Annotated in this window: 46 protein-coding genes, 4 pseudogenes and 1 riboswitch (2 of these 51 running past the window's edge); of the genes and pseudogenes, 24 read left to right on the top strand and 26 right to left on the bottom strand. The window is 70.9% G+C overall.

Annotated elements, in window-relative coordinates:
- The 6 genes and pseudogenes from N8I84_RS06450 to N8I84_RS06425 all read left to right on the top strand — a co-directional run.
- Positions 1–697, top strand: partial view of a LacI family DNA-binding transcriptional regulator gene (locus N8I84_RS06450; protein ID WP_263234682.1) — the 3' portion only. The gene continues 383 nt to the left of window position 1, outside the view; 697 of the gene's 1,080 nt are visible here — the last part of the coding sequence; the start codon falls outside the window, past its left edge; its stop codon occupies positions 695–697.
- 280 nt (positions 698–977) lie between these two features.
- A complete protein-coding gene (locus tag N8I84_RS06445) occupies positions 978–2,366 on the top strand; it encodes an ABC transporter substrate-binding protein (RefSeq protein ID WP_263228648.1) in 1,389 nt (462 codons plus the stop codon).
- A 2-nt stretch (positions 2,367–2,368) separates the two neighbouring features.
- Positions 2,369–3,277 (top strand): carbohydrate ABC transporter permease, encoded by a 909-nt coding sequence (locus tag N8I84_RS06440; protein WP_263228647.1) that lies wholly within the window; start codon positions 2,369–2,371, stop codon positions 3,275–3,277.
- An 8-nt stretch (positions 3,278–3,285) separates the two neighbouring features.
- Entirely contained in the window at positions 3,286–4,203 is a 918-nt protein-coding gene (locus tag N8I84_RS06435) for a carbohydrate ABC transporter permease (RefSeq protein ID WP_263234681.1), read from the top strand.
- Between the two features lie 50 nt (positions 4,204–4,253).
- Positions 4,254–6,422: a beta-galactosidase gene (locus tag N8I84_RS06430; protein ID WP_263228646.1), complete on the top strand. Its 2,169-nt coding sequence runs from the start codon at positions 4,254–4,256 to the stop codon at positions 6,420–6,422.
- Positions 6,423–6,505: 83 nt separating this feature from the next.
- Positions 6,506–8,251 (top strand): annotated as a pseudogene (locus tag N8I84_RS06425) (RICIN domain-containing protein); the annotation flags it as partial.
- Positions 8,252–8,673: 422 nt separating this feature from the next.
- Here N8I84_RS06425 and N8I84_RS06420 read toward each other — a convergent pair.
- The 6 genes and pseudogenes from N8I84_RS06420 to N8I84_RS06395 all read right to left on the bottom strand — a co-directional run bounded on the left by N8I84_RS06420 (position 8,674) and on the right by N8I84_RS06395 (position 14,270).
- On the bottom strand, positions 8,674–9,390 hold the full coding sequence (locus N8I84_RS06420; protein ID WP_263228645.1) for a GntR family transcriptional regulator: 717 nt from the start codon (positions 9,388–9,390) through the stop codon (positions 8,674–8,676).
- Positions 9,391–9,481: 91 nt separating this feature from the next.
- On the bottom strand, positions 9,482–10,483 hold the full coding sequence (locus tag N8I84_RS06415; protein ID WP_263228644.1) for a proline racemase family protein: 1,002 nt from the start codon (positions 10,481–10,483) through the stop codon (positions 9,482–9,484).
- Between the two features lie 14 nt (positions 10,484–10,497).
- Positions 10,498–11,394, bottom strand: coding sequence for a dihydrodipicolinate synthase family protein (locus N8I84_RS06410; protein ID WP_263228643.1), 897 nt, complete (start codon positions 11,392–11,394; stop codon positions 10,498–10,500).
- Positions 11,395–11,427: 33 nt separating this feature from the next.
- Positions 11,428–12,833 (bottom strand): annotated as a pseudogene (locus N8I84_RS06405) (FAD-dependent oxidoreductase).
- Complete coding sequence (locus tag N8I84_RS06400; RefSeq protein WP_263228642.1) at positions 12,823–13,122, bottom strand: (2Fe-2S)-binding protein; 300 nt, start codon at positions 13,120–13,122, stop codon at positions 12,823–12,825. The pseudogene N8I84_RS06405 and the gene N8I84_RS06400 overlap by 11 nt, the downstream one beginning before the upstream one ends.
- Positions 13,119–14,270 (bottom strand): NAD(P)/FAD-dependent oxidoreductase, encoded by a 1,152-nt coding sequence (locus N8I84_RS06395; RefSeq protein WP_263228641.1) that lies wholly within the window; start codon positions 14,268–14,270, stop codon positions 13,119–13,121. Before N8I84_RS06395 ends, N8I84_RS06400 begins: the two co-directional genes overlap by 4 nt.
- A gap of 177 nt (positions 14,271–14,447) precedes the next feature.
- Between N8I84_RS06395 and N8I84_RS06390 the strand changes: the two genes are divergently transcribed.
- Entirely contained in the window at positions 14,448–15,434 is a 987-nt protein-coding gene (locus N8I84_RS06390; RefSeq protein WP_263228640.1) for an aldo/keto reductase, read from the top strand.
- Between the two features lie 123 nt (positions 15,435–15,557).
- Here the strand turns inward: N8I84_RS06390 and N8I84_RS06385 are convergent, their stop codons facing one another.
- The 3 genes and pseudogenes from N8I84_RS06385 to N8I84_RS43080 all read right to left on the bottom strand — a co-directional run bounded on the left by N8I84_RS06385 (position 15,558) and on the right by N8I84_RS43080 (position 18,658).
- Positions 15,558–16,094, bottom strand: a complete 537-nt coding sequence (locus tag N8I84_RS06385) for an NUDIX hydrolase family protein (protein WP_200422004.1) — start codon at positions 16,092–16,094, stop codon at positions 15,558–15,560.
- 214 nt (positions 16,095–16,308) lie between these two features.
- Positions 16,309–16,998 (bottom strand): response regulator, encoded by a 690-nt coding sequence (locus N8I84_RS06380; RefSeq protein ID WP_263228639.1) that lies wholly within the window; start codon positions 16,996–16,998, stop codon positions 16,309–16,311.
- Positions 16,998–18,658: pseudogene (locus N8I84_RS43080) on the bottom strand (ATP-binding protein). Before N8I84_RS43080 ends, N8I84_RS06380 begins: the two are co-directional and overlap by 1 nt.
- A gap of 286 nt (positions 18,659–18,944) precedes the next feature.
- On the opposite strand from N8I84_RS43080, the gene N8I84_RS06365 reads away from it, so the two are divergent.
- From N8I84_RS06365 to N8I84_RS06355, 3 genes are all read left to right on the top strand, one after another.
- Positions 18,945–19,820: an ABC transporter ATP-binding protein gene (locus N8I84_RS06365; protein WP_263228638.1), complete on the top strand. Its 876-nt coding sequence runs from the start codon at positions 18,945–18,947 to the stop codon at positions 19,818–19,820.
- Positions 19,817–20,695: an ABC transporter permease gene (locus N8I84_RS06360; RefSeq protein WP_263228637.1), complete on the top strand. Its 879-nt coding sequence runs from the start codon at positions 19,817–19,819 to the stop codon at positions 20,693–20,695. Before N8I84_RS06365 ends, N8I84_RS06360 begins: the two co-directional genes overlap by 4 nt.
- 65 nt (positions 20,696–20,760) lie before the next feature.
- Positions 20,761–21,858, top strand: coding sequence for an ABC transporter substrate-binding protein (locus N8I84_RS06355; RefSeq protein WP_263228636.1), 1,098 nt, complete (start codon positions 20,761–20,763; stop codon positions 21,856–21,858).
- A 63-nt stretch (positions 21,859–21,921) separates the two neighbouring features.
- Here N8I84_RS06355 and N8I84_RS06350 read toward each other — a convergent pair whose 3' ends face one another.
- Positions 21,922–22,722, bottom strand: coding sequence for a COG4705 family protein (locus N8I84_RS06350; protein ID WP_263228635.1), 801 nt, complete (start codon positions 22,720–22,722; stop codon positions 21,922–21,924).
- A gap of 156 nt (positions 22,723–22,878) precedes the next feature.
- Entirely contained in the window at positions 22,879–23,451 is a 573-nt protein-coding gene (locus tag N8I84_RS06345; protein ID WP_263228634.1) for a hypothetical protein, read from the bottom strand.
- 499 nt (positions 23,452–23,950) lie between these two features.
- On the opposite strand from N8I84_RS06345, the gene N8I84_RS06340 reads away from it, so the two are divergent.
- From N8I84_RS06340 to N8I84_RS06315, 7 genes are all read left to right on the top strand, one after another.
- Entirely contained in the window at positions 23,951–24,835 is an 885-nt protein-coding gene (locus tag N8I84_RS06340) for a glutathione S-transferase C-terminal domain-containing protein (protein WP_263228633.1), read from the top strand.
- An 88-nt stretch (positions 24,836–24,923) separates the two neighbouring features.
- Positions 24,924–25,033: riboswitch (SAM riboswitch) on the top strand.
- Positions 25,034–25,385: 352 nt separating this feature from the next.
- Complete coding sequence (locus tag N8I84_RS06335; RefSeq protein ID WP_263228632.1) at positions 25,386–26,345, top strand: amino acid ABC transporter permease; 960 nt, start codon at positions 25,386–25,388, stop codon at positions 26,343–26,345.
- On the top strand, positions 26,342–27,127 hold the full coding sequence (locus N8I84_RS06330; RefSeq protein WP_263228631.1) for an amino acid ABC transporter ATP-binding protein: 786 nt from the start codon (positions 26,342–26,344) through the stop codon (positions 27,125–27,127). Before N8I84_RS06335 ends, N8I84_RS06330 begins: the two co-directional genes overlap by 4 nt.
- 83 nt (positions 27,128–27,210) lie before the next feature.
- Positions 27,211–28,236, top strand: coding sequence for an ABC transporter substrate-binding protein (locus tag N8I84_RS06325; RefSeq protein WP_263228630.1), 1,026 nt, complete (start codon positions 27,211–27,213; stop codon positions 28,234–28,236).
- A 100-nt stretch (positions 28,237–28,336) separates the two neighbouring features.
- Positions 28,337–28,447: a putative leader peptide gene (locus tag N8I84_RS42685; protein WP_313884242.1), complete on the top strand. Its 111-nt coding sequence runs from the start codon at positions 28,337–28,339 to the stop codon at positions 28,445–28,447.
- Between the two features lie 112 nt (positions 28,448–28,559).
- On the top strand, positions 28,560–29,801 hold the full coding sequence (locus tag N8I84_RS06320; protein ID WP_263228629.1) for an LLM class flavin-dependent oxidoreductase: 1,242 nt from the start codon (positions 28,560–28,562) through the stop codon (positions 29,799–29,801).
- A gap of 20 nt (positions 29,802–29,821) precedes the next feature.
- Complete coding sequence (locus N8I84_RS06315) at positions 29,822–31,198, top strand: NtaA/DmoA family FMN-dependent monooxygenase (protein WP_263228628.1); 1,377 nt, start codon at positions 29,822–29,824, stop codon at positions 31,196–31,198.
- A 17-nt stretch (positions 31,199–31,215) separates the two neighbouring features.
- Here N8I84_RS06315 and N8I84_RS06310 read toward each other — a convergent pair whose 3' ends face one another.
- The 6 genes from N8I84_RS06310 to N8I84_RS06285 form a co-directional block, all read right to left on the bottom strand.
- Positions 31,216–31,587, bottom strand: a complete 372-nt coding sequence (locus N8I84_RS06310) for a hypothetical protein (protein WP_263228627.1) — start codon at positions 31,585–31,587, stop codon at positions 31,216–31,218.
- A gap of 160 nt (positions 31,588–31,747) precedes the next feature.
- Complete coding sequence (locus N8I84_RS06305; RefSeq protein ID WP_263228626.1) at positions 31,748–33,967, bottom strand: NADP-dependent isocitrate dehydrogenase; 2,220 nt, start codon at positions 33,965–33,967, stop codon at positions 31,748–31,750.
- A 103-nt stretch (positions 33,968–34,070) separates the two neighbouring features.
- Entirely contained in the window at positions 34,071–34,484 is a 414-nt protein-coding gene (locus tag N8I84_RS06300) for a DUF4186 domain-containing protein (RefSeq protein ID WP_263228625.1), read from the bottom strand.
- A gap of 48 nt (positions 34,485–34,532) precedes the next feature.
- On the bottom strand, positions 34,533–35,615 hold the full coding sequence (locus tag N8I84_RS06295; RefSeq protein WP_263228624.1) for a mechanosensitive ion channel family protein: 1,083 nt from the start codon (positions 35,613–35,615) through the stop codon (positions 34,533–34,535).
- A 206-nt stretch (positions 35,616–35,821) separates the two neighbouring features.
- Positions 35,822–36,586 carry a crotonase/enoyl-CoA hydratase family protein gene (locus N8I84_RS06290; protein ID WP_263228623.1) on the bottom strand — a complete coding sequence of 255 codons (765 nt, stop codon included), beginning with the start codon at positions 36,584–36,586 and terminating at the stop codon, positions 35,822–35,824.
- Between the two features lie 82 nt (positions 36,587–36,668).
- On the bottom strand, positions 36,669–37,631 hold the full coding sequence (locus tag N8I84_RS06285) for a lysylphosphatidylglycerol synthase transmembrane domain-containing protein (RefSeq protein WP_263228622.1): 963 nt from the start codon (positions 37,629–37,631) through the stop codon (positions 36,669–36,671).
- Positions 37,632–37,775: 144 nt separating this feature from the next.
- Between N8I84_RS06285 and N8I84_RS06280 the strand changes: the two genes are divergently transcribed.
- The 5 genes from N8I84_RS06280 to N8I84_RS06260 all read left to right on the top strand — a co-directional run bounded on the left by N8I84_RS06280 (position 37,776) and on the right by N8I84_RS06260 (position 42,943).
- Complete coding sequence (locus N8I84_RS06280) at positions 37,776–39,716, top strand: ABC transporter ATP-binding protein (RefSeq protein WP_263234679.1); 1,941 nt, start codon at positions 37,776–37,778, stop codon at positions 39,714–39,716.
- 132 nt (positions 39,717–39,848) lie between these two features.
- A complete protein-coding gene (locus N8I84_RS06275; RefSeq protein ID WP_263228621.1) occupies positions 39,849–41,087 on the top strand; it encodes a PP2C family protein-serine/threonine phosphatase in 1,239 nt (412 codons plus the stop codon).
- A 139-nt stretch (positions 41,088–41,226) separates the two neighbouring features.
- On the top strand, positions 41,227–41,907 hold the full coding sequence (locus N8I84_RS06270) for a nucleotidyltransferase family protein (RefSeq protein WP_263228620.1): 681 nt from the start codon (positions 41,227–41,229) through the stop codon (positions 41,905–41,907).
- The gene (locus N8I84_RS06265) at positions 41,904–42,194 is read left to right on the top strand and encodes a BON domain-containing protein (RefSeq protein WP_263228619.1); all 291 of its coding nucleotides are present in this window, start codon (positions 41,904–41,906) and stop codon (positions 42,192–42,194) included. Before N8I84_RS06270 ends, N8I84_RS06265 begins: the two co-directional genes overlap by 4 nt.
- Complete coding sequence (locus N8I84_RS06260; protein WP_263228618.1) at positions 42,191–42,943, top strand: metallophosphoesterase family protein; 753 nt, start codon at positions 42,191–42,193, stop codon at positions 42,941–42,943. Before N8I84_RS06265 ends, N8I84_RS06260 begins: the two co-directional genes overlap by 4 nt.
- A 115-nt stretch (positions 42,944–43,058) precedes the next feature.
- Here the strand turns inward: N8I84_RS06260 and sbnA are convergent, their stop codons facing one another.
- From sbnA to N8I84_RS06235, 5 genes are all read right to left on the bottom strand, one after another.
- Positions 43,059–44,087, bottom strand: coding sequence for a 2,3-diaminopropionate biosynthesis protein SbnA (gene sbnA, locus N8I84_RS06255; RefSeq protein ID WP_263228617.1), 1,029 nt, complete (start codon positions 44,085–44,087; stop codon positions 43,059–43,061).
- A gap of 34 nt (positions 44,088–44,121) precedes the next feature.
- On the bottom strand, positions 44,122–45,189 hold the full coding sequence (gene sbnB / locus N8I84_RS06250; RefSeq protein ID WP_263228616.1) for a 2,3-diaminopropionate biosynthesis protein SbnB: 1,068 nt from the start codon (positions 45,187–45,189) through the stop codon (positions 44,122–44,124).
- On the bottom strand, positions 45,186–46,190 hold the full coding sequence (locus N8I84_RS06245; RefSeq protein ID WP_263228615.1) for a TauD/TfdA family dioxygenase: 1,005 nt from the start codon (positions 46,188–46,190) through the stop codon (positions 45,186–45,188). The genes sbnB and N8I84_RS06245 overlap by 4 nt, the downstream gene beginning before the upstream one ends.
- Positions 46,191–46,279: 89 nt before the next feature.
- Positions 46,280–49,543, bottom strand: a complete 3,264-nt coding sequence (locus tag N8I84_RS06240; protein ID WP_263228614.1) for a non-ribosomal peptide synthetase — start codon at positions 49,541–49,543, stop codon at positions 46,280–46,282.
- 22 nt (positions 49,544–49,565) lie between these two features.
- Positions 49,566–52,199: a Pls/PosA family non-ribosomal peptide synthetase gene (locus N8I84_RS06235; protein WP_263228613.1), complete on the bottom strand. Its 2,634-nt coding sequence runs from the start codon at positions 52,197–52,199 to the stop codon at positions 49,566–49,568.
- A gap of 404 nt (positions 52,200–52,603) precedes the next feature.
- On the opposite strand from N8I84_RS06235, the gene N8I84_RS06230 reads away from it, so the two are divergent.
- Positions 52,604–53,650 (top strand): LacI family DNA-binding transcriptional regulator, encoded by a 1,047-nt coding sequence (locus N8I84_RS06230; RefSeq protein WP_263228612.1) that lies wholly within the window; start codon positions 52,604–52,606, stop codon positions 53,648–53,650.
- An 11-nt stretch (positions 53,651–53,661) separates the two neighbouring features.
- Here N8I84_RS06230 and N8I84_RS06225 read toward each other — a convergent pair whose 3' ends face one another.
- Positions 53,662–54,174: a MarR family winged helix-turn-helix transcriptional regulator gene (locus N8I84_RS06225; protein WP_263228611.1), complete on the bottom strand. Its 513-nt coding sequence runs from the start codon at positions 54,172–54,174 to the stop codon at positions 53,662–53,664.
- A 146-nt stretch (positions 54,175–54,320) separates the two neighbouring features.
- Between N8I84_RS06225 and N8I84_RS06220 the strand changes: the two genes are divergently transcribed.
- Positions 54,321–54,839: a YceI family protein gene (locus tag N8I84_RS06220; RefSeq protein ID WP_263228610.1), complete on the top strand. Its 519-nt coding sequence runs from the start codon at positions 54,321–54,323 to the stop codon at positions 54,837–54,839.
- Positions 54,840–54,850: 11 nt separating this feature from the next.
- Here N8I84_RS06220 and N8I84_RS06215 read toward each other — a convergent pair.
- The 3 genes and pseudogenes from N8I84_RS06215 to N8I84_RS06205 all read right to left on the bottom strand — a co-directional run.
- Positions 54,851–55,842: pseudogene (locus N8I84_RS06215) on the bottom strand (NADPH:quinone reductase).
- A 124-nt stretch (positions 55,843–55,966) separates the two neighbouring features.
- Positions 55,967–57,223 carry a low temperature requirement protein A gene (locus N8I84_RS06210; protein ID WP_263228609.1) on the bottom strand — a complete coding sequence of 419 codons (1,257 nt, stop codon included), beginning with the start codon at positions 57,221–57,223 and terminating at the stop codon, positions 55,967–55,969.
- Positions 57,224–57,326: 103 nt separating this feature from the next.
- Positions 57,327–57,671, bottom strand: the 3' portion of a protein-coding gene (locus N8I84_RS06205; protein WP_263228608.1) for a Dps family protein. 231 nt of this gene lie beyond the right edge of the window; 345 of the gene's 576 nt are visible here — the last part of the coding sequence; its start codon lies off the right edge, out of view; the stop codon is at positions 57,327–57,329.

The following is a 57,671-nucleotide window of genomic DNA, read 5'->3' as shown; positions in this document are numbered from 1 at the left end:
GGTGGGTGTCGATGTGCCGGTTCTCGTCCTTGGTGCGCCCGCCGCGTTCGGCGGTCCCCGGGTGGTGGTCGCGGGGGTGGGGGCGCAGTTGCTGGCGTGTGCGGCCACGGAGCATCTGCTTGATCTGGGGCATCAGACGGTGCATCACGTTGCGGGTCCTGGGCGGTGGTTTGCTGCTCGGGACCGGCTTGAGGGGTGGCGTGCGGCGCTGGTGGCGCGTGGCAGGGATCAGCCTGCGGTCGTCGAGGGTGACTGGTCGGCCGCGTCCGGGTATGCGGCGGGTCGTGAGCTTGTCGGCGAGGGGGATGTGACGGCGGTGTTCGCGGCGAATGACGACATGGCCATCGGTCTGATCCGTGCGCTGGCGGAGGCGGGCCTGCGGGTGCCGGAGGACGTGAGTGTCGTCGGGTTCGACGACAGCCCCGTCTCCGCGTATGTGACCCCTCCGTTGACCACGGTGCGCCAGCCCTTCGACGCTGTGGCGCGGGAGGGGCTGCGGCTTCTGGTGCAGGCCATCGAGAAACCGGACGCGGAGCCGGCGCCCGCGAGTGATCCACCGGTCGAACTCGTCGTCCGCGCCTCCACCGCCCGCCCTCGGGCCCGAAAGGCCCCGGCAGGCAGGCGGCGCGCGGCCCCGCGCTCGCGCGGCTCGGCACACGCACCCCCGACAGGAGACGGACCGCCCGTCACCGACTGATCAGCCACTCATCGGCCCGAGCGGCACCCGCTCACAGCCGGGCGGTGGGCCGACCTGTGCTCACCGCTCCGCAACGCCTCCACGACCCTCGACTTCCGCTGTACGCCATGTGACGCGCGTCCCGTACGCAGCCCGCGCGACGCCTACCCGAACATGGCGACCCCCGATACCCCGGTAGCGGCGTCGGCCCCTCACCCCTTCACCACCCCCCTCACCTTCCCACCCGTGAGACGCGCCTCGCCAGGCGTTGTGTCCCTATGCCCATCGGCGGGAGTTCACCATGCCCCGATCCTTCGTTCCCACGTCCTCCCTGAGCCGTCGGCGGTTCCTCGCCTCGACCGGAGCGGTGTCCCTCGGCGCCACGCTCGCCGCGTGCAGCGGCGGCAGCGGCACCTCGGGCTCGTCCTCCTCCGCCAAGCCGGCGAGCCAGGCCGACATCGACAAGGCGATGAAGACACCGACCCAGCTGACGTTCTGGACCTGGGTCCCGGACATCGAGCAGGAGGTCGCGCTCTTCGAGAAGAAGTACCCGGCCATCAAGGTCAAGGTCGTCAACGCCGGCCAGGGCGTCGCCCACTACACCAAGCTGCGCACCGCGCTGAAGGCCGGCACCGGCGCCCCGGACCTGGCACAGATCGAGTACCAGGCGATCCCCACCTTCACGATCACGGACAGCCTGCTGAATCTGAGCCCGTACGGCGCCTCGGCGCTGAAGGAGCGGTTCGTCGACTGGACGTGGGGGCAGGTCAGCGGACCGGGCGGCGAGGTGTGGGCGATCCCGCAGGACACCGGCCCGATGGGGATGCTCTACCGCAAGGACATCTTCGACAGGCACGGCATCCAGGTGCCCCAGACCTGGGACGAGTTCGCCGCCGCGGCGCGCAAGCTGCACAAGGCCGCCCCGGACGTCTACCTGACCAACCTCGCGGCGAACGAACCCGCCGCCTGGCACGGCCTGCTCTGGCAGGCGGGCGCCAAACCGTACGCGACCTCCGGCAAGAGCACCCTCTCCATCAGCGTCGACGACGCGACCTCCAAGAAACTCGCCTCCTTCTGGGGCGGACTCGCGAAGGAAGGCGTCATCAGCACCGACCCGGACTTCACCGACGCGTGGTACGCCGGGTTCAACAAGGGCAAGTACGCCACCTGGCTCACCGCGGCCTGGGGCCCCGCCTTCCTGTCCGGGTCGGCCAAGGCCACCTCGGGCAACTGGCGGGCGGCGCCGCTGCCGCAGTGGGACGCGTCCAAGCCCAGCTCGGGCAACTGGGGCGGCTCGACGACCGCCGTCCTCCGGTCGACCAAGAACCCGATCGCGGCAGCGCGGTTCGCCCAGTTCCTCAACAGCGACCCGGCGAGCGCCAAGATGTTCGCCACCAAGCAGTTCTTCTTCCCGGCGACCAAGGCCCTGCTCGCGGACGCGGATTTCACCGGCGACGCGCCCGCCTTCTACGGCGGCCAGAAGGTCAACCAGATCTTCGCCGACATCAGCGGCACGGTCTCGCCCTCGTTCCAGTGGCCGCCGTTCCTGGACCAGGCGGCGACCGACTGGACGGAGACCGTCGGCAAGTCCCTCGCCGGCAGGTCCGACACCGTCGCCGCGCTCGGCACCTGGCAGTCGCGGCTCACGACGTACGCCAAGAACCAGGGCTTCACCGTCCGGGGAGCCTGATGATGTCGGCCACCACCGCGACCTCCCGCAAGGCCCGCCCTCCCGTGCGCCGCGGCGCGGCGGGACCGCTGTTCACCGCCCCGTTCCTGCTCCTCTTCCTTCTGCTGTACCTTGCCCCGCTCGGCTACGCCGCCTACCTCAGCCTGTTCCAGCAACGGCTCATCGGCGGAAACGTCTTCGTCGGCCTGGACAACTACGTCACCGCTCTCAAGGACCCGCTCCTCCTCCACGGCGTCGGACGCGTGGCACTGTTCTTCGTGATCCAGGTCCCGCTGATGCTGCTGCTGGCCCTGCTGTTCGCCCTCGCCCTCGACAGCGGCCTGCTGCGGCTGGCGCGCGTGATCCGGCTGGGCATCTTCGTCCCGTATGCGGTCCCGAGCGTGGTCGCCGCACTCATGTGGGGTTATCTGTACGGCCCCGACTTCGGCCCGTTCGCGCAAGCGAGCCGGAAGCTGGACCTGCCGGCCCCGCACTTCCTCAGCGACGGCTGGATGCTCGGCAGCCTGGCGAACATCGTGACCTGGGAGTTCGTCGGCTACAACATGATCATTCTGTACGCGGCCCTGCGTACCATCCCGAACGATCTGTACGAGGCGGCCGCGATGGACGGAGCCGGCCCCTGGCGGATCGCCTGGTCCGTCAAACTGCCCGCACTCAGGCCGGCGCTCCTGCTGACCCTGTTGTTCTCCGTCATCGGGAGCTTCCAGCTGTTCAACGAGCCGAGCCTGCTGATGAAGATCGCCCCGGACGTCATCAGCAGCTCCTACACCGCCAACCTCTACGCCTACTCCCTCGCCTTCACCGGCAACCAGCTCAACTACGCGGCCACGGTGTCCTTCCTCCTGGGCCTGGTCATCGTCATCGCCTCCTACGCCGTCCTGCTCACCGCGAACCTCAGGAGGGCCACGTGACGACGACGATGACCACGGCCACGACCGCACCGGCGGACCCGGCCCCCACCGCACCGGCACGACGCCGCTCCGCGTCACGCCGGCGCAGCACTCCGCTGACGATCGCCATGCTGGCGGCCCTGGCCTACTTCCTCCTCCCGCTGTTCTGGCTGCTCGTCGCCTCCACCAAGAGCACCCAGGACCTGATCAACCGCTTCGGCCTGTGGTTCTCGCACGCCCCGCAACTGGTGGCGAACATCAGGGCGACCTTCACCCAGGACGACGGCGTCTTCGTGCACTGGCTCCTCAACACCGCCGTGTACGCCGTCGTCAGCGCGCTCGGCGCCGCGCTGCTCGCGGCCGCCGCAGGGTACGGCTTCGCCAAGTTCCGCTTCCGCGGCGACCGCGCCGCCTTCAACCTGGTGCTCGGCGCCATCATGGTCCCGGCCACCGCGCTGGCGATCCCGACCTATCTGCTGTTCGCCAAGGTCGGCCTGGTCAACACCCCCTGGGCCGTCATCCTGCCCTCGCTCGTCAACCCGTTCGGCCTGTACCTCATGCGCGTCTACGCGGCCGACGCCGTCCCGGACAGCCTCCTCGAGGCCGCCCGCATCGACGGCGCGAGGGAGGGGCGGATCTTCTTCCGGATCGCCCTGAGACTGCTGGCCCCCGGCCTGGTGACCGTCCTCCTCTTCACCCTCGTGGCGACCTGGAACAACTACTTCCTGCCGCTGATCATGCTCAACGACCCGAAGCTGTACCCCATCACGGTCGGCCTCTCCTCCTGGGCCGCCCAGGCGCAGAACGGCGGGGCCGGGGCCAGCGGCGACATGCTCCCGCTCGTCGTGACCGGGTCCCTGATCTCCATCGTCCCGCTCGTCATCGCCTTCCTGCTGCTCCAGCGCTACTGGCAGAGCGGCCTGGCGACCGGAAGCGTCAAGCAGTGACGCTCGAGCGCCCCACTCGTACCCTTCACCCTCTCCCGGAGGTTCTCCCTATGGCGGTCCTGCCCGCCCGCGTCCTGTTCGGCGCCGCCTACTACCACGAGTACACGCCCGCCTACGACCCCGAACTGCGGTCCGACGAGCGGCTCAAGACCGACCTCGACCTGATGTCCCAGGCGAAGTTCACCGTGATCCGGGTGGGCGAGTCGGTCTGGTCGACGTGGGAGCCGGAGAACGGGAGGTTCGACCTCGACTGGCTGCAGCCGGTCCTCGACGGCGCCCACGAACGCGGCATCTCCGTCATCCTCGGCACGCCGACGTACGCGGTGCCGCCGTGGCTGGCCCGCCAGTACCCGGAGATCACCGCGGAGCAGGCCACCGGGCAGCGGATCGGCTGGGGTGCCCGCCAGGAGGTCGACTTCACCCACCCCGCCTTCCGCTTCCACGCCGAGCGGGTCATCCGGAAGATCGTCGCCCGGTACGCCGACCACCCGGCCGTCATCGGATGGCAGGTGGACAACGAACCGGGCCTGCACCTCTTCCACAACCACGGCGTCTTCCAGCGCTTCGTGGACCGTCTGCGGCAGAAGTACGGCGATGTCGAGACCCTCAACCGCGAGTGGGGCCTCGTGTACTGGTCCCACCGGCTGTCCACGTGGGCCGACCTGTGGGCCCCGGACGGCAACGCCCAGCCCCAGTACGACCTGGCCTGGCGGGAGTTCCAGGCGAGCCAGGTGACCGAGTTCATCGGCTGGCAGGCCGACATCGTGCGCGAGTACGCCCGCCCCGGCCAGTTCGTCACCACCTGCATCTCCTACACCCGCCGAGGAGTTGAGGACGACGAGCTGACCGACCCGCTCGACATCGCCTCCGGCAACCCGTACTACGACATGCAGGACGGGCTGCTGCTGCCCGACCCGACACCCGACGACCACGAGCAGATCTGGAAGACCACCGGCGTGTGGGCGATGTACCAGACGGCGGACTGGATGTTCTCCTCACGCCAGGAGCCGTTCCTGGTCACCGAGACCAACGCGGGCTCCATCGGCTTCGCCTGGGACAACCGCCCCGCCTACGACGGCCAGTGGCGGCAGGCCGCGTGGGCACACGTGGCGCGCGGTGCGCGGATGATCGAGTACTGGCAGTGGCAGACCCTGCGCTTCGGCGCGGAGACGTACTGGGGCGGTGTCCTGCCGCACAGTGGGCGACCCGGCCGTGCGTATGCGGAACTGGCGCGGCTGGGAGCCGAGTTCGACAAGGCCGGCCCGCTCGTGGCCGGGATCGAGCCGGACGCCGACATCACGATGGTCTACTCGACGCCCAGCAAGTGGCTCATGCAGCAGCACCCACCCCTCGCCACCGCCGACGGCGAACCGGACCCGGCCGCCTACCACCGCATCTTCGACCCCTTCTACCGCGGCGCCTTCGACGCGCGCCGTCAGGTGCGGATCGTCCACGCCCGCCAACTGCACGACCCGCGCGGCGAACGGCCGGGCATGCCGCCCGAGGCGGCCGCGCGACGCCACCCGGTGCTCGTGGTCCCCGCTCTGTACATCGCCCACGACGAGACGATCGACTGGCTCGCCGCCTACGCCCACGCGGGCGGCCACCTCGTCCTCGGTCCCCGCACCGCCTACGCCGACCACCAGGCACGGGCCCGGCACGAAAGGGCACCCGGGCGGCTCGCCGACGCCGCAGGCGTCCACTACGACGAGTTCAGCAACCTCGTCCGCGACATCCCGGTCCACGCCACGGCAGGCGGCCTCCTCCACCTGCCCGAGGGCGCGACGGCCACGCGGTGGGCGGACGGCCTGATCGTCACCGACGCCGACGTCCTCGCCACGTACGAGCACCCGCACTTCGGCCGCTGGCCCGCGGTCACCACCCGCCGCCACGGCGAGGGCCGGATCACGTACGTCGGCACGGTTCCGGACCGCGCCTTCGCCCGCGCGCTCGCCGCGTGGCTGGTGCCCACCGCACGCCACGGCTGGCGTGACCTCCCCGCGTCCGTCACCGCGACGACCGGCACCTCCCCGGACGGACGCCGCGTCCACATCGTCCACAACTGGAGCTGGGAGGCCGCCCGTGTCGCCGCTCCGGTCGAACTGACCGACGTCCTGGACGGCGACGAGATCGCGTCGGGCACCGAGCTGGTGCTCGGGGCGTGGGACGTACGCGTGCTCGCCGCGGCACCCGATCCCCGGCGAGGAGAAGGCCGATGAACCGAGCCACGGAAAACCAAGGAGGGGCTGTGCGGAGAAGACGGCTGGGAAAGGCGCTGGGAACCTTCATCGCGGCATCGGCGATGGCGGCGATACCCATGGCCGGCGCGCAGGCGTACAACCCGACGGGCGGGATCCTGTACCAGCTCGGGAACGAACCGTGTCTGAAAGGCCGGGGCAACTGCGCGATCTACCCGAAGTCGGCGCTGCTGCCCAGCGGACGTCTGGTCGCGTCCTTCGAGAAGGCGACCGTCGTGCCGTCGACGGGAAGCGCCGACGGTGAGACTCTCCCGGTCTACAAGAGCGACGACCACGGCACGTCCTGGCAGCCGCTGTCACAGGTCAAGGCTCCGGCGTACCTCTCCGGTGATCCCCGGTACGCCAAGTACACGAGCAACTGGACCAACCCGTACCTGTACGTGCTTCCGCAGGACATCGGGAACCTGAAGGCGGGCACGCTGCTCCTGGCGAGCGTCGTGTCGGGCGACGACTACTACTACAAAGAGCACAAGGCGGCCGACCCGAACTGGACGCCGTCCAACGACGGAGACCGCAAGGACCTGGCGATCGCCCTGTACTCCAGCACCGACCAGGGCGTCTCGTGGAAGGTCGTCAACGTCGTCGCCACGGGCGGCTGGCAGGGCGGCAGCGCGGGCGCGATCGGCCGGAACGTCTCCGAGGCGAACACGTACAAGCAGGTGGATCCCCTCTGGGAGCCGTACCTGATGGTCTACGAGGGCCGACTCGTCTGCTACTACTCCGACGAGAACGACTACACCGGCTTCGATCCCGTCACCGGCGCCCCGACACCGGATCCCGCGAACGACACCGCCGCGGACTCGCACGGCCAGATCCTCGTCCACAGGACCTGGAACGGCCGCAGTGCGCAGTGGAGCGGTCCCGTCGTCGACGTCCCGGGACTCACCCAGGACATGGGCGGCGGCAAGACGGAGATCGGCGGTGGGCGGCCGGGCATGACCAACGTCGTCCCGACGACGGACGGCAAGTGGCTCCTCACCTACGAGTACTGGGGCGGCGGAGTCAACACCCGGTACGCGATCTCCGACAACCCGCTGAAGTTCTACTCCGCGTCGACGGGCAACCCCGTCACCTCCCTGCCGGTCGACGCCGGTTCCCACCCGCTCGCGGTGAACGGCAGCCCGGTCGTCATCAGACTTCCCGACGGGCGCCTGGTCTACAACGCCGCCGGCAGCGGCGACGTCTGGGTCAACGAGAGCGGACGCAGCGACGGCGTGTGGAAGGAGTACCAGACGACCTCACCGGCCGGCTACAGCCGCAACCTGCAGTACGTCGCCGGCACCGGCCGCATCGAGATACTCAACAACCAGGGCACGTCGACGATCGCGTACGCCGAGGTGGATCTCGGTCATTCGCAGGGCGCCTACTACCGGTTGGTGAACCGCAAGACCGGCCAGGTGATCGGTACCGGCGGCAAGACCAACGACGCGAACCTCGGCAACGGCGACGTGCCCGACGTCCGCCTGGAGGACCCCGGCTCCGTGGCGAACGCGGACACCCAGTACTGGCACGTGGTGACCGAACCGAACGGCGGGGTGACCTTGCTGAACAAGTCGGGCGGCCGGGCGGCGGCCGTCTGGACCGGGAACGCGACGGTCGGCCAGAGGATCGGCCAGTGGGTCGACAACAGCGCGACGGGCAGCTGGAACATCATCAGGACCGCCGACGGCTACTACACGTTCCAGTCGGCCAGGAACACGAACGTGTACCTGACCGGTGCGTCCCGAGGGGCGGCGCTGACCTTGCAGAACGCGGTCGGCGACGGCTCGCAGGAGTGGCAGCTCGTCCAGCAGGCTCCGGCCGCCGCGGACCTGACGAGGGCCGAGCGGTCGAAGAGCCTGATCCCGGCGAACCGGGTCGGCGTGAAGGCCACCGTGTCGCTGGACGCGGCGGCATCGGACCCGGCGGGCAGGGCCCTGCACGCGAACACGACGGGCCACGTCTACGTGTTCGCGCCCGACGGGAGGGTCACCGACCTCGGCCCGGTTGCCTTCGACCAGGACCAGAAGGGGAACGTGACGCTTCCGGGGACGATCGCGGCCGGGACGAAGATCAGGATCGCTGTGGTCTTCGACGACACGCCGCTGATGTGGGATGCGGCTACGACACGCCGCTGATTCGGGTCTGACCACCCTTCGGTGTCTGCCACCGAACGGTGAGCCGCCGAGCGGTGAGCCGCCGACCTCGGACCGGGGCCGCGGCGCGGGCGTGGTCAGTCGCGCGCTCGGTCCTGGTCCCGGCCGTGGGCGGCCCACAGGCCGCGGACATGCCCGATGTGACGGGTCATCACCGTCCGTACGGCCCCCTCGTCCCCTTCCAGCAGGGCGTCGAGGAGTTCGAGGTGCTCCTGGGCCGAGGCGAGCAGCCGGCCCGCCTCGACGAGCGCGGTCAGCCCGTACAGACGCGACCGCTTGCGCAGGTCACCGACCACCTCGACGAGGTGCGCGTTGCCGGCGAGGGCCAACAGGCCGAGGTGGAAGCGGGTGTCGGCCTCGACGTAGGCGATGAGGTCCCCGGCCGCCGCGGCGGTGACGATCTCCCGGGCGGCCGGGCGCAGGGCCTCCAGCGAGACCCGGTCGGCCGTCCGGGCGAGCGCCACGGTGGTCGGGATCTCGATCAGGGAGCGGACGTGGGTGTATTCGTCGAGCTGCTTCTCGGAGACCTCGGTGACCCGGAAGCCCTTGTTGGGGACGGTGTCGACCAGGCCCTCCTTGACCAGGTCGAGCATGGCCTCGCGCACCGGGGTCGCCGAGACGCCGAAGCGGGCGGCCAGCGTCGGCGCGGAGTACACCTCGCCGGGGCGCAGCTCGCCCGCGACAAGCGCGGCCCGCAGGGCGTCGGCCACCCGCTCGCGGTAACTGCTCTTCTTGCCGCCGAGCGTGGGCAGGGCGGGAGCGGGGGAGGGGGAGCTGGGGCGCGGGGCGGCCATGGTGTTTCTGTCTCCTCGAAGGATGCAATGTCACGCAGCACCAGTGTCCCAGTGCTCCGGCGTTCCCGTACCGGGCGGCTGCGGCAGGGGACTACAGCACGAACCCAGCCGGGAACGGGTCCTCCGGGTCCAGAAGGTATTGCGCCGTGCCCGTCACCCACGCCCGCCCCGTGAAGCTGGGCAGCACCGCGGGGCGGCCGGCGACCTCCGTGGTCCCCAGCAGGCGCCCTGTGAACCGCGTCCCGATGAAGGACTCGTTCACGAACTCGGTGTGCAGCGGAAGTTCGCGGCGTGCGTGCAGCTGCGCCATGCGCGCGCTGGTACCCGTACCGCACGGGGAGCGGTCGAACCAGCCCGGGTGGATGACCATCGCGTGCCGGGACAGCCGGGCGGTGGCCCCCGGCGCGTACAGGTGGACGTGGTGGCACCCGCGGATCGTCGGGTCCTCGGGGTGGACGGGCTCCTCCTCGGCGTTGATCGCCTCCATCAGCGCGAGCCCGGCCGCGAGGATGTCGTCCTTGCGGGCGCGGTCGAACGGCAGCCCGAACTCCGCCAGCGGCAGGATCGCGTAGAAGTTGCCCCCGTACGCGAGGTCGTAGGTCACCGTGCGCCCGTCGGGCAGGGTGGCCTTGCGGTCGAGGCCCACGCAGAAGGACGGCACGTTCCTGAGGGTGACGGCCTTGGCCGCGCCGCCCTCGACGGCGACCTCGGCGACGACGGGACCCGCCGGGGTGTCCAGCCGGATGGTGGTCACCGGCTCGACGACCTCCACCATGCCCGTCTCCACGAGGACGGTCGCGACCCCGATCGTGCCGTGCCCGCACATCGGCAGATAGCCGGAGACCTCGATGTAGACGACGCCCCAGTCGCAGTCGGGACGGGTGGGCGGCTGGAGGATCGCGCCGCTCATCGCCGCGTGCCCGCGCGGCTCGTTCATCAGCAACTGCTTGACGTCGTCGCGGTGTTCACGGAACCACAGGCGTCGCTCGTTCATGGTCGCACCGGGGATGGTGCCGATGCCGCCGGTGATCACCCGGGTCGGCATGCCCTCGGTGTGGGAGTCGACGGCGTGCAGGACGAGTTTGCTGCGCATGACCGGCCTCCCTTCTACGCGAGCCCTGCCGCGACGGCCTTCTCCGTGGCGGCGCGCACGGCGGCCTCCTGCTCGGCCGGCAGCGGCATGCGAGGCGGCCGTACGGGACCGCCGTACCGGCCGACGACGTCCATCGACAGCTTGATCGCCTGGACGAACTCCACGCGGGAGTCCCAGCGCAGCAGTGGGTGCAACTGCCGGTACAACGGAACCGCGGTGTCGAGGTCGCCCGCGACCGCAGCGCGGTACAACTGCACCGAGGCGCGGGGGAGGGCGTTGGGGTAACCGGCCACCCAGCCCTTGGCGCCGGCGACCGCGAGCTCCAGCAGGACGTCGTCGGCACCGATCAACAGGTCCAGCTCCGGGGCGAGTTCGGCGAGGCGGTAGGCGCGGCGGGGGTCGCCCGAGAACTCCTTGACCGCGTGGACGAACCCCTCGCCGTGCAGCTTGGCGAGCAGTTCGGGGACGAGGTCGACCTTGGTGTCGATGGGGTTGTTGTACGCCACCACCGGCAGCCCCGCCTTCGCCACCTCCTCGTAGTGGGCGAGCACGGAGCGCTCGTCGGCGCGGTAGGCGTTCGGCGGCAGCAGCATCACCGACGCACAGCCCGCGTCGCGCGCCTGCTCGGCCCAGCGGCGGGCCTCCGCCGAACCGTACGCGGAGACGCCGGGCATCACCCGGGCCCCGCCGATCGCGGACACGGCGGTCTCCACGGCCCGGGCACGCTCCTCGGGGGTGAGCACCTGGTACTCGCCGAGCGAGCCGTTCGGCACGACACCGTCGCAGCCGTTCTCCACCAGCCAGGCGCAGTGGTCGGCGAACCTGGCGTGGTCGACGGCGAGTGTGTCGGTGAGCGGAAGGGCGGTGGCGACGAGAACGCCGCGCCAGGGGCGATGCTCCGGGACGGTCATACGCGATACCCCATCTCGATGACGTGTGACATGTTACCGATGGTCCTCTTGTCGACGGTCCTCTCCGGGCTCCCCGGCCAGCACCCGGAGCGGCACCGGCCGGGCGAGCGGCCTCCGGATCACCGTCTCCGCGCACCCGGCGATCCCGGCAACCCCGGGCCCGCACACCCGGCCCTGGCACCAGCCCATCCCGGCCCGCGTCAGCAGCTTCACCGTCCGCAGATCACCGGCGCCCAACTCGGCGACGGCCTCCCGTACGCTCCCGGCGCGCACCTCCTCGCAACGGCACACCACGGTGTCGTCGGTGACCTGCTCGGCCCAGCGGGCAGGCGGCGCATACGCGTTGTCGAGCGCCGCGAAGAACGCGCGCAGCGACGCCCGGCTCCGCCCGGCGCGCTCCCACCCCGCGGATCGGGCACGGCACCGGCGAGCCGCGCGGCGACGGACCGTCCGGCGATGTGCCCCTCGGCCAGGGCGAGCGCCGCACCACCGATCCCGGTGGCCTCGCCCGCCGCCCAGACCCCCGGGACGCCGGTGCGCTGTTCGTCGTCGACGGCGACGCTCGCCCCGTCGATGCGGCAGCCGAGGGTTTCGGCGAGGTCGGTGTGCGGGAGCATGCCGTGCCCGACGGCGAGGGTGTCGCAAGGGACACGGCGCGCGGTGCCCGCCCGGACCCGTCCATCGGCGTCGAGCGCGGCGACGGTCACCGCCTCCAGCCGGTCGGTGCCCTGCGCCTCGACCACGGTGTGCCGGGCGAGGATCCGCACCCCGTGCCGCAGCAGCCGGGCCGCGTACGCCGTCGCCTCGACCGCTTTGCCGGGCCGGCCGGCCAGGGCCCCGGCGCACCGTACGAAGGCCCTCGGATCGGCCGACTCCACGAGCGCGGCGACCGTCACCCCCGCCGCCGCGAGACCGGTCGCAACCGGAAGCAGCAGCGGCCCGGTCCCGGCCACGACCGCCCTGCGCCCCGGCACCACCAGTGCGCCCTTGAGCATGGCCTGTGCGCCGCCGGCGGTGACGACCCCGGGCAGCGTCCAGCCGGGGAAGGGCAGCACCCGCTCGTAGCCGCCGGTCGCCAGAAGCACGGCGCGGGCCCGCACGGCGACCGGACGCTCCTGCTCGGGCCCGAGCAGGGCGTGCACGGCGAACCCCTCCGACTCCCGCTCCACGCACCACACATGGTGATCCGCCAGGTGGCTGACGCGTCCGGCCGCGAGGTGCCGGTCGAGTCCTTCGCGCAGCCGCAGCCAGGTGCGCCACTGGTGGTGCAGGGCCCGCGCGCGCCGCGCACCGAGTCCGGCGGCGGGCTGCCGGTAGAACTGGCCGCCCGCCTCGGGGGCCGCGTCGACGAGTGTGACGCGCACGCCGCGCGCCGCTGCCGCGAGCGCCGCGGCGAGCCCCGCCGGGCCCGCGCCGATCACCGCGAGGTCAGTCCGCATGCCCCGTCCCCTCCTGCGCACGGATCACATCGCCGGGCCGCACCGGCACCAGGCAAGCGCGCTGGTTCGGCCGGTCGTCGACGGTCACCAGGCAGTCGAAGCACACGCCGATCCCGCAGAAGACCCCGCGTGGCCGGCCCTCGCGCCGGGTGGTGCGCCATGAGGTGATGCCCGCCGCCCAGAGCGCCGCCGCGACCGTCTGACCGGGCAGCGCCTCGATCTCACGACCGTCGAAGGTCACCGTGAAGGCGGGGCCCGGCCGGGTCCCGGCCGACTCCAGTTGATTCACACGGCCTCCCGCTCGAAACGCTCCGGCCGGAACGGCCCGAGGTCCAATTCCGGCGCCTTGCCGCTCAGCACCCGCGAGACCAACTGCCCGGTCCCGGTGGCGAGTCCGATCCCGGCCCCCTCGTGGCCGCAGGCGTGCAGCAGCCCCGGCACCCTGGGATCCGGGCCGATGGCGGGCAGATGGTCCGGCAGGTACGGCCGGAAGCCGAGATAGGTGCGCATCGCCCGTACCTGCTCCAGGAAGGGGAACAGCCGGATCGCGCCCGCCGCCAGCGCCCGCAGGACCGGCAGGGAGAACGACCGGTCGAAGCCGACCCGTTCACGGCTCGCCCCGATCAGGACGGGACCCGCGGCCGTGCCCTCGACGACCGGCGAGGTCTGCAGCGCCGCCGAGTCGCTGGCCACGTCCGCGACATAGTCGGCGGCGTACACCTTGTGCCGCACCCGGCGGGGCAACGGCTCGGTGACGAGCACGAACCCGCGCCGGGGGAGGACCGGCAGGTGCACTCCCGCCAGCGCGGCGAACTCCCCGCCCCAGGTGCCGGCGGCGTTCACCACGGCCGGGGCGAGGATGTCACCGCCGGTCGTGCGCACCCCGTGCACGGCTCCCTGCGGCGTGCGCAGCACCTCGGTCACGGTCCGCCCGGTCAGCAGGCGCGCACCGGACGCGCGGACGAGATGCGCGGCGGCGAGCGTCGGCATCACCTGGCAGTCCTGCGGGTACAGCATGCCGCCCGCGAGGCCCGGGGCCAGGTGCGGTTCCAGGTCGCGGAGCTCGTCGGCGGCGACGACCTCCGCCTCGACCCCGGCGGCCCGCTGCGCGGCCGCGAAGTCCGCCAGGGCGGTGAGCCCTTCGGCGGACGAGGCGACGACGACACCGCCCTTGGGTTCGTACTCGATCGCCGGTCCCAGCTCCTCGGCCAGTTGCCTCCACAAGCGCAGTGAATACAGGGCGAGTTCGAGTTCCGGCCCAGGTTCCTTGTCGGAGACGAGCAGATTGCCCTCTCCGGAGCCGGTCGTACCGCCGGCCACCGGGCCGCGATCCACGAGGACGACGTCCATACCGCCGCGGGCGGCGTACAGCGCACAGGCGGCGCCCACCATTCCGGCGCCGACGACCACGACATCGCAGGTCAGTCGCTGACTCACGGTCAGTACTATGTCACATGGTCCAGCGGGCGACCAGACACCCGACGGACGCTGCCGCACAGGCACCACGCGTTCACATCGCTCCCCGGCGCGCCACCGCCCTTGACTTGAAGCGCACTTGAAGCTGAAGACTCCCGATCGAGCCCGCACCGGCGGGCGGCGACGGGAGGGACCACCATGAAGTACCGGACGATCGGCGCCGATCCGAAGACCCGCCGCCGGGTGAGCGTGCTCGCGCTCGGCGCGATGTTGTTCGGCTCGCGGACGGACGAGAAGACCTCCTTCGCCGTCCTCGACCGCTATGTCGAGGCGGGCGGCAACTTCATCGACACGTCCGACAACTACGCCTTCTGGACCGACGACGGACAGGGCGGCCAGAGCGAGGAACTGCTCGGCCGCTGGCGCCGCAGCCGCGGCGTCGGCGACGAGATCGTGATCGCCACGAAGCTCGGCGCACGCCCGCTTGCCCCCGGCACGAGCTATGTCGACAACGCCGAGGGCCTGTCGGCGAAGGCGATCCGGGAGGCGGCCGAAGGCAGCCGGGAACGCCTCGGTGTGGACCGGCTCGACCTGCTGTACGCGCACATCGAGGACCACACGGTGCCGCTGCGCGAGACCGTCGAGGGGTTCGCCGAACTGGTCGCGGAGGGCACGGTCGGCCTGCTCGGCGTGAGCAACCACGCCGTCTGGCGGGTGGAGCGCGCCCGCGCCCTCGCGGCGGCGGCCGGGCTGCCCGGCTATGAGGTGCTGCAATACCAGCACAGCCATCTGCGCCCGCGCACCGACATCCCCGAGGAGATCTTCCCGGACGGCAGCCTCGGCGGCACCACTGCGGAGCTGCTGAGCTATCTGCGCGCCGAGCCGGGCCTGACCCTGGTCGCGTACTCACCGCTCCTCAAGGGCGCCTACGCACGTCAGGACGTCCCGTTGCCCCGCGACTTCGACCACCCGGGCACCCCGGCGCGGCTGGCGGTGCTGCGGGAGGTGGCGCGGGAGACCGGGGCGAGTGTCAACCAGGTGGTGCTGGCCTGGCAGATCGGCGGCGACCTGCCGGTGATCCCGCTGGCCGGGGCCTCGTCGGTGGCGCAGCTGGAGGAGAACCTGGCCGCGGTGGAACTTGAACTGACGGCGGAGCAGAGGGCGCGGCTGGACGCAGTGCACTGACAGCCCGGGATTCGGGCTCCGAGAGGCGTAACCGCCGACGCGACCACCGGCCCGGCACCGTCGGGGCACCTGGCCGGCGGCCGCGTCGCTCAGGTCCGGCAGTCGCTCAGGTCCGGCAGTCGCTCAGGGCAGGCAGCCGATGTGGGCCAGGGCCTGCTTGAGCAGGACGCCCTGCCCGCCCGGCATCTCGTTCTGGACCACGGCCGACGCGGCCTCCTGGGGGCTGAACCACTCCAGGTCCAGCGCATCCTGGCGGGGACGGCAGTCGCCGGCCACCGGGACGATGTAGGCGAGGGCCACCGCGTGCTGGCGGGGGTCGTGGAACGGGGTGATCCCCAGTGTCGGGAAGTACTCGGCGACGGTGAAGGGCTGCAGGGAGGGCGGAACGCGGGGCAGTGCCACCGGTCCGAGGTCCTTCTCCAGATGGCGCAGGAGGGCGTCACGGACCCGTTCGTGGTGCAGCACCCGGCCCGAGACGAGGGTGCGGCTGACGGTCCCGTCGGGCCCTATCCGCAGCAACAGTCCGATGCTGGTGACTTCACCGCTGTCGTCGACGCGCACGGGCACGGCTTCCACGTACAGGATCGGCATGCGGGCTCGCGCCAGCTCGAGCTCGTCGGGAGTCAGCCAGCCGGGCGTGGTTTCGGTCGTGTCAGGCATTGCCCGATCGTACGGTCAACACCCCGGCATCGGCCGCGTGTCTCACCAGGTCAGACGCAAGTCACACCCACGGTGTGTGGTCGGCCGCCCGCTCGGTCCGCTTTTCCGCACCGGCGAAATCAGGTCGGCGACGGGAAGGCGGCGGTCGGGGAACAGAACGGGAAGGAAAATGTGGCGGACGGGACCGGAAAGCGACGGCTTGTGAGCGGGGCGGTCAGGTGACGATGCGGTACCGGTGCTCCGGACGCCCCGTCGCCCCGTACCGGAGCTCCAGGCGGACCATGCCCTCCTTGACGAGGTAGGACAGGTATCGCTGGGCCGTCGCCCGGGAGACCCCGGTGAGTTCGGCCGCCTCGGCCGCCGACACGGGACCGCCGGCGGAGAGCAGCGCCTGGTGGACGAGGGTCAGGGTGGGCGCGGAGTGCCCCTTGGCCGGCACCCGCGGGACGGCCGGCGGCCGGGTCGCGCTGAACAGGGCGTCCACATCGGCCTGCTCGGTCTCGGCGGCCGGTCCCAGTGCGTGCACCCGGTGCTGGAGTTCGCGGTAGGCGGTCAGCCGCCCGCAGAGGTCCGGGGAGCCGAAGGGCTTGACGAGGTATCCCACGGCGCCCAGCTTCATGGCGGTGCGGACCGACTCGATGTCCCGGTCCGCTGTGATCATGAACGCGTCCGGCCGGGAGCCGCCCTCGTCGCCGGTGAGCCGGCGCAGCACATCGAGCCCGCTGCCGTCCGGCAGGAAGATGTCGAGCAGCAGCAGGTCCGGGTGCAGGGTGCGCACCGCCTCCAGGGCGTCGGCCACGGTCGCCGCCTCGCCGACCACCTGGAAGCCCTGGACCCGGCTCACGTACTCGCTGTGGATGTGGCTCACCCGGAAGTCGTCGTCCACGACCAGGGTTCGGATCATCAGCGGTCGCCTCCCACCGGCAACGCCGTTGTGAACAGTGCGCCCTGCGGCGCGGGGGCCGTGTCCGGCAGCGGCAGGACGACGGTGAAGACCGCGCCCGGGCCCTCGCTGACCGCGACCGTGCCACCGTGCCGCTGCACCAGCCGGTGCACCAGGGCGAGCCCCAGGCCGCGCCGGGCGGTGCCCCGCTCGGGCCGGGTCGACCAGCCGTCCTCGAAGATCGCCTCGGCGGCGCCCGACGGGACCCCGGCCCGGTGTCCGCCACCCGCACGGTCACATGGTCGGGGCCCTCGGTGAGGGTGAGGCGCACCTGGCGGCCGCCCGCCGGGGGCGGTCCGTCCGCCGCGGCGTCGACCGCGTTGTCCAGCAGGTTGCCGACGATCGTCAGCAGCCGGCGCAGATGCGGCGGGTCCTGGCCGAGCGCGGAGTCGTCGTCGAGCACGATCCGCACGCCGCGTTCGGCGGCGACCGTGGTCTTGGCCACGATCAGCCCGACCATCAGCGAGTTCCCGATCCGTCGGCGCACCGACTCGGTCAGTGCCTGCCCGGCGCCGACCGATCCGACGGCGAACTCGTAGGCCGCGTCGTGGTCGCCGATGTCCAGCAGCCCCGCCAGCGTGTGCATCCGGTTGGTGAACTCGTGCTGCTGGGCCCGCAGCGCGTCGGTGAGCCCCCGTACGGAGTCCAGCTCCCGCAGCAGTCCGATCAGCTCGGTGCGGTCGCGTACGGTGACCACCGCGCCGAGTTCGCGGCCGCGCAGCGTGACCGGCATGCGGTTGACGACGAGGCAGTGCTCGTCGGTAAGGACGCTGACGTCGGTACCGCTCACGGTGCCGTCCAGCGCACGCCGCAGCCGGCCGTCGGGCAGCACCTCCTCGAGCCTGCTGCCGAGCGCGGTGCCGAGCCCGAGCAGCCGCCGGGCCTCGTCGTTCACCACGGTGACCCTGCCGTCGGGGTCGAAGGCGACCACACCCTCCCGGATGCCGTGCAGCATCGCCTCGCGGTCCTGGAAGAGCCCGGCGATCTCCTCCAGTTCCAGCCCGAAGGTGGTCCGCTTGAGCCGCCGCGCCAGCAGGTACGCGGCCGCCGAACCGAGCGCGGTGGCGATCGCCGCGTACAGGCCGAAGGTCGGCAGCTCACGCCACAGCTCGCCCAGCACGTACCGCTCCGGGAGCCCCGCCGACACCTCGCCGACCAGCTTGCCGGACGGCCCGTACAAAGGCGCCTTGGCGTTGGCGGACCGCCCGGTGGCGCCCTGGTCGCTGCCGACGCGCGGACGGCCGTCCAGCACCCCGATCGGCTCGTTCACCGGCTCGCCGATGAGCTGCGGCATGGGATGCGAGTGACGGATGCCACGCAGGTCGAGCACGACCACGTACGACGCCCCTGAGGCCTTCCGGATGCGTTCGGCGGTGGTCTGCACCACGCCGCTGTCGGTGCCGTCCGCCATGGCCTGACGGATCTGCGGCTCGGCGGCCGTGGTCTGCGCGATGGCCAGCGCGCGCTGCTCGTAGGAACGGTCGAGTTCGCCCCGCTGTGCGAACGCGAACAGCACGAAGCCGATCACGCCGGTGAGGCCGAGGATGAACAGCTGGTTGGCGAGGATCCGGGCGGAGAGCTTCCCTCTGCCGCCGCGGGTGATCCAGGTACGGATGGGCATCACAGGCGCCTCTTTGCCCCTGTCGTACGTAGTGCCGGGTCCGGCCCCTGCGCAGGACCCGCGTGGCGCGATTGTGCCTGATGGCCGAAATCCTGCCCAGCCCCGTTTCACTGAGCAGAACGAGCAGAACCCCGGGTTACGCGGCTATCGCGGGATACCTGTGAAACAGCGACGTAACACCGGGTGGCCTCTAGCGTCTGCCTTCACCCGCTCCCGACGAGGTGCGGAACTCGACCCGACGACGTGTGGAACCCGCCCCTCGAGGCGTGGAAGGAGACGGCCCCCCATGGCTTCGCGAAACGATGTCGCGAAGAGCCCGATCAGCGGTACGGCGACCGCAGGCGCAGCAGCGCGTGAGGATGCGCGCATCGAGATCTCCGGGCTCACCAAGCGATTCCTGACCCCTGCCGGTGAGGTGTTCACGGCGCTGCAAGACGTGTCGTTCACCGTGGAGCCGGGCCAGTTCTGCGCGGTGGTCGGCCCCACCGGCTGCGGCAAATCGACGACGCTGAGCATGGTGTCCGGCCTGGACCGGCCGAGCGAGGGATCGGTCAAGGTCGGCGGCCGCGAGGTGGAAGGCATCACCGACGGCGTCAGCTTCATGTTCCAGGCCGACGCCCTGCTGCCCTGGAAGACCGTGCTCGGCAATGTGCTGATGGGCCCGGTCTTCCGTGGCGTGCCCAAGCAGCGGGCACAGGAGCAGGCTCGTGACTGGCTGCGCCGGGTCGGCCTCTCGGGCTTCGAGGACCGCTACCCGCACCAGCTCTCCGGCGGTATGCGCAAGCGAGTGGCGATGGCCGCGGCCCTGATCAACGAACCCAAGATCCTGATCATGGACGAGCCGTTCGGTGCCCTCGACGTGCAGACCAAGGCGATCATGTCGACCGAGCTGCTGGCCCTGTGGGAGCAGATCCGGCCGTCCGTCGTCTTCATCACCCACGACCTCGACGAGGCCGTGGCACTCGCCGACCGCGTCGTCGTCATGACGTCGAGCCCCGGATCGGTCAAAGCGGTCTTCGACATCGACCTGCCGCGCCCGCGCGGCTCGGTCCAGGAGATCCGTTTCGAGCCCCGCTTCATCGAACTGCAGCACCAGATCTGGGACACGCTGCGCGAGGAGGTGGAGCGCGCCTACGCACGCACCGCAGGAGGTAAGGCATGACCACGACGTCCACCGCTCCCGCCGCTCCGGTCAGCGGCGGTCAGGTATCGGCCGCTGCCGCCGCCAGAAGCGCCGTCCGACGCCGCGTCGCGCTGGTGTGGGCGGGCCGCATCGGCCTCGCGGTCGTCGTCATCGGCGGCTGGCAGGCGTTCACCACGTGGGGGATCGTCGACCCGTTCTTCTTCGGGCAGCCGTCAGGCATCGCCAAGCGGCTGGTCGACCTCTTCCAGAACGGCACGGAGTTCGGGTCCTTCTACTCGAACATCTGGACCACGATCCAGGAGGCGCTCGCCGGCTTCGCCCTCGGGTCCGTCACCGGAGTGGTCTTCGGCGTGGCGCTGGGGCAGAGCCGCTTCCTGTCCGACGTGCTCGGCCCCTACATCAAGATGGTCAACGCGATCCCGCGCATCGTCCTCGGCTCGATCTTCATCGTCGCCTTCGGCATCGGCGTGACCCCGAAGATCCTGCTCGCCGCGGTGCTGGTGTTCTTCATCGTCTTCTTCAACGCCTTCCAGGGCGTCCGCGAGGTCGACCGCAACATCCTCGCCAACGCCAGGGTGCTCGGCGCCTCGCAGATGCAGATCATCCGCCACGTCATCGTGCCGTCCGCGCTCACCTGGATCATCGCGAGTCTGCACAGCGCGTTCGGATTCGCCATCGTCGGCGCGCTGGTCGGGGAGGTGCTGGGCGCACAGAGCGGCCTCGGCCTGGTCATCAAGACCGCGCAGAACAACTTCGACCCCAATGGTGTGTTCGCGACGATGCTCGTCATCTCGGTCATCGTGCTCGGCGCCGAGTGGCTGATCAGCAAGCTCGAGCACCGGCTGCTGTCCTGGCGCCCCCCGGCCCCGTCCGAGGCGTCGAACGCCCTCTGACTCAGTCCCTCCCCGCCCTCTCCGCTCTTCCCCTGCCCCACCCCAGAAAAGGAATGTGGCCAGCCATGTCAAGACGATCCGCCGCCGTCACCGCCTCCCTCCTCACCGTCCTCGCCCTCGGCACGGCCACCGCCTGTTCCAGCGGCTCCCACAGCGGCTCCCAGAGCGTCGGCAGCTCCGGCGGCGTGCCCACGGTGAAGCTCATGGTCGGCGGCATAGACAAGCAGATCTACCTGCCCTACCAACTCGCCCAGAACCTCGGTTTCTACAAGAAGTACGGCGTAAATGTGGAGCTGAGCACCGAGCAGGACGGCGGTGTCGGTGCCGAGGACGCCATGGCCTCGGGCCAGGTGGACATGGCGGGCGCCTGGTACAACCACACGATCGAGTTCCAGGCCAAGGGCAAGGCGGTCGAGGACGTGGTCCAGCTCTCCGGCGCGCCGGGCGAGCGTGAGATGTGCACCAAGAAGTCGGGCGTCACCTCGGCCGCCGACTTCAAGGGCAAGACCCTCGGCGTCACCGACCTGGGTTCGGGCACCGACACCCTCACCCAGTTCCTGGCCGCCAAGAAGGGCGTCAAGACCAGCGACTTCCACCGGATCGGGGTCGGCGCCGGCTCCACCGCCATCGCCGCGCTGCAGAACGGCAAGGTGGACTGTGTGATGACGACACAGCCGACGGTCGCCGCGATCGAGAAGAAGGGCGTCGGTGCCTCCGCGATCGACCTGGCCACCACGCAGGGCGCCACGGCGGCGATGGGCGGTGCCTTCCCCGCGGCCAGTGTGCTCGCCCGCACCGACTGGGTGAACCAGAACAAGGCCACCGTGCAGAAGGTCGTCGACGCGCTCGTGGCCACCATGCACTGGATCAACGCGCACAGCGCGGCCGACATCGCGAACAAGCTCCCGGCGTCGTTCGTGTCGAACCAGTTGGTGACCAAGGCCGACTACATCGCAGCCCTGAACGAGGACAAGGGCCAGTTCCTCCCGGACGGCATCATGCCGGCCGGCGGTCCGAAGACCTCATTGGCGACGGAGAAGTTGGTCGGCAACGTGAAGGGTTCGGTGGACCTCAGCAAGACGTTCACCAACGACTTCGCCATCCAGGCCAACAAGACCGAGGGCTTCAAGACCACCACGACCCCCGCGGGGGCGGACGGCTGAGCCTGCCACCGACACGACGTCGCCCCGCCTGTCAGCATCAGCGGCAGGCGGGGCGGTGCCATGTCACACTGCGGCCGAGTCGCTCCCGACGTCGCGTCGCGAGACCGTCAGGTAGGCGACGAAGCCGAGGATCGCGACCGTCCACGACAGGGTGACCGGGCCCAGGCCCCAGTCCAGCCCGCCGCGCTTGTGGGGCAGGGCCATCCAGTCGGCGATCGACGCACCGAGCGGGCGGGTGATGACGTACGCGGACCAGAACGCGACCACCGGGCCGAGCAGGCCCCCGCGGTGGGCGACCGCCGGCACCGAGATGGCGACGGCGTACAGAGCGACGGACCCCAGGTAGCCGAAGCCGATCGTGGCGCTCAGGTCGCCCGCGGCCGTACCGAGCGCGAACGTGGCGAGCACGGCCGCCCAGTAGAACGCCTCTCGGCGGCGGGTGGAGATGCTGTGGATGGACAGGGTCCGCTCGCTCGCGTACCACAGGGCGAAGACGGCGGCCAGCGCCACCAGGAACAGCGGCGTCGAGAGCGCGTAGGGCACGCCGAGACCCACGTGCAGGACGTCGGCGGCCATCGTGCCGAACACGCTGACCATGACGATGGCGGTCCAGTAGACCCAGGCCACGTACCGGCGCACCGCGAACTGCAGGACCAGGGACCCGACCAGGACGAGGGCGCCGAGGCCGACCGCGGGGATCGGGCCGAGCAGACGGGCCAGGTAGTCGGAGGCGGTCTCGCCCATTCCGGTGGTCAGTACCTTGATGATCCAGAAGTAGACGCTGACTTCCGGCACCTTGTTCGCCGCCCGGCGTATGCGGGTGTGGGCGTGCGGCCGGTCGTCCAGGACGTGCTCTGTGCTCATGGCAGGCACGATGACATGGGGAACTGCTGCTTCCACAGGTCCCTTTGCCATTGTTTTGGATCTTCTGGTGCAGGCGTTGCCGTAGAGGTTCGGAAACGCGGAGCCGCCCCTCTCGGTGGGGGAGGGGCGGCTGCGGTCGCTACATGGACCGGCTGATCAAGATGCCGGAGGCGTGGGGAAATCCGTCACGAAGCTGCACGGTACGTTGATCGGTCGGCCCGGGCCCGGGTTCCCGCCCGACGTGGTGCAAGTGCCCTCCTGCACCCGTCCGTCCGCAGTCAACACGGAGACGTACACGACGGCATCTCTCTCTGCCAGCGTGGCGTCGATGACGTTGCTCGGCCCTCCCACCGGCAGCCAGCCGCTGACAGCGTGGCCCGCGTCCGGACCCGTCTCGGCGACTGTCAGGACGTACACCTGCCCGTTGCACACCGCCGAGATGTACTTGGTCTCCCCGTGGACGACCGAGTCGATGTCGAAGCAGCCCGCGGGCGGCGTCGGCGGCTTCGGCTTGGGGCACTTGTCCTTGTCGTGGTCGCCGCCGGCGTCGGTCGTGTGGTGATCGCAGCTGTCGGTCGGGCGTACGGTCTCGCCGCGTCCGACGGCTGCGGCGGGAGTGGCCAGTCCGACCGCCATCACGAGCGCAAGCGAGGCGAGCTTGCCGGCCTTCCGGTACCTCTCGCGCGCCAGCGGTCCGAGAGAGAAGGGCGTCCTGCTTTCAGGGCTCATCCATGGGCTCCTTGTCCGAACGGTTCCGGGTGGTCCCCCGAAGCCTGACCCGCCCACGCGGCGGTCCTCGGCACGCCCTGCCGGGCGGGCCCGTATATCAGCTGGTCGGACCACCCGATTGCCTCCGGTCGAGGGAGCCACCACGCGTGAGACGCGTCCCTCTCACTCTGCGGACCACCCTCTTGACGCGGGCCGGAGCCGGATCGACACTTCATGGGAGATTTCCTAGTGGACGGGTAGGGAAACCATGGGGCGCCCGAGGCCGGTCATCAGCCGTGTTCATCGCACGCGCCGGCAGTCCCTCCTGCTGACCTCCCGCCTTCACATCGATCTGCTGCGCGTCTGCAGCGCGAGCAGCCGCCGGCGCTGAAACAGGCGGAGCCGCGCCGCGCCCCGCCACCCCGCGTCCCCGCCACCCCGCGCCGTTCGCGCCGGGGAGCGCCGCCTGCCCGCGGGCCACCGCCCCCGCACCCTCGCGTCCCAGAACCTCGGGAGAGACATGTCCGCCCATGCCCTGACCGCACTCCCGTCCGCACAGCCGGTCCCCGCCTTCCGCGGCCGGATCGGCTGTGACGCCCGCAGCGGCCACTACGCCGTGCCGCGCCGCTACCGTCTCCACCTGTCGCCGGCGTGTCCGCACTGTCTGCGGATAGCCATCACGCACAGCCTGCTCGGCCTCGAGGACGTCTGTCCCGTCACGCTGCTGCCCGCGGTGCCCGACGGACCCGGCGGCGAGTACTCCGCGCTGCGTCCGCTGTACGAGGCCAGTGCCCACCGCTATCCCGGAGCCGCCCTGACGCCGGTGCTCAGCGACGACTGGTCGGGCCGGATCGTCAGCACCCATGCTCCGGACATCATGCGCGATCTGGCGCGGCACTTCGGCACGGACCACCCCGCGCTGTATCCGTACGGGGCGGACGCCGAGATCGAGGGTGTCCAGCGGCTGTGCGAGCAGGGCATCGACGCGGCCGCCCAGCGCGCCGGACGCGTCGACGCCGACACGGAGGAACGGGACGCCGCGCTCACCTCGCTGCTGTGCACCCTGCGGTCACTGGAAGGACGGCTCGCCCGTCAGGAGTACCTGCTCGGCGACCACCTCACCGCAGCGGACGTGGAGTTGTGGGTCAGCCTGGTGCAGCTCGACACCGTGCACCGCTGGCACCTGGACGCCACCGCGGTGCACCGCATCGCCGACCACCCGCACCTGTGGGCGTACGCCCGCCGGCTGGCCGCCCACCCCGCCTTCGGTCCGCACCTCGACCACGCCGGCATCGCCCGACGGCACCACGCGCACTGCCGGGGGCTGGAGGCCGCGGGCGCCGCCGTGCAGATCCTGGACTGGGCCTCGCACGTCCCCAACGGCGCGGCGACCCACACCGGTTGAGCGGGAGAACGGCGCCGCTGAGCACGTATCACCTGCCGGACGCACGTTGACATCGCTTACGGCGCCTGTATTGACTTGACGCCAGAAAGGTCATGAGCGTCAGCGACAAGCCCTGGCTGGCTGACCGGCAACCCTCGCACCGCGGTGGGGTGCCCCAGGTGACGACCCGACCGGATGACGTTTCGGTAAGCGCGTGGCCCCCCCGGGCCGGAAGAACGACGGAGACGGTGATGTACGCAGCCTCGAGGACAGCCGCAGTGCGGCTCCGCGGCCTCGTCCTGCTGTGCGCCAACCGTTCCGTCGACCTGCTCCGCGTCAACAGCGCACTGTGTACCACCCCGGGCTCTGCCCGCTGTCACGGCTGACGGCGTTCTGAATCCCTGACGCGCACCGCCGCCGCGGTGCGCCCTCGTTCCGTCCCGTCCCCGGTGCACTGCGCTTCACCAGCCTCGTCACGCCGCGGCCCCGCGTCGCCAGGCGGTGCCGCGGCGCGCCGCCCGGGGCTTCCGACTCCGCTGGAGCCTGTCATGAGTGAACCCCGGGAGCCGCCGTGTCCCTCGCCCCGGCGCCACCCGACGAAGAGACCGCGGCCAAGCCCCTCGCGGCCCAGCGGGTGCTGCCCCTGCGCCGGCCGGGCCGCTGGATCGCCACGGCGGTCGTGCTGGTCCTCGTGGCCCAGTTCGTCCACGGCCTGGTGTCCAACCCGTTCTACCAGTGGGACCGCTTCGCCTACTGGTTCCTGCGCCCCACCATCCTCGACGGGCTGGTCATCACGCTCGAAGTCACCGCCCTCAGCGCCGTGTCGGGCCTGCTCGGCGGTATTGTGCTCGCGCTGGCCCGGCTCTCCAAGAGCCCGGTCCTGCGCGCGGTCAGCTGGACGTACGTGTGGGCGCTGCGCTCCATACCGCTGATCGTGGTGCTGATCTTCCTCTTCAACTTCAGCGCCCTGTACAAGACGTTGAGCGTCGGCGTGCCCTTCGGCCCCGCGTTCTTCAGCTTCGACGAGTCCAAGCTCGCCACCGACATGGTCGTCGCCGTCGTAGGACTGAGCCTGAACGAGGCGGCGTACGCGGCGGAGGTGGTCCGCGGCGGCATCCTCTCGGTCGACCAGGGCCAGCACGAGGCGGCCGCCGCACTCGGCCTGCCGAAGGGCCACCAGTTCAGGCGGATCGTCTTTCCGCAGGCCCTCAGGTCCATCACCCCGAACTACGTCAACCAGCTGATCGGCCTGGTCAAAAGCACGTCACTGGTGTTCTACGTGTCGCTGCTCGACCTGTTCGGCTCCGCGCAGACCATGGGCAGCACCTACCCCGGCGACATCGTGCCGCTGCTGCTGGTCGTCACCGTCTGGTACCTGATCCTGACGAGCCTCGTGTCCGTCGTCCAGTTCTACGTCGAGCGGTACTACGCCCGCGGCGCCACCCGCGCGCTGCCGCCGACCCCGTTGCAGAAGCTCCGCACCGGTCTCGCCGATCTGCGGGCCCGTGCGCGCAGGGAGGCCGCCGTATGACCACCGACACGCTCCGGACCCGCCCCGCCGCCATCCAGGTGCACGACGTGCGCAAGGCGTTCGGCGCCCATCAGGTGCTGCACGGCGTGGAGTTGACCGTACGACCGGGCGAGGTGACCGTGATCCTCGGCCCGTCCGGTTCCGGCAAGTCCACCCTGCTGCGGGTGATCAACCACCTGGAGAAGCCCGACCGCGGCCATGTCAGCGTGGGCGGCGAACCCATCGGCGTGCGCCGACACGGAGACCACCTCAAGGAGCTGAGCGAGCGGGTCATCCTCGGCCAGCGCAGCCGCATCGGATTCGTCTTCCAGAACTTCAACCTCTTCCCGCATCTCACCGTGCTGGAGAACGTGACGGCGGCGCCGGTGGCGACCGGCAAGCTGACCAAGCCGGAAGCCAGGAACCTCGCCCTGGACCTGCTCGGCCGGGTCGGACTCGCCGACAAGACCGGCGCCTACCCGCGGCAGCTGTCCGGCGGCCAGCAGCAGCGCGTCGCCATCGCCCGCGCGCTCGCCCTGCGGCCCGGCGTCATCCTCTTCGACGAACCCACCTCAGCGCTCGACCCCGAACTCGTCGGCGAGGTGCTGGCCGTCATCAAGGACCTGGCCGGCGGCGGCACCACGCTGGTCATCGTCACCCACGAGATCGGCTTCGCCCGCGAATGCGCCGACCGGGTGATCTTCATGGACGACGGCCGGATCGTCGAACAGGGGCCGCCTGCCGAGGTCCTCGACAACCCGCGGCACGAGCGGACCCGGGACTTCCTGAGCAAGGTGCTCTGAAACCGCCGGTTCCGCGTTCCGCTCCACAGCCTCCCCCCGCGCCACCACCGCCACCGCTCACCGCTCACCGAACAAGGACAGTCATGCCCACTCTCAGTCTCCGCACCCGACTCCTGCGCGGCCTCACCGCGGGCACCGCCGTCGCCTCCCTCGCCGCCGGACTCGCCGCATGCGGGGGCACGAGCGACGCCGCCACCAACACGGACAGCGCATCCTCCGGCAGGGTCACCGTGGGGCAGCTCTCCAACGGCGCTGCCACGCAGACCGCCCTCAAGGTGTCCGAGGTGAAATCCCTCAATGCCGAACTGCCCGCCGCCATCCGCAAGAGCGGCAAGCTGGAGATCGGCATCGGCGCCCTGCCCTCCGGCTTCGCACCGCTGGCGTACGTGGGCAGCGACCAGAGGACCCTCACCGGCGCGGAACCCGACTTCGGCCGCCTGGTCGCCGCGGTCCTCGGCCTCAAGCCCGAGCTGAGGAACTTCACCTGGGAGAACCTGTTCGTCGGCATCGACAGCGGCAAGGTCGACGTGGCCTTCTCGAACGTCACCGACACCGAGGAGCGCAAGAAGAAGTACGAGTTCGCCTCCTACCGGCAGGACAACCTGGCCTTCGAGGTGCCGAGGACGAGCACCTGGAACTTCGACGGCGACTACGAGAACCTCGCGGGCAGGACCGTCTCGGTCGGCTCGGGCACCAACCAGGAGAAGATCCTCCTGGAGTGGAAGGCGAAGCTGGCCAAGGAGGGCAAGAAGCTCACCGTCAAGTACTACCCGGACCGCAACGGCACCTACCTGGCGCTGTCCAGCGGCAAGATCGACGCGTACTTCGGCCCCAACCCCGGTATCGCCTACCACATCAGGCAGGTCGCGAACACGCCCCAGGCGACCCGCAACGCGGGTGAGTTCTCCGGTGCCGGCGAGTCCCTGCAAGGCCTGATCGCTGCGACCGCGAAGAAGGACAGCGGGCTCGCCAAACCGCTCGCCGACGCCATCAACCACCTGATCGAGAACGGTCAGTACGCCAAGTGGCTGGCCGCCTGGAACCTGTCCAACGAGGCCGTCGCCAAGTCCGAGGTCAACCCGCCCGGGCTGCCGCTCGACAACTCCTGACCGCAGGGATTCCCGGAGTGCGGAACAGACGGCGGGGCCGGACTGTTGTCGTTGAGACGAGTTGCGCGCCACGACGGCTGTTCGGACGGAGGTGCAGGACGTGACCCGCACCGTGCACGCCCGCGCCCTGAACCCGTCCCGCCGTCCGCTTCTGCACTCCCGGGCCCACATCGACCTGCTGCGCGTGGCCGGCGCGCTCTGTTGCTCCTGAGCGTTCCCAGCCTTCGGCCGGGTGTACCCCCCCATCTCGCTGCGCTCGCCCCCTGCCGCGCCCGCTCGCGCCGGCCGGCGTTCTCGTACGGACCTCAGGAAGGCACCCACTCGTGTCCTCGACTTCCCCCTCCCATCTGCACCTTGCCCTCGCCCTGGACGGCACCGGCTGGCATCCCGCGTCCTGGCGCGAGCCCGTGGCCCGGCCCCGGGACCTGTTCACGGCCCGGTACTGGGCCGACCTGATCACCGAAGCCGAAGAGGGTCTGCTCGACTTCGTCACCATCGAGGACGGCCTCGGACCTCAGTCCTCACACTTCCTCGACCCGGACGAGCGCACCGACCAGGTCCGCGGACGCCTGGACGCAGTGCTCATCGCCTCCCGTGTCGCGCCACTGACCCGGCACATAGGGCTGGTGCCGACCGTGGTGGCCACCCACACGGAGCCGTTCCACATCTCCAAGGCGATCGCCACTCTCGACTACGTCAGCACGGGCCGTGCGGGCCTGCGCGTGCTGATCACCGCCCGTCCGAACGAGGCCGCCCACTTCGGCCGCCGCACGATCCCCCGCATCGAGGCCTACGACAGCCCGGACGCACAGGAGTTGGTGACCGACCTCTTCGACGAGGCCGCCGACCACGTCGAGGCCGTCCGGCGCCTGTGGGACAGCTGGGAGGACGACGCGGAGATCCGGGACGTCGCCACCGGCCGCTTCATCGACCGGGACAAGCTGCACTACATCGACTTCGAGGGCAAGTACTTCGACGTCAAGGGCCCCTCCATCACGCCTCGACCACCCCAGGGCCAGCCGGTCGTCACCGCTCTCGCCCACCAGACCGTCCCCTACCGGCTGGTGGCCCGCCAGGCCGACGTCGGCTACGTCACCCCGCACGACGCCGACCAGGCCCGCGCCATCGTCGCCGAGATCCGCGCTGAGCAGACCGCCGCCGGGCGGGCGGAGGAGCCTCTGCACGTCTTCGGTGACCTGGTGGTCTTCCTGGACGACGAACCCGGCGAGGCCGCCGCCCGCCGTGAGCGCCTCGACGCCCTCGCCGGGTACCCGTACGCCGGCGACGCCCGCCTCTTCACCGGCACGCCCGCTCAACTCGCAGACCTCCTCCAGGAGTTCCAGCCAGCGGGCCTGACCGGCTTCCGGCTGCGGCCCGCCGTCCTCGGCCACGACGTGCCGCAGATCACGCGAGGGCTCGTGCCCGAACTCCAGCGCCGAGGCGCCTTCCGGAGCGCCTACGAGGCCGACACCCTGCGCGGACTGCTCGGGCTCGCCCGCCCCGCCAACCGATACTCCCCCAGGCTCTCGGCTTCGCTCGAGCCCGGGGGGACCCCCATCGCCTGAGCCGGAGGGACGTCACCACCATGACCAAGCCGCTGAAGCACATCCACCTGGCCGCCCACTTCCCCGGCGTCAACAACACCACCGTGTGGAGCGACCCGAAGGCCGGCAGCCACATCGAGTTCAGCTCCTTCGTCCACTTCGCGCGCACCGCCGAACGCGCCAAGTTCGACTTCCTGTTCCTCGCGGAGGGCCTGCGCCTGCGCGAACAGGGCGGGAAGATCTACGACCTGGACGTCGTGGGCCGCCCCGACACCTTCACCGTGCTCGCCGCCCTGGCCGCCGTCACCGACCGGCTCGGCCTGACCGGCACCATCAACTCCACCTTCAACGAGCCGTATGAGGTGGCCCGCCAGTTCGCCAGCCTCGACCACCTCTCCGGCGGACGGTCGGCCTGGAACGTCGTCACCTCCTGGGACGCCTTCACCGGCGAGAACTTCCGCCGCGGCGGCTTCCTGCCGCAGGAGGAGCGCTACTCCCGGGCGAAGGAGTTCCTGGCCACCGCGAACGAACTCTTCGACTCCTGGCACGGCGACGAGATCCTCGCCGACCAGGCCACCGGCACCTTCCTGCGGGACGCCAAGGCCGGCGCCTTCGTCCACCAGGGCAAGCACTTCGACATCCATGGCCGGTTCAACGTCCCGCGCAGCCCCCAGGGCCGCCCGGTCGTCTTCCAGGCGGGGGACTCCGAGGAGGGCCGCGAGTTCGCCGCCTCCAGTGCCGACGCCATCTTCAGCCGGCACGCCACCCTGGAGGCGGGTCAGGCCTTCTACGCCGACGTCAAGGGCCGCCTGGCCAAGTACGGGCGCGGACACGACCAGTTGCTCATCCTGCCCGCCGCGACCTTCGTCCTCGGCGACACCGACGCGGAGGCCGAGGATCTGGCCCGTGAGGTGCGCCGGCAACAGGTCAGCGGTGCCACGGCCATCAAGCACCTGGAGTTCGTCTGGAACCGGGACCTGTCGGCGTACGACCCGGACGGCCCGCTGCCCGACATCGACCCGAACGTGAGCGAGGAGCACATCTCCCGCGGCCGTGCCCAGGTGCGCATGTACCGCGACCCGCTGGCCACCGCCCGCGAGTGGCGGGAGCTCGCCGCCGCCAACAACTGGTCCATCCGCGACCTCGTCATCCACACCGGAAACCGGCATACCTTCGTCGGCTCCCCGTCCACCGTCGCGAAGACCATCAACGAGTTCGTGCAGGCCGACGCCTCCGACGGCTTCATCCTGGTCCCGCACATCACCCCCGGCGGCCTGGACCCGTTCGCCGACCAGGTCGTCCCGCTCCTGCAGGAGCAGGGCGTCTTCCGCACCGACTACGAGGGCACGACCCTGCGCGACCACCTGGGCCTCGCCCACCCGGACACCGGGGTGCTCAGGGAGCGAGCGGCATCGTAAGCGTGCCGTCCGGCGGGTCACTCCTTCCAGTCGAGCTGGTCCTCGGGAGTGCCCACGCTCCGTCCGTACGCCACCGCTTCGGCGCGGCCGTGGGCATCGCCGCGCCGGTAGCGGAACACCTTCCCGGCGAAGACGACCACTTGGTCGTCCCCGACCAGGAAGTCCGAGTACCAGCCCATGTCCGGCTCCAGCGCCTCAGCCAGCGCCTGCGAGAGGGCGGTCGCGTGGGAGTCGTCCGTCTCGAACTCGACGAAGGTCCAGGTGGACGGCTGTGCGTCCCGTGCACTCCCCGAGACGTCGATGCGGCTCACCTTGCGGATGCGCAGGCCCTCCGGCTCGAACACCGCACCGGTGCGCAGACTTTCGCCGATGACATACCCGTTGATCACAGCTCGCCTCGCCCTCTCCGACCACGCCGACATCGACAACGCCGACACCGACCACGTTAGGCCCCGGTACTGACAACGGGGTGGTCAGCCGACCATGCGCGACCGCCCCGGCCGGATCCGATCCGGCCGGGGCGGCTGTCACGCGGACAGGGCTGCCGTCTTACGCGAGCGACGCCAGCGCCTCGTTCCAGGTCGCCGACGGGCGCATGACCTCGGCGGCCTTCGCCGGGTCGGGCTGGTAGTAGCCGCCGATGTCGGCCGGCTTGCCCTGGACGGCGTTCAGCTCCTCGACGATCTTCTGCTCGTTGGCGGAGAGCGTCTCGGCGAGCGGGGCGAACGCCTTGGCGAGCTCCGCGTCGTCGGTCTGCCCGGCCAGCTCCTGCGCCCAGTACAGGGACAGGTAGAAGTGGCTGCCGCGGTTGTCGATGCCGCCGACGCGACGGGTCGGGGACTTGTCCTCGTTGAGGAAGGTCGCCGTGGCGCGGTCGAGGGTGTCGGCCAGCACCTGGGCACGGGCGTTGCCCGTGACCTTCGCGTACTGCTCCAAGGACGGCACCAGGGCGAAGAACTCACCCAGGGAGTCCCAGCGCAGGTAGTTCTCCTTGACCAGCTGCTGGACGTGCTTGGGGGCGGAGCCGCCGGCGCCCGTCTCGAACAGGCCGCCGCCCGCCATCAGCGGGACGACCGACAGCATCTTGGCGCTGGTGCCCAGCTCCAGGATGGGGAACAGGTCGGTCAGGTAGTCGCGCAGCACGTTGCCGGTGACGGAGATGGTGTTCTCGCCGCGGCGGATCCGCTCCACGGACAGCTTGGTCGCCTCGACCGGGGAGAGGATCCTGATGTCCAGGCCCTCGGTGTCGTGCTCGGGCAGGTACTGCTTGACCTTGGCGATCAGGTTCGCGTCGTGGGCGCGGGTCTCGTCCAGCCAGAAGACGGCCGGGTCGCCGGTGGCGCGGGCGCGGGTGACGGCCAGCTTGACCCAGTCCTTGATCGGGGCGTCCTTGGTCTGGCAGGCGCGGAAGATGTCACCGGCGGAGACGGTCTGCTCGATGACCACGTTGCCGTTGCCGTCGACCAGGCGGACCGTGCCCGTGGTCGGGATCTCGAAGGTCTTGTCGTGGCTGCCGTACTCCTCGGCCTTCTGCGCCATGAGGCCGACGTTCGGGACGGAGCCCATGGTGGCCGGGTCGTAGGCGCCATTGGCGCGGCAGTCCTCGATGACGGCCTGGTAGACGCCCGCGTAGCTGGAGTCCGGCAGCACCGCGAGGGTGTCGTGCTCCTGGCCGTCCGGGCCCCACATGTGGCCGGAGGTGCGGATCATGGCCGGCATGGAGGCGTCGACGATCACGTCGGACGGGACGTGCAGGTTGGTGATGCCCTTGTCGGAGTCGACCATGGCCAGGTCCGGGCCCTCGGCGAGCTCGGCGTCGAAGGAGGCCTTGATCTCGTCGCCGTTCGGCAGGGCCTCGAGGCCCTTGAAGATGCCGCCCAGACCGTCGTTCGGGGTCAGACCCGCCGCGGCGAACGTCTCGCCGTACTTCGCGAACGTCTTCGGGAAGAAGGCGCGCACCACGTGACCGAAGATGATCGGGTCGGAGACCTTCATCATCGTGGCCTTCAGATGCACGGAGAACAGGACGCCCTCCTCCTTGGCCTTGGCGACCTGCGCCGTGAGGAACTCGCGCAGGGCGGCGACCCGCATCACGGAGGCGTCGACGACCTCGCCCTCGCGGACCGGCACGGACTCGCGCAGCACGGTGGTCGAGCCGTCGTCGCCCTTGAGCTCGATGCGCAGCGAGCCGGCCTCGGAGATCACCACGGACTTCTCCGTGGAGCGGAAGTCGTCCACGCCCATGGTCGCCACGTTCGTCTTGCACTCGGAGGTCCAGGTGCCCATGCGGTGCGGGTGGGTCTTGGCGTAGTTCTTGACCGAGGCGGGTGCGCGGCGGTCGGAGTTGCCCTCGCGCAGGACCGGGTTCACGGCGGAGCCCTTGACCTTGTCGTAACGGGCGCGGATCTCCCGCTCCTCGTCGGTCTTCGGCTCGTCCGGGTACTCCGGCAGCGCGTAGCCCTTGCCCTGCAGCTCGGCGACGGCCGCCTTCAGCTGCGGTACGGACGCCGAGATGTTCGGCAGCTTGATGATGTTGGCCGCGGGGGTCTTGGCCAGCTCGCCGAGCTCCGTGAGGTCGTCGTTGATCCGCTGCCCCTCGTCGAGGTACTCCGGGAAGACGGCGAGGATGCGCCCGGCCAGCGAGATGTCGCGGGTCTCGACGGCGACGCCCGCCTTCCCGGCGTAGGCCTTGACCACCGGCAGGAAGGAATACGTCGCCAGGGCCGGGGCCTCGTCAGTGTGCGTGTAGATGATGGTCGAGTCAGTCACCGGGTGCTCCGCTCCACGTCTGCAACATTGCTCGACATCAAGATATCTCGTACGCGGACCCCGCTCGACAGTGGCCTGCGCCACGGACACCCCCAATGTCGGATCAGGACGCTCCTGCGACCTCGCGCTCGATCCACCGGCAGATCACGTCCACCACATAGGCGTGCTCCGCGCGGTTCAGTTCCCGCCCCTTGGGGATCCCGTGCCAGCGCCGGAGGCAGGTACGGCAGCAGGTCGCGGTCGCGTGCTGGGCGACGAAGACCGGGTGGCCCCGGTAAGGGGTCTGCCTTCCGTCCTTGTACGGTTCGGCCGGCGCCAGACGCTTGGCGACGAGGTCGTAGGCGTGCCACCGGATCGTGGAGGGGCCCTTGAGCCGGGCGGTGGCCAGGTCGCGCCCGCGCAGGTGGAACCTCGCGCGGAACGGGTGGCGCGCGACGGCGTCCAGCTTCTGGTCGAGCGAGTGGGCCGTCGGAGCCGGAGCCGGAGTCGGGGGGTGGGGGTCTGGCGAGGACATCATGCTCCTTCGAGCATAGAGCCGCCGGTTCCCCGACTCCGGCCGCCGGGGCTAACCGGCCTCCGACACCCTGTCCTCGCCGCTGCGCTGCGCCGGGATGACCACCGAGCCCTGCTGGAGCGCCACCGTCCGCGTCGGCGCCGGAATGCGGATGCCCTCGGCCCGGTACCGCTTGTGCAGGCGCTTGATGAACTCGTGCTTGATCCGGTACTGGTCGCTGAACTCGCCGACGCCCAGGATCACCGTGAAGCCGATCCGGGAGTCGCCGAAGGTGTGGAAGCGGACGGCCGGCTCATGGTCCGGGACCGCTCCGGTGATCTCCGTCATCACCTCGGCGACGACCTCGGTGGTGACCTTCTCGACGTGCTCCAGATCGCTGTCGTAGGCGACGCCGACCTGGACGAGCACGGTCAGCTGCTGCTCGGGACGGGTGTAGTTGGTCATGTTCGTCTTGGCGAGCTGACCGTTGGGGATCACGACAAGGTTGTTCGAGAGCTGGCGCACGGTCGTCTGCCGCCAGTTGATGTCCACCACATAACCCTCCTCACCGCTGCTCAGCCGGATGTAGTCGCCGGGCTGGACCGTCTTGGAGGCGAGGATGTGGACGCCTGCGAACAGGTTGGCGAGGGTGTCCTGCAGGGCCAGCGCGACCGCCAGACCGCCGACACCCAGGGCGGTGAGCAGCGGCGCGATGGAGATGCCCAGGGTCTGCAGCACCACCAGGAAGCCGATGGCCAGGACCAGGATCCGAGTGATGTTGACGAAGATCGTGGCGGATCCCGCGACCCCGGAACGGGACTGCGTGACCGTCCGTACCAGGCCCGCGACCACCCGGGCCGCGGAGAGGGTGACCACGAAGATCAGCAGCACGGTCAGGGACTGGTTCACGTGATGCTGGACCGTGCGCGTCAGCGGGAGCACCGCGGCCGCGGCCGCCGCGCCGCCCGCGATCGCCGCCCACGGCACCACCGTGCGCAGGGCGTCCACGATCACGTCGTCACCGCTCCAGCGGGTGCGCTTGGCGTGCTTGGCCAGCCAGCGCAACAGCGTGCGTGACAGGAACGCCGCCAGGAAGCCCGCGGCCAGGGCGATCCCGCCGAGGATGAGGTCGTCCAGGGTCACGGCGCGGTTCACCGGTCACCTCCCGCGCGAAAGGAGAGGCCCCGGGGCCGGAAGTGATGAATCGTCACCTTGCCACCTGCTCGAATAACGGATTGCACGATCGCGTCCGGACAGGTGTTCGCTGTCCGGAGTGAGGATTCATCCTGCCGCATGACGGTGACGTCCCCTCACCGGGACGTCGGGAAGCGGCCATTGGCGTCGCGGTGTGCGCGCGGTGGTCACATGTCCGAGAACGATCCGTGCCGCCCTGCGCCCGCCGCGAACCGCGCCGCGCCCTGAAGGCCCTGGGCCAGTACGTCCATGCCGTGCCGGAGTTCGACACGCAGGGCCGCCCGCTCGTCCAGCCCTTCCTGGTCCAGCACCGAGGCCCGGTCGCCGCGCAGGCAGGCCTGGGGGAAACGGGCGATCGCGGCGGCGAGTTCCTCCGCCTCGGCGCGGGCGCGCCCCGTCGGTACGACCCGGTTGGCGAGCCCCATCTCCCAGGCCTCACGGGCCGGCACCGGACGGCCGGTGAGGATCATGTCCATCGCCCGGCTGGTGCCGATCAGCCGCGGCAGCCGGACCGTCCCGCCGTCGATGAGCGGCACGCCCCAGCGGCGGCAGAACACCCCGAACACCGCGTCCTCCTCGGCCACCCGCAGGTCGCACCAGAGCGCCAGTTCGAGACCTCCGGCCACGGCGTGCCCCGCGACCGCCGCGATCACCGGTTTGGACAGCCGCAGCCGGGTCGGGCCCATCGGACCGTCGCCGTCCTCGGCGACCCGGTTGCCGCGCCCGGTGCCGACGGCCTTGAGATCGGCACCCGCGCAGAACGTCCCGCCCTCGCCCCAGAGCACCGCCACCCGCGCCACCTCGTCCGCCTCGAACTCGCGGAAGGCGGCGGCCAGTTCGGTGGCCGTCGGCCCGTCCACCGCGTTGCGGGCCTCGGGGCGGGAGAGGACGACGGTGAAGACGTGTCCCTGACGTTCGACGCGGACCGGCATCGGCTGCCCCTCTCGGACGGCTCTTGGGAGGACGGGGGAGAGGACCCTGACGTTACTCCCCGGTACGGCCCGCGTCCCCCGGTCAGATCACCCTGAGCCGCACCAGCGCCCCCAGCGTCAGCGCCCCCGGCAACAGCGGCAGCCACACCGTGATGATGCGGTACGCCAGCACCACCGCCGTCGCCACGGCCACCGGACCGCCCGCCGCGACCAGGGCGACCACCAGGGCCGCCTCCACCGAGCCGATGCCGCCCGGGGTGGGCACCAAGGCGACCGTGACCGTCGCCGCCAGATACGCCACCGCCATGTGCGCGGGCGCCACCGGAAGCGACAGTGCCCGCCCCACGGCGGCGAGCCCGGCCGCCTGCAGTGTGGGAAAGGCCAGCGAGCCGCCCCACAGGGCGAGCGCCCGGGCGGGACGGGTGTGCACCGAGCGGGCCTCGGAGAGCGCCGTACGCAGGAATGACCACGCCGCCGTCCGCACCCCGCGGACCAGCAGGAGCACCGCCGTCGCCACGCACACCACCCCGGCCGCCGCGAGCAGGAGCGGCCCGGTCGCCGAGGCCGGTACGAGACCGCCGAGGTGGAGGGCGTCCGGAAAGGCGACCAGCAGCACCAGCAGCAGGCAGACCCGGGTGACCGACTCGGCGAGCAGGTACAGCGCGAGCGCCGCCGAGGAGCGGGCGAGCGGTACCCCGCACACCGTCATGAACCGCAGGTTGACCGCACCGGCGCCGAGACCCGTGGGCAGCAGGTGGTTGGCGGCGCCCGCCGCGAACTGGGTGGCGAGCAGTCGGCGCACCGGAAGCCGCTGCACCACCGCCCCCTGCCGGGTCAGGGCCGCCGCGACCCAGGTCAGGCAGGTGGCGCCGACGGCGGCCACCAGCCACGGCCACTCGGCCGCCCGGAGATGGCCGAAGCCCTCCGCGAGCACCGAGCGGTGCCGCACAGCGACCACGGTCACAACGACGAGCGGGAGCAGGCAGAGCACCTGGCGGACCGGAACACGTCTGGGGAGTCCCTGGGGGAGACGCAGGACAGTCACACCCGCAGAGGGTCTCCGCACCGCACCAACACGAGGTTGCGTGCGCGAGGACGGCGGCTGACACGCCGGGCAAGGCACGGGAGGGCTCACACACCGCTCATTGACCTCAACGAAGCTCGAGGTTCTACCGTCATTCCCATGAGCATGGAGACCACCGCCTGGCAGCAGCTGCACAGCGTCATGACCGCGCAGGCGGAACACCGCCCCTTCGCCCGCGCCACGCTGCGCCGCATCGGCGCGTTCGCGCGCCCGCACCGGCGCCGTATCGCGCAGTTCGTCGTGGTGAGCGTGCTGACCGCACTGCTCGCCGTCGCCACGCCCGTGCTGGCCGGCCGCGTCGTCGACGCGATCGTGTCGCACGGCGACCGCGGCACGGTCGTACGGCTGTCGACTCTCATCGCCCTCATCGCGCTCGCCGAGGCGGCGCTCGGGATCCTCGGCCGCTGGCTTTCGGCCACGCTCGGCGAGGGTCTCATCCTCGATCTGCGGACGGCTGTGTTCGATCATGTGCAGCGCATGCCGGTCGCGTTCTTCACACGTACTCGTACGGGAGCGCTCGTCAGTCGTCTCAACAACGACGTCATCGGTGCCCAGCGGGCCTTCAGCAACACGCTGTCCGGGGTCGTCGGCAACGTGGTCACGCTGCTGCTCACGCTCGCCGTGATGCTGACCCTGTCCTGGCAGATAACCCTGCTCGCGCTGGTGCTGCTGCCGGTCTTCGTGGTCCCGGCCCGGCGGACGGGCCGCCGCATGGCCCGGTTGCAGCGGGAGGCCGCGGGCCTGAACGCCGCCATGGGCACCCGGATGACCGAGCGGTTCTCCGCGCCGGGCGCCACGCTGGTGAAGCTCTTCGGGCGGCCCGCGGAGGAGTCCGCCGAGTTCGCGGCGCGGGCCCGGCGGGTGCGGGACATCGGGGTGCGTACGGCGATGGCGCAGTCCGCGTTCATCACCGCGCTCACCCTCGTCTCGGCCCTGGCACTCGCCCTCGTATACGGCCTCGGCGGCTGGTTCGCCCTGCGCGGTTCCCTTCAGGCGGGCTCGATCGTCTCCCTCGCCCTGCTTCTCACCAGGCTCTACGCGCCGCTCACCTCTCTCGCCGGGGCACGCGTCGAGGTCATGAGCGCCCTCGTCAGCTTCGAGCGCGTCTTCGAGGTGCTGGACCTCCAGCCGCTCATCGAGGACAGGCCGGACGCCCGCAAGGTCCCCGACGGACCGGTGGCGGTGGAGTTCGAGGGCGTCCGCTTCGCCTACCCGGCTGCCGACAAGGTCTCCCTCGCCTCCCTGGAGGAGGTGGCGACCCTCGACACGCGCGGCGGCGCCGACGTCCTGCACGGTGTCTCCTTCCGCGCCGAACCGGGGCAGACCGTCGCCCTCGTGGGCTCCTCCGGCGCCGGCAAGTCGACCATCGCCGCCCTGCTGCCCCGGCTCTACGACGTGGACGAGGGCGCCGTCCGCGTCGGCGGCGTCGACGTCCGCGACCTCAGCGCCGCGTCGCTGCGCGCGACCCTCGGCATGGTCACGCAGGACGGCCACCTGTTCCACGACACGGTCCGCGCCAACCTGCTGCTGGCCCGCCCGGACGCCACGGAGGAGGAGCTGTGGGACGTGCTGCGCCGGGCCCGCCTCGACGACCTCGTACGCTCCCTGCCCGACGGGCTCGACACGGTCGTCGGCGAGCGCGGCTACCGCCTCTCCGGCGGCGAGCGCCAGCGTCTGACCATCGCGCGCCTGCTGCTGGCCCGGCAGCGCGTCGTCATCCTCGACGAGGCCACCGCCCACCTGGACAACACCTCCGAGGCGGCCGTCCAGGAGGCCCTGACGGAGGCGCTCGAGGGCCGCACCGCCGTCGTCATCGCCCACCGCCTGTCCACCGTGCGGGCCGCCGACCTGATCCTCGTGGTCGAGTCCGGGCGGGTCGTGGAGCGGGGCACGCACGAGCAGCTCCTCGCGGCGGGCGGCCGGTACGCGGAGCTGTACCGGACCCAGTTCGACAGGACGGTCCCGCCGATGGAGCCGCGAACGGGGACGCGGACGGAGACAGCGGGGCAGAACCGGCCGGACACCGCGGCGGAGGCCGTGGCCTAGGAGCGGAGGTGTTCCCCGGGGGGCCGGGAGCCGTCGCGGTGGGCGTCCGGTCTGCCGTGACCGTAGCGTTGAGGAGCGGGCACCAGGGGAGGAGCGGGCACCAGGGGAGGGGCGGGAAGGGAGACGGTGACGATGCCGGACATCGACTACGCGGCCCTGTTCGCCGCCACACCGAGCCCCTACCTGGTGCTGGGAACCGACCTGGTCATCCTGGAGGTCAACCAGGCATACCTGGACGCGACCAGGCGGACCCGCGAGGACCTGATCGGACGGCACGTCTTCGACGCCTTCCCCGACAACCCGAACGACCCCGGCGCCGACGGGGTGCGGAACCTGAACGCCTCGCTGCACCGGGTCCTGATCAGCAGACAGCCCGACACCATGGCTCTGCAGAAGTACGACATCCCGATCATGGGCCGCCCCGGGGTCTTCGAGGAGCGGTGGTGGTCCCCGATCAACACGCCGATCCTCCGGTCGGACGGCAGCGTGGGCTCGATCATCCACCGGGTGGAGGACGTGACCGCGTACGTCCAGACCCACGGCACGGGCGACTGGCGGCTGTCGAACAAGCTGAGCGAGCGCGAGGCTCTGGAGGCCGAGCTGTACGCGCGGGCGCGCGAACTGCAGCGGCTGAACGAGGAGCTGCGCCAGGCGCACCGGCGGGAGCGCGTGGTGGCCCTCACCCTGCAGGAGGCCATGCTCCAGTCCCCCGACCTCGCCCACCACGAGAACGTCGCCGTGCGCTACCTGCCCGCCACCGGATCGCTGAACGTGTGCGGCGACTGGTACGACCTGGTCGACCTGCCCGACGACCGCTTCGCGGTGGCCGTCGGCGACGTCGTCGGCCACGGCCTGGAGGCCGCCGCCGTCATGGGCATGCTCCGCAGCGCGCTCAGCGCGGCAACCCGTGCCCTGGAGCGGCCCGCCCAGGCCCTCGAGGTGCTGGGCCTGTACGCCCGCTCCGTCGAGGGCGCGCTCAACACCACCGCCGTCAAGGTGATGGTGGAGCCCCGCAGCCAGTTGCTCATCTACAGCAGTGCGGGTCACCCGCCGCCGGTTCTGGTCCATCAGGACGGCTCCTGCGAGATGCTGGACCGGGCCACCGACCCACCGCTGGGCGCCCGGCTCCAGCATGTGCCCCGGCCGCAGGCCGGTCAGACCTACCTCCCCGGCGACACGCTCGTCCTCTACACCGACGGGCTGATCGAACGCCGCGACCAGAGCATAGAAGCGGGCCTGAACCGCCTGAGGGACGTCCTGTGCCGCCAGTGCTCCCTCAGCCCGGAACGCCTCGCCGACGCCCTGCTGGCCTGGTTGGGTGTGGCCGGCGGAGCCCGTGACGACATCGCCCTGGTCGTCGTCCGGCTGTGACCCATCGGCCCGGAGCCTGGCGGAGGGCGGCGCGGACGGCCCTGTGTCGAGAGGGGAGGACCGGGTACTCAGACGGGCACGGAAGGGCTGCCCGGCAGCGACGGCACCGGGCACCGCCCGGGACGGCAATGGAGTGGCCATGACACAGCACGGGGATCACGCGACCCCTGCCCGGCGATCGGAGGTGCGTGAACTGCGTCCGGCGACGACGAATTCCGAGCGGTCCGGCCCGGAGCCGGGGCGGCAACTACCGCACGACCGCCACCAGGCGATCCTCGAGGCGACCAAACGGGTCGGCGCCGTGCTCAAAGGCAAGGGGCACGCGTTCGCGCTGGCCGGGAGCGTGGCCGTCTACGCCCACGGCGGCAGCCAGAACCTGCAGCACGACGCCGACTTCTGCGTGCGGCCCGAGGACGCCGAAGCGGTGGCGGACACGCTGAGCGAAGCCGGTCTGACCGTCTACCGGCCGCCGGAGGACTGGCTGCTCAAGGCCAAGTGCTTCGACCAGGACATCGACGTCATCTTCGAGCTGGCGCACCGGCCCGTCACCACGGACATGCTCTCCCGGGCGCAGGAGCTCTCCGTCGCCTCGGTGCGCATGCCCGTGCTGTCCCCGACCGACCTGCTGTGGAGTCTGATCGCCGCCTTCTCCGAGCACCACTGCGACTTCGGCGCGGTGCTGCCCGTCGCCCGCGCGCTGCGCGAGAAGGTCGACTGGGAGCGGGTGCGGCAGGACTGCGGCGACGAACCCATGCCCGCCGCCTTCTTCTTCCTCCTCGAACGTCTGAACGTCATCTCTCCGCGCAAGGAGGCACCATGACCCAGCACGGCGGAGAGCAGGCACCACCCGGTGCCGCCCCCGCTCTGAACACGGAGTACCGCGTCGCCCACCTCCTGGAGCACCTGGCCGGGGGGCACCCCGGTGAGCTGGGGGTGCGGGTCGAGGTGCGCGGCGAGGCGGTGCTGCTGACCGGCACGGTCGCCTCCGCTCAGTGCCGTGACGAAATCCTCGGCATGGTCCGCGAGGAACTGGCCGGCATCCCGGTCCACTACGACATCGTGGTCGCGGACACCTCGTCCCCCGACCGTGCGGAGGAGCTCACATGATCCGCGTGGCAGCCGTCGGGGACATCCACATGGGAGCCGACAGCCAGGGAGTGCTGCGGCCGGCGTTCGAGTCCCTGCCCGAGTGCGCGGACCTGCTGCTGCTGGCCGGGGACCTCACCCGCCACGGCACGCCGGAGGAGGCCCGCGTGGTGGCCCGGGAGGTCCAGGACCTCACGGTCCCGGTCGTGGCGGTGCTCGGCAACCACGACCACCACGACGAGCGTCCGGACGAGGTCACCGCCATCCTCCGGGACGCCGGGGTGCGGGTCCTCGAGGGAGAAGGGACCGTCGTGGAGGCCGGAGGCTCGCGCGTCGGCGTGGCCGGCACCAAGGGGTTCTGCGGTGGATTCGTCGGCCGCAGCGCCGGGGAGTTCGGCGAGCCGTTGATGAAGGAGTTCGTGCGGACCTCGCGCCGCTCGGCCGACGCCCTGCGCAAGGCGCTGGAGGAGCTGGACGGGCAGGGCTGCGACGCCCGGATCGCCCTCACCCACTATTCGCCCGTGCCGGAGACCCTGGCCGGCGAACCCCTGGAGATCTATCCGTTCCTCGGGACCTACCTGCTCGCCGAGGCGATCGACACGGCCGGCGCGGACCTCGCGGTGCACGGGCACGCGCACGCCGGCACGGAACACGGCATGACCACCGGCGGCGTCAAGGTGCGCAACGTCGCCCAGCCGGTCATCGGGCGGGCCTTCCGCGTCTACCACCTGCGGACGCGGGAACCGGTGGCCGCCGGCGCCTCCGACTGAGCACCGGCCCCGGGGCCTCTCCGCCCGCCGTCCGGGGGCAGTCCGCACGACACCCCCGGTCCGGCAGCGGCGCCGACAGTCCCACCGGGGCGGCGGGCGCCGCTGACGTGCCGTGCTACGACTTCGGTCGGCGGCCCGTCGTCCGCGTCATGGTCTCCGGACTCTTGCGGGAACCGGTCGCCATCTCCTCGGAGTCGAGTATGTGTTCCCCATACAGGTCGTGCAGCCAGTTGGCCTGGTAGATGGTGTCGAGATAGCGCTCGCCGAGGTCCGGCGCGATGGCGACCGCGGTGAGGTCCCGGGTGTCGTGCCGGGACAGCCAGTCCAAGGCGCCGCTGACCACCGTCCCGGTGGAGCCTCCGAAGAGGAACCCGCGCCGGGCCAGCCGGTGGCAGGCACGGATGGTGTCCGCCTCCTCGACCCGGATCACCTCGTCGACGTACGACTCGTCGAGCAGCGGCGGGCGCATGCTCATGCCGAGGCCCGGGATCATCCGGCGGCCCGGCTCGCCGCCGAAGGCCACCGATCCCACGGCGTCCACCGCGACGATGTGCACCGGCCGGTGCCACTGGCGGAAGTAGCGCGCGCAGCCCATCAGCGTCCCGGTGGTGCCCGCCCCGACGAACAGCACGTCAAGGCGCGGGAACTGGGAGGCGATCTCCGGAGCCGTCTTGCGGTAGTGCGCACGCCAGTTGCCCGGGTTGGTGTACTGGCTGAGCCACACGTACCGGTCGTCGGTGTCGCACAACGCGCGGACGTACTCGATCCGCGCGCCGAGGAACCCGCCGTTGGCGTCCAGGTCGGAGATGATGTGCACCTTGCTGCCCAGGGCCTCCATCAGCAGCCTGGTCGACAGGTTGCAACGGGAGTCCGTCACACACAGAAACCGGTAGCCCTTGCTCGCGGCGATCATGCTGAGCGCCACGCCCAGGTTCCCCGACGAGGACTCGACCAGTATCGAATCCGGCGTCAGGAGGCCGTCCCTCTCGGCGGCTTCGACCATCTCGGTCGCGGCCTTCAACTTGATCGAACCGGCGAAGTTGAAGCCCTCGCACTTCAGGTAGAGGGGGCGGCCGAAGATCGACCGCAGGTCGACGTACAGCTGGCTCTCGTTGAAGGCATGGGGAGCGGAGATGACAGGCACGGTGGCCTCCTGATGCCAGGGCTGAGGGATGCCTTCAGCCGTAGCGGCGCAGATCGTGGAAGAAGTGGTCGATGAGGTGGAGGTGTCCGGAGCGCGCCACTTCGTCGTAGACGTACTTGCCGACGGCGAGGTCGAGGACGCCGAGTCCGAACGGCGAGAAGATCACCGTCCGGTCGTCCGGCAGGGTCACCCGTCCGGTCATGACGTCGTCGAGGGTGCCGTCGAGGAAGTCGCGGCCGCCCGTGAGCTGCTCGGTCAGATGGGGGGAGGTGTCGGCTTTCAGACAGTGCTCGACGTCATCGACGACGTTGGCGGACGCGAGCAGGACCTCGGGGGCGAGGTCGCGCAGGGACACGTGCAGCACCAGGGGGTGGTGCGCGAACCAGGCCGGCTCGGTGACGTGTGGCTTACCGGCGACGGTGGCGAAGACGACCAGGTCGCTCGAGCGGATCAGCGCCTCGGCGCTGTCGTGGACCGTGACCTCGCCGGTCACGTCCGCCTGCTCCAGGTAACCGCGGAAGCCGGCCGTGCTGTCGGCGGACAGGTCGTGCAGGCCGATCGTGTCGAAGGTCCAGCCGGTGCCCGCCAGGAAGGTGTGGATGTAGCGGGCGATCAGGCCGGTGCCGAAGAAGCCGACCCGCCTCGGGCGGGACCGGCCGCGGCTGAGCCGGTCGGCCGCCAGTGCCGCGGACGCCGCGGTCCTGGTGGCGCTGATGATGGAACTCTCCAGGCAGGCGAACGGATAGCCGGTCTCGTGGTCGTTGAGGATGAGCACCGCGGAGGCCCGGGGCAGCCCGGACGAGACGTTGGCCGGGAAGCTGGAGATCCACTTCATGCCGTCCACACGGTTCAGCCCGCCGATGGAGGCCGGCAGCGCGATGATCCGGGAGGACGGGCGGTCGGGGAAGCGCAGGAAGTAGGACGGGGGATTGACCGAGTCCCCGGCGCCGTGCAGCCGGTAGGTGGCCTCGACCAGGTCCACGACCTGCTGTTCGCGCCCGTCGAGTGCCTGCCTCACCTGCGCGCCGGGAATCACCGCGAAGGTGGGCGTTGCCGTGTGGTCGGGCGTGGGCTGGGCGGCGGGGGACGACAGAACGGTCATCGCCGGGTCACCTCCGGGCTCGGGCAGCAGTCGGCCACGCGGCGCGGCTCGGCCATGGCGACCAGCACCTGGCGGTCCCCGGAGTAGGCCTCCCTGCTGTGTGCGGTGCGGATGTTGTCGACCAGCATCACGTCGCCCGCCTGCCAGGGCTCGCGACGCGTGTGCTGCTCATAGGTGGTGTTGAGCAGGTCGACGATGTCCTCTCCGATGGGACTGCCGTCTCCGAAGCGGGTGTTGAACGGCAGCCCGTCCTCCCCGTACTCGTCCACCAGGTACTCCCGCACCTCCGGCGCGAGCGTCCATTCGTTGAGGAAGGCGATCTGGTTGAACCAGCAGCGCCGTCCGGTCACCGGGTGCCGCACCACGGCGGCGCGCCGCTGCCGGGTGCGCAGCGAGCCGTCGGGCAGCCAGTCGGTGTCGATGGCGTTCTCGCGGCAGTAACGCTCGATGGCGGCCCGGTCCTCGGTGCCGAACGACTCGGTCAGGGACGCCCCGATCTCGTCGTTGTAGCTGCGGGTGAGCAGCCAGCCCTCACGCTCGAACCGCTCGCTGATCTCGTCGGGCAGTGCCCGCAGTACCTCTTCCGCGTCTGCCACCGCGGTCGCCCCGCCCTGATCGGGCGCGGTCAGGCACGCGAACAGCATCAGGCCGGGGCACTGGAGGGTGTAGCTCAGCTCGTGGTGCATGCACATCGGCTGGTTGGCCGGCCAGGTCGCGGAGGAGTACAGCCGGGGGCCGTGGGTCTGCCGGGGCGCGAAGGCCTCCCGCTCCGTCATCAGCTCCCCGGCCAGCGCGGTGAAGACGGCGCCGACCCGCTCCGTCTCCTTCAGCCCCAGGCCTCGGACGAGCAGTGCGCCGTGCTCGGCGACCCGCGCGCGCAGCGCTTCCCGGTTCTCGGCCGCCCAGCTCACCGCGTCACCGGGGGCCTCGATGCGCAGGATCGGCGGTTTGCCCGGCTGCAGTGCCACTTCGGGCAGTGAGGCCAGGGACGATGACGACATCTCAGTTCTTCCTTTCGTTGCCCCGCATGGAGGCTGATGGAGAGGCGGGGGCTGACAGGGGACGTGAGGTCTGACGGAGAGACAGGGACTCATGACGAGGAGAGCAGTTCGGTCGCGCCCAGAACGGCACCTGCCGCCGCGTCCGGGCGGGTGCGCGGGAAGTAGTGGCCGCCGTCGGGCAGTTCCCGCAGCTCCACGTGTTCGGCCAGCAGCTGCCAGTCGCGGTACCGGTCGCGGTGGTCCGCCGTGTTCGGGTCGTCGGCGGCGACGACCACGGTGACGGGCGCGGACAGCCGCACCGGGGGCGGGGCTTCCAGCGCGTCGGCGAAGTAGTGGTGCGCAGCGATGCAGTCGTGCCGGTAGGCGGCGCCGACGTGTTCGGCGTGCGGTGCGCTCAGCTCATCCAGCTCGGTGTAGCCGCTGTCCGCGCTCAGTCGGGCGGCGATCTCGGCGTTGCTCCGCTGCGTCAGCTCGGCGACGGCGGCTCGCCGCTCGGCCGCTGTGCCGAGCAGCTGGGCACCGAGGAACACCCGTGGCACGTCCACTCCGCGCTCCCGCAGTCTCCTCGCCGTCTCCAGCGCCAGCGCGGTGCCCGAGGAGTGGCCCCACAGCATGACCCTGGTCAGGCCACGCCCGGCGAGCTCGGCGACGACCTGCTCGGCCACCTGGCCGATCGGCGCGAACGGCTCACTGGTGGCAGCCAGGTCGTGACCGGGCAGTTCGACGGCGTACACCGCGGGCCCGCCGTCCGCCAGGGCACCGGCCATCGGACGGAAGTTGACCGCGTTGCCGCCCGCGTACGGGAAGCAGACCAGGGCGCACTGCGGCACACCGTCCGGCTGCGACAGCGGTTGCAGCAGCTCCGGGCGCTGGGGGGCGGTGCCGTCCAGGAGGGCGGCGAGGTCGGCGAGCACCGGGTGCCGGGTGATGTCCTTCAGGGACACCGCGCGGTCCAGGGCGATGGTGAGCTTGACCGCCGACAGGGAGGTTCCGCCGGAGTCGAAGAAGTGGTCCTGCCGGCCGATCCGGTGCTCGGGGACGCCCAGCAGCTCGGCCCAGGCCGCCGCCAGTTTCCGCTCGGTCGGGGTGCACGGGGCACGGTCCTCCTCCCCGACCCGGTCGGCGTCCGCGGCCGGCTCGGTCCGTTCCGCCAGCGCGGTCAGGGCCTTCCGGTCGATCTTGCCGTTGGCGGTCAGCGGCAGGCTGTCCTGCCAGTGGAAGGCTGTCGGGACCATGTAGGCGGGCAGGACGGCGCCCAGCGCCTCGCGCAGCGCCTCCGCCTCCAGGTGCCGGCCGGTGTGGAAGGCGATCAGGTGCGTGCTGCCACCGGCCAGTTCGGCGGTGACCACCGCTCCGTCGCGCACCCCGGGCACGCGCAGCAGCGTGTTCTCGATCTCGCCGATCTCGATGCGGAAACCGCGGATCTTGACCTGGTTGTCCCGGCGGCCCAGGAACTCCAGCTTGCCGTCGGGATGCCAGCGCCCCCAGTCACCTCCGAGGTAGAGGCGCTCGCCGGGCCGGTACGGATCCCGCAGGTACGCCTGGCGGGTCCGCTCGGGATCGTTGACGTACCCCCGCCCCACGCACACCCCGGAGAACGCGATCACCCCGGGGGCGCCCAGCGGCACCAGCGACAGATGCTCGTCGACGACGTAGACGCGCACGTTGCTGACGGGACGCCCGAGCAGTACCCGTTCGGGCACCCGGTGAAGGACCTCGTGGTTGGTGTCGTCCGAGGTCTCGGTCAGCCCGTAGGCGTTGAGCAGTCCGATGCCCGGCTGGATCGCGAACCAGCGCTGCACCAGCTCCCGTTTCAGGGCTTCACCGGTGACCGACACACACGTCAGGTCCGGCAGCTCGCGGGGATGCCGTTCCAGGTACGACACCACCACCTCCAGATAGGAGGGCACGACCTGGACCACCCCGACCCGGCCGCGGACCAGGGTGTCGACGAACCGCTCCACATCCACGACCACGTCCTGCTCGACCAGCAGCGTCCGCCCGCCGACCAGCAGCGCGGACAGCAACTGCCACAGCGAGATGTCGAAGCACTGCGGGGCCGTCTGCGCCACCACCCGCCCCTGGCCGATCCCCAGATCCTCGATCTTGGCGTGGAGGTGGTTGAGCATGCCCGCGTGCTCGCACATCGCCCCCTTGGGCTCGCCGGTGGAGCCGGAGGTGAAGTAGATGTACGCGAGCTGGTCGGCGCTCACCTTGACGCCGAGGTCGTCCTCGGCGTGCTCCTCCGCGTACGCCGTCTCGACCGGCAGCTTCTCGACGCCCGGCAGTGTGGCGAGGGCCTGGTCGAGGGTGTGGGTGCTGCCGGACTCGGTGAGCACCAGCCGGCATCCGGCGCGCGACAACGTCGTCCCGATACGGCCCGCCGGGAAGTGAGGCTCGATGGGCAGGTAGGCGCCTCCGGCCTTGAACACCGCCAACACCGACGCCAGCCAGTCGAGGTCGCGTTCGGTGACCACCGCCACGACGTCCTCCCGGCCGAGTCCACGAGCCAGAAGGGCCCGTGCGAGCCGGTTCGCGCGCGCGTTCAGCTCCGCGTACGTCCACTGGCGGTCGCCGTGCACTGCGGCCACCGCCTCGGGGTGGGCCCGCACCCGCTGCTCGAACAGCTCGTGCGCCCGGATGTCGGGCAGGGGCCGGTGCGGTCCGGCCAGTCCTTCGAGCTGGTACAGCATCTCCTCCGCCGACAGCAGGCTCTGCCGCGCGTGCCCGGCGTCCGGGTCGGCCGCGATCAGCCGCAGCGCGGTCAGGTGGTAGCCGCCGATCCGGGCCGCGCACTCGGCGTCCAGGACGTCCGTCCGGTACCGCACCCGCACCACCGGCCGCCCGCCCCGGTCACTGAAGCCCACGCCCAGCACGGCGTCGTCGAACGACCCGTGCCCGGCGCCCGTGGGGTCGAACACGACCTCGTACGACGGCTCGGAGAGCCCCAGCTCCCGGCGCAGCGCGTCCACCGGGAAGTCCCCGTGAGCCAGCACCTCGGCCTCGACGCGGTGGGCGTCGAGCACCAGTTCGCGCCACGACCCGGGGGCGACCGTCAGACGGCACGGCAGCGGCCCGCCCGCCGCTCCGGCGGCGTAGCCCGTCACCACCTCGCGCTCACCCGACAGCGCGGCCAGCACCTTGGCGTGCGCCGCCAGCAGCACGGAACTCACCGGCACCCGCAGCACGTCCGCCAGCCCGCGCACCGCTGCGGCGATGTCGTCCGGCAGTACCGTCTCCTGCTCGGCCGTACCCGCCACCGGCTCCCGCACCCAGCGGGGTACCGCGGTGAAACCACCGGCGGTCAGCACGCCGCGCCAGTACTCCCGGTCCGCTTCCACGAGCGCTCCCATCGATCGGTCTTCCTGAAGTTCCTCAACTCGCCGTCGTGGCGGCGCCGGTCGCCGAGGGCGTGCCTGTCGCCGTCGTCGATCCGCTGCCGTCGCCCGGCGCAGGGGACAACTCGACGGCTGGGTTCCCGCCCCACAGGGCGTTCGGGGGGACTTCCTCGCCCTTCATGAGGAAGGAGTCGGGAGCCAGGACGGCGCCGTCGCCCACCGTCACGCCGTAGTGCACATGGGCGCCGACCCCGAGGGTGCAGCCGGCACCGAGCGCGGAGTGGTCGGACTTGAAGGTGCCGTCCTCCTGCGAATGGCACTGGACCTTGGAGCCGGCGTTGAGCGTGCAGTCGTCGCCGATGGCGGCGAGCATCCGGTCCGTCACATACAAGCCGTCGTCGAAGACCCTGCGCCCGATGCGCACCCCCAGCAGCCGCCAGATCACGTTCTTGAAGGGGGTTCCGTTGAAGACGTTGAGGTGTGCGGACGGCACCTTCCACAGGCGCTCCTGGTACCAGAAATTCGGGTCGTAGATGGAGCACAACTGGGGACGGAGCGGACGGAACAACGTGAAGCAACGCTCCACCAAAACCCAATAGAACGCGGTGAACGCGAGCGTGAGTGCCAGATAACCGGAGATCACCACGTACCCCAGCACTCCGTACAGGTCGACGGAGGCGAGAGCGATCGCCGTGAGCACAAAGGTGTGCAGCCAGCGCACGAACAGGAACAGCGCCATCGAGCGGAGGTTGTAGCGGTTCTTGGCGGACAGTCGGCGACGCAGCTCTTCCCCGGTTCTGAGATGGTCGAACCGTGTGTCGCGCTCCACCGTCCGCGGAATCTCGAAACAGGGGGAGCCGAGCAGTCCGACGCCTTCGCGGACTTCTCCGTCGAGCGGGACCATGACCTTCGTGGCGAGCAGACAGTTGTCGCCCGTTCTCGCCCCCGCCGGATACACGATGTTGTTTCCGAGGAAGTTGCGCGCGCCGATCGACGCCCGGGACACCCGGAAGGACGTACTGGAGAAGTCCGCATTGAGGATGGAGAGCCCGTCGGCCACCATTGTGCCGCTGCCGACCGTCGCCATGTACGGGGTCTCGTGCTGTACTTCGGTGCCGAAGTTCGACCCGGTCTGCTCGACACGGGACAGGTTGTATCCGAGGCCGAGCAGGTAAGGGACGATGTAGGAACTGTCACCGAACAGCCAAGCGAAGAACTTGATGTTCGTCATACCGGAGACCGCCCGGAACGCCGCGTACTGGAAGCCGTAGAGCGGATACACCTTGTCGGGCTTGACGGCCAGGTGCAGCAGACGCGGCACGGTGAACAAGGCGGCGAGACCCACCACGACGAAACCGAAGAACAGCCCCAGTGACAGCAGCAGCGTGTCGACGGCGAACTCCGTCGTCAGGATGCCGACGTCGTCCGGGTTCAGCCGGTCGTCGAGCACGGGGATCCAGGTGAAGAGCATGTACAGACCGCCGACCGCCAGCGGGATGTACAGCAGAAACAGCTGGAGCAGGCTGACGAGGGCGAACCAGGCCCGGCGCGGCGTGCCGCACCTGGCCGGCGCGACCCTGACGTGGTCGATGTCCGTGCGCTGGGCCGGTGACCCGTGATGGCGCTCGCCCGCCGGGACGGTCTGCCCGCGGTACAGGGCGGACGCGTGGCCGAGCTGGGCTCCGTCGCCCATCGACGTGTCGATGTCGAGCACGGTCTTCGAGCCGATGTACACGTCCCGGCCGAGCGTGATGCGGCCGGTCTGGATGCGTCCGGCGTGCGCCCGGTAGCAGAGGAGAAAGGCGTCCTTGCGGATCACGGATCCGGCGCCGATCGTGAGCAGGTCGGTGCAGACCGGCACGGACCGGGAGAGGATCGTGACGCCCTTGCCGATCCGTGCGCCGAGCGCCCGCAGGTACACGACGTACAGCGGATTCCCGACGAAGAGGATCATCGGATTGGCGTGGAGCAGCGCCTTGACGATCCAGAAGCGTAGGTAGGTCAGGCTCCAGACGGGGAACTCACGGGGCTTCCAGCGACCGATGAGAACCCATTTGGCGACGATCGGGAACGCGCACAGGGTCAGGAAGCCGAGGCCGCCGAAGACGACCGAGCGGAGATAGACGTCGGCCACGCCCGAACCGTCGGAGACCCAGTCGTAGCCCTTGGCCGCGACGAGTCCGGTGACGAAGGAGTAGCCCAGGAAGAACAGCAACTGGAGTGCGCCGCAGAGGACGTAACGCGGCGTACTCCCCGGAGCCGGAGCCGGAGCCGGAGCCGGAGCCGGAGCCGGAGCCGGAGCCGGAGCCGGCGTCCGTGCCGGTGGTGTCGCCGGCGTGGGGGAGTCGGAGGGAGCCGGTACGGCGTCCACGAGGGCCGCCGCCAGAGAGCGGACCGTGGGGTTGCGGTAGATGTCCTTCATCGAGACGGACGGAAGGTCCGGGCGCTTCCTGACCCGTGCGCAGAATTGCGCCATCACCAATGAATTGGCACCGAGATCCTCGAAAAAATGACTGTCGGACGATACGCTTTCGATGTCGACGTCGACGACATCGGCCAGGACTTCGGCGAATTTCCTCTCGGTGTCCCTCGCCGGGCCGGCGCCGCCGCGCCGGGCGATCGCGGGTTCGTCCTGACCGAGGACGAGCGCCTCGGCAGACTTGTCTACCATTCAAGCTCCTTGAGGAAATCCGACAACCACCGACCACAGGTGACCGGTCCGGTGTCTTCCGTGCTCGGCAGTGCCCGGACCGAGCAATCCGGAAGCCACGGTGTCGCGCACTCTTATCTGATCACGGCTCCACGCGCTTCAGTTTGTGTCGGACATACTCAAGTTGCCACTCGTATTCGATCGCCACGAAACGACAGTGGCGCTGAACAGGGCAGTATTCCTCGTTCCGTACCCCGGTGGGGTGAGTGACAAGTCACCCATATGGGTGTTCACCCCGGCGGGGCGCGGCAATGGCGCCGGGTGACCCGTCCGATCCGGGCGCGTGCAGGTGATGACGCAATCATGACGGCGCCGTCATACGGCCGACCGGGTAGGATCACGCCGCCGGGGAAATCGGAGACGTCATGACGCGAGTGGGAGGGCGGGGTGCGGGTCCTGCCGCGCCGCGGAGTGTGGATGTGGCGCGTCTGGCGGGTGTGTCGCAGAAGACGGTGTCCCGGGTCTTCAATGGTGAGCGGTATGTCTCGGCCGAGGTGCGTCGGCGGGTGCTCGAGGCCGCGGAGGGGCTCGGTTACCGGGTGAACGGTGCGGCCCGGGCGCTGGCCTCCGGGCGGACCCGGTCCATCGGTGTGGTCGCGTTGGGTACGGCCTTGTACGGTCCTGCCTCGCTGCTCATCGGTATCGAGCGTGCCGCGCGGGATGCGGGCTATGCGCTTCGGGTGGTGAACACGCTGGAGGGTGAGGCTGGGGGAGTCGCGGGGGCGGTGGAGTCGCTGCTCGAGCAGGGTGTGGACGGCATCGTGGTTTCCGAGCCCATCGACGAGGGTGAGGTCTCGGTGGGTGTCGATGTGCCGGTTCTCGTCCTTGGTGCGCCCGCCGCGTTCGGCGGTCCCCGGGTGGTGGCCGCGGGGGTGGGGGCGCAGTTGCTGGCGTGTGCGGCCACGGAGCATCTGCTTGATCTGGGGCATCAGACGGTGCATCACGTTGCGGGTCCTGGGCGGTGGTTTGCTGCTCGGGACCGGCTTGAGGGGTGGCGTGCGGCGCTGGTGGCGCGTGGCAGGGATCAGCCTGCGGTCGTCGAGGGTGACTGGTCGGCCGCGTCCGGGTATGCGGCGGGTCGTGAGCTTGTCGGCGAGGGGGATGTGACGGCGGTGTTCGCGGCGAATGACGACATGGCCATCGGTCTGATCCGTGCGCTGGCGGAGGCGGGCCTGCGGGTGCCGGAGGACGTGAGTGTCGTCGGGTTCGACGACAGCCCCGTCTCCGCGTATGTGACTCCTCCGTTGACCACGGTGCGCCAGCCCTTCGACGCTGTGGCGCGGGAGGGGCTGCGGCTTCTGGTGCAGGCCATCGAGAAACCGGACGCGGAGCCGGCGCCCGCGAGTGATCCACCGGTCGAACTCGTCGTCCGCGCCTCCACCGCCCGCCCTCGGGCCCTCGGGGGCGCCTGAACGGCCAAGCGCTAGGTGGCGGGGTCCTGTGCGTGTCCGCCTTCGTCGGCGGGGTGGGACGCCTGGGCGAGCAGGTCGGTCAGGGCCGCGCACTGGGCCGGGCCGATCAGGCTGACCAGGACCTGGGTGAGGGCGGGGGTGTTCTCCGCGAGCAGCCGCCGGCCCTTGTCCGTGAGGGTGAGCGCGATACCGCGCCGGTCGCCGCAGACCGACTCACGGGTGACGAGACCCATGTGGTGCAGGCAGCCGACCTGGTAGGTCAGTCGTGTCTTCGGGCGGCCGAGGAGTTCGGCGATCCGCGTCATGCGCAGCGTGGTGCCCGGCTGGTCCGCGAGCAGGCACAGCACCAGGAACTCGTCGTGCGAGACCCCGAGGGTCTTCTTGACGTGCGCGCGCAGCTGCTGCTCGATCGCTCCGGTGGCGGCCACCACCCGCATGTAGGTGCGCAGCTCGTCCGGCAGCAGGTCGCTGCCGTCCGTCGACGCGTCGTCGGACGAGGCGGCGGGAGCGGAGTGATCGGCCATGCCCTCCAGGATAACAGTGTTCCAAATCTGAACGATCTCGCCGCCGAGCGATGGTCCAAATTCGAATCACCTGCTACGGTGCTGTTCAAATTTGGATGAGATGGTGACCGTCCCTCCCGGCCACCCTCCGCTGTCAGGAGATCCCCATGACCACCGCTGCCGTCGAAACCGGCCTCTTCGTGCTCGACTCCGCCGCCTCCACCGTCGCCCTGAAGCACAGGACGATGTGGGGCCTGGTCACCGTCAAGGGCACCTTCACCTCGGTCACCGGCCGAGGAGAGGTGCGCCCGGACGGCACCGCCGCGGGCACCGTCAGCCTGGACGCCGCCTCCCTGGACACCAAGCACGCCAAGCGCGACGCGCACCTGCGTTCCGACGACTTCTTCGCCGCGGACCAGTTCCCCGCCATCGTCTTCGACGTCCTTGACGCCACCCGGAGTGGCGACGACACCGTCACCGTCCACGGTCGGCTGACCGTACGCGGCATCACCCGGCCGCAGACCGTCACCGCCACCGTCACCCAGGCCGGACCCGACGCGGTCACCCTCACCGCCGCATTCACGGTGGACCGCGCCCAGTTCGGTCTGACCTGGAACCAGATGGGCATGATGCGTGGCCTGACCACCGTCGACGCCACCCTGCGCTTCCAACGCGCATCCGCGTGAGGACAGACGGTCTACCGGGCTGCGTCCTTCGATGTGACGCTCAGGACGATCTTCCCGCGCACGTCTCCCGACTCCAGCAGGCGGTGGGCCGTCGCCGCCTCCTCCAGAGGCATGGTGACGACGGCCGGCGGACGCAGTGAGCCGTCGGCGAGCAGCCGGCCGACTCCGACCGCGGCCTCGGCGAGTTCGGCGGTCGTCGCGTGGGAGATCGTGAACCCGGTGACCGAACCGTCCTTGAGGTAGAGCGCTCCGGTGGGCAGCGGCGGTCGGCTCCTCATCCCGGAGAACACGACGATCCGCCCGCGTCGGGCGAGCAGATCCACGGCGGTCTCCAGGTCGTTGGCCGCCGACGTGTCGAGGAACAGATCCGCGCCCCCGGGACACGCCTGCCGCAGACGCGGGAGCACGTCGGCTTCGTGGTGGTCGACCACCTCCGCCGCGCCCAGCGCACGCACGCGCCCGGCGTCACGGGCGCTCGCGGTGGCGACGACGCGGGCACCCGCCCGGGCGGCCATCAGCGTCAGGGCGCTGCCGACGTTCCCCCACCGCCCAGCACGACCACGGTCTCTCCGTAGCGCAGGCGCCCGTGGGTGAACAGCGCCAGATGGGCGGTGGCCGCAGGATGCGCCACCGCCACGGCGGAGTTCGGTTCGACGCCCGCGGGCAGGTGGTAGAGCCGGTCCGCCGGCACCACGACCTGTTCGGCCGCGGCGCCGGAGCGTCCCGCGTGCCCCATGCTGTTGCACCACACCCGGTCGCCGACGGTGAACCCGGGGGCTCCCGGCGAGGTCTCGGCCACCGTACCCACCAGATCGCGGCCTACGACGAACGGCCAGGGGACCGGGGTCCGCCAGGCGCCGGAGCGGACGAACGTGTCGACCTGGTTCACGGCGGTCACCTCGACGTTCACCAGGACATCGGTCGGTCCGGGGCGGGGTGCGGGCAGATGGCCGCAGCGGATCGCCTCCGGGCCGCCGAACTCTTCGATGTAAGCAGCGAACATGGCCCGGATTCTGGCAACTCCCGCAGGGCGCGCCCGCGCACCGCGCCAGGCCGGGGAGGCCCAAACCCGAAGCGATTCGGCACCGGCACGGTGAAGACCGGCCGCGCCGGGCACAGTCTCCGCGTCACCGCTTCACCTGCGCCGCGCGTCCGGAGCGGTCGGTCGCCGTGACCACGGCGACGAGAGCGGCCAGCAGCAGTCCGGCGACGAGCGCCGGTGCCGGGGAGCAGGCGGCCGCCAGGACCGCGACGGTGCAAGCGGGGAACAGAAGTCGTTCGAGCCCACCGCGTCGGTGCGGCCGGACATGGACGGCCCACACCGTGATCAGGAAGATCGCCACCGGGACGGTGACGGCCGCGCCCGCCGCCGGGGCGGAGACATCGGTGCGCCGCGTCGCCAACTGGGCGTACGCCGCCAGCCCGGCTCCCGAGGCGGTCGCCGAGGCGAAGATCAGGTAGTGGCCGTACGCCCAGGTGAATCTCCTGCGGTGGGCCTGGTGCGTGGTGGCGAGCAGCGTGTGCGCCGGGCGGGCGAAGTACAGCCACCACATGGCGAAGACCATGAGCAGACCGCCCGCCGCCAGGGCGTACAGCGCCCACGCGCTGTGGTGCCGGTCGAACGCGTCCCGTACCGCCGTGGTGGCGGCCGCGACGGACTCACCGAGCACGATGAGGGTGAACAGTTCGTAGCGCTCGGCGATGTGATGCGGGTGCCACGGCGTCATACCGGCGGACTGCGCCCACACGGGGACGGAGACCTCCGCGACGATCATCACGATGATGCCGGGCAGTCGCGCCGGCGCAGGAAGGAACAGCAGCCCCACCCAGCCGACCTGACAGGCCGTCACCCCGGCCGCGAACCGCAGAGCGGTCCGCCTCCGGCGCCGATCGGACCGGGCGGCCCGCAGCCACAGAGCGGCCAGCGTCACTCGCAGCACCACGTATCCCAGCGTGATGACGCGCAGATCACCTTCCGCGAACGCCCGGGGTACGCCGGCGGCGAGAACGAGGGACCCGGTGATCTGGACGAGCACCGTCAACCGGTAGGGGACGTCGTCCGGGTCGTAGGCGGAGGCGAACCACGTGAAGTTCATCCACGCCCACCAGATCGTGAAGAAGACCAGGGCGAAGCGCAGGCACCCGCCGGTGTAGTCCCCGGCGGTCACCGCCGTGTTCAGACTGTGGGACGCCTGGGCCACCGCGATGACGAAGCACAGGTCGAACAGGAGCTCCAGGGACGTGGCGGTCCGGTGCGGCTCACTCGGGTCCCGGCCCGGCATGCCGGTGCCCGGCCCCCGCCCCCACCGCATCGGCATGTGGGGACGGGGACCGGGGATGCGGCTCAGCGCGGGGCTCCCGGAGCGGCTTCCCCGGCTGTTCATCGCTCTCCTCGTCGCTCGTCTCTCGTCGGGCGGGCCCCCGGCGTGGGCCCCACGCGACGCGGCCGGCTGCCGCGCCCGGTGCGGTGTGGGCGGCGCGTTCCGTTCAGGAGCGGACCAGGGGGGTGTCGACCAGGTGCTCGGCCAGGAACCAGGCCTGTAGCTCGCCGGTGCGGATCACCTGCGAGACCAGCAGGTCGTTGGTGCCGTCGTCGCCCAGGTCGGCGGTCCGGGCGGCCGCGTCATGCGCGTCCGCGAGGATGGCCTCGTGGGCTTCCAGCAGCCGGGAGAGCATGGCCGGGACCTCCTCGACGCCGTCCGGCGGACGCGGAATGGAGGTGATCTCCGCGACGTGCCGGGGGTCGCCCACCGCGACGCCGCCCAGGGTCTGGACCCGCTCGGCGATCGTGTCGACGAGCTCCAGCTGTTGCTCCGCGTGCTTGTCCAGGAG

It is taken from the genome of Streptomyces cynarae (genome assembly GCF_025642135.1).
In the GTDB taxonomy this organism is placed as follows: domain Bacteria; phylum Actinomycetota; class Actinomycetes; order Streptomycetales; family Streptomycetaceae; genus Streptomyces; species Streptomyces cynarae.
This window is presented reverse-complemented; position numbering and strand designations above follow the sequence as displayed.

Excerpts from the sequence above, each read along its gene's own strand:
- N8I84_RS06445 (WP_263228648.1), top strand. The coding sequence starts at position 978 with ATGCCCCGATCCTTCGTTCCCACGTCCTCCCTGAGCCGTCGGCGGTTC.
- N8I84_RS06440 (WP_263228647.1), top strand. The coding sequence starts at position 2,369 with ATGTCGGCCACCACCGCGACCTCCCGCAAGGCCCGCCCTCCCGTGCGC.
- N8I84_RS06435 (WP_263234681.1), top strand. The coding sequence starts at position 3,286 with ATGACCACGGCCACGACCGCACCGGCGGACCCGGCCCCCACCGCACCG.
- N8I84_RS06430 (WP_263228646.1), top strand. The coding sequence starts at position 4,254 with ATGGCGGTCCTGCCCGCCCGCGTCCTGTTCGGCGCCGCCTACTACCAC.
- N8I84_RS06420 (WP_263228645.1), bottom strand. The coding sequence starts at position 9,390 with ATGGCCGCCCCGCGCCCCAGCTCCCCCTCCCCCGCTCCCGCCCTGCCC.
- N8I84_RS06415 (WP_263228644.1), bottom strand. The coding sequence starts at position 10,483 with ATGCGCAGCAAACTCGTCCTGCACGCCGTCGACTCCCACACCGAGGGC.
- N8I84_RS06410 (WP_263228643.1), bottom strand. The coding sequence starts at position 11,394 with ATGACCGTCCCGGAGCATCGCCCCTGGCGCGGCGTTCTCGTCGCCACC.
- N8I84_RS06390 (WP_263228640.1), top strand. The coding sequence starts at position 14,448 with ATGAAGTACCGGACGATCGGCGCCGATCCGAAGACCCGCCGCCGGGTG.
- N8I84_RS06385 (WP_200422004.1), bottom strand. The coding sequence starts at position 16,094 with ATGCCTGACACGACCGAAACCACGCCCGGCTGGCTGACTCCCGACGAG.
- N8I84_RS06380 (WP_263228639.1), bottom strand. The coding sequence starts at position 16,998 with ATGATCCGAACCCTGGTCGTGGACGACGACTTCCGGGTGAGCCACATC.
- N8I84_RS06365 (WP_263228638.1), top strand. The coding sequence starts at position 18,945 with ATGGCTTCGCGAAACGATGTCGCGAAGAGCCCGATCAGCGGTACGGCG.
- N8I84_RS06360 (WP_263228637.1), top strand. The coding sequence starts at position 19,817 with ATGACCACGACGTCCACCGCTCCCGCCGCTCCGGTCAGCGGCGGTCAG.
- N8I84_RS06355 (WP_263228636.1), top strand. The coding sequence starts at position 20,761 with ATGTCAAGACGATCCGCCGCCGTCACCGCCTCCCTCCTCACCGTCCTC.
- N8I84_RS06350 (WP_263228635.1), bottom strand. The coding sequence starts at position 22,722 with ATGAGCACAGAGCACGTCCTGGACGACCGGCCGCACGCCCACACCCGC.
- N8I84_RS06345 (WP_263228634.1), bottom strand. The coding sequence starts at position 23,451 with ATGAGCCCTGAAAGCAGGACGCCCTTCTCTCTCGGACCGCTGGCGCGC.
- N8I84_RS06340 (WP_263228633.1), top strand. The coding sequence starts at position 23,951 with ATGTCCGCCCATGCCCTGACCGCACTCCCGTCCGCACAGCCGGTCCCC.
- N8I84_RS06330 (WP_263228631.1), top strand. The coding sequence starts at position 26,342 with ATGACCACCGACACGCTCCGGACCCGCCCCGCCGCCATCCAGGTGCAC.
- N8I84_RS06325 (WP_263228630.1), top strand. The coding sequence starts at position 27,211 with ATGCCCACTCTCAGTCTCCGCACCCGACTCCTGCGCGGCCTCACCGCG.
- N8I84_RS06315 (WP_263228628.1), top strand. The coding sequence starts at position 29,822 with ATGACCAAGCCGCTGAAGCACATCCACCTGGCCGCCCACTTCCCCGGC.
- N8I84_RS06300 (WP_263228625.1), bottom strand. The coding sequence starts at position 34,484 with ATGATGTCCTCGCCAGACCCCCACCCCCCGACTCCGGCTCCGGCTCCG.
- N8I84_RS06290 (WP_263228623.1), bottom strand. The coding sequence starts at position 36,586 with ATGCCGGTCCGCGTCGAACGTCAGGGACACGTCTTCACCGTCGTCCTC.
- N8I84_RS06280 (WP_263234679.1), top strand. The coding sequence starts at position 37,776 with ATGGAGACCACCGCCTGGCAGCAGCTGCACAGCGTCATGACCGCGCAG.
- N8I84_RS06275 (WP_263228621.1), top strand. The coding sequence starts at position 39,849 with ATGCCGGACATCGACTACGCGGCCCTGTTCGCCGCCACACCGAGCCCC.
- N8I84_RS06270 (WP_263228620.1), top strand. The coding sequence starts at position 41,227 with ATGACACAGCACGGGGATCACGCGACCCCTGCCCGGCGATCGGAGGTG.
- N8I84_RS06265 (WP_263228619.1), top strand. The coding sequence starts at position 41,904 with ATGACCCAGCACGGCGGAGAGCAGGCACCACCCGGTGCCGCCCCCGCT.
- N8I84_RS06260 (WP_263228618.1), top strand. The coding sequence starts at position 42,191 with ATGATCCGCGTGGCAGCCGTCGGGGACATCCACATGGGAGCCGACAGC.
- sbnB (WP_263228616.1), bottom strand. The coding sequence starts at position 45,189 with ATGACCGTTCTGTCGTCCCCCGCCGCCCAGCCCACGCCCGACCACACG.
- N8I84_RS06245 (WP_263228615.1), bottom strand. The coding sequence starts at position 46,190 with ATGTCGTCATCGTCCCTGGCCTCACTGCCCGAAGTGGCACTGCAGCCG.
- N8I84_RS06240 (WP_263228614.1), bottom strand. The coding sequence starts at position 49,543 with ATGGGAGCGCTCGTGGAAGCGGACCGGGAGTACTGGCGCGGCGTGCTG.
- N8I84_RS06235 (WP_263228613.1), bottom strand. The coding sequence starts at position 52,199 with ATGGTAGACAAGTCTGCCGAGGCGCTCGTCCTCGGTCAGGACGAACCC.
- N8I84_RS06230 (WP_263228612.1), top strand. The coding sequence starts at position 52,604 with ATGACGCGAGTGGGAGGGCGGGGTGCGGGTCCTGCCGCGCCGCGGAGT.
- N8I84_RS06225 (WP_263228611.1), bottom strand. The coding sequence starts at position 54,174 with ATGGCCGATCACTCCGCTCCCGCCGCCTCGTCCGACGACGCGTCGACG.
- N8I84_RS06220 (WP_263228610.1), top strand. The coding sequence starts at position 54,321 with ATGACCACCGCTGCCGTCGAAACCGGCCTCTTCGTGCTCGACTCCGCC.
- N8I84_RS06210 (WP_263228609.1), bottom strand. The coding sequence starts at position 57,223 with ATGAACAGCCGGGGAAGCCGCTCCGGGAGCCCCGCGCTGAGCCGCATC.